The organism is Aeromicrobium sp. YIM 150415, from assembly GCF_016918125.1.
GTDB classification, from domain to species: domain Bacteria; phylum Actinomycetota; class Actinomycetes; order Propionibacteriales; family Nocardioidaceae; genus Aeromicrobium; species Aeromicrobium piscarium.
In genome coordinates, this window is the sequence record NZ_JAERWM010000020.1 from 1 (window position 1) to 56,497 (window position 56,497).

Sequence of the window (56,497 nt, forward strand, 5' to 3'; positions counted from 1 at the left end):
AGTTACTGTTGACCCGGAAACGGGGGGCTCCCCTGAAACCCCCTACTAGCGTTGCCAGGTCAGCCGCCGTTTCTCGTTGAGGTGTGTCACGAGCGATCGCGGGGTTCCCAGCGTTGGACGAAGCCGGCGATGGGCTGGAGTGCCGTGATGAGGTCGAGGCCTTGCGGCGTGAGCCGGTAGCGCACGCTGACGGGCGTGGTGGGGATGACGGTGCGTTCGACGAGTCGGGCGCTCTCGAGCTGTTTGAGGCGGAGAGTGAGCATCCGCGAGGACAGGCCCGCCACGACCGTGGTGATCTCGGTGAAGCGCTGGGCGCCACGGGCCAGGGCGAGCAAGATACTCGGTGACCATCGCTGTCCGACGATCTCCAAGATGCGGCTGGCGTGCTGGCAGTCGGCCTCGTCGGTGTGCGCCCAGGGAACGGCGGCTCGGTCAGTCTGCGCTGAAGTCACTTATCAAGTGTAAGTCGGTTATCCATCGACGCCAACTGGTTTCACGGTGAGCGAGCTTGGTCGCGCCCACGACGCCGAGATTTAGTTACGAATAGTAACCGACTTACGCGGTGTTTGTGCCGAATCCACGACCGCTCCAGCATGGAGACATGCCCGACTATGGTCATCAGCTGCGATTCGGCAGCTTCATCAATCCGGTGAACCGGCCGGCACAGCAGCCTGTGGAACTTGCGGTGCTCAGTGAGGAGCTGGGTCTGGACCTGGTGACGTTCCAAGATCATCCGTACCAGGCGGTGTTCCACGACACGTGGACGTTGTTGACGTGGGTGGCAGCGCGAACGTCGCATATCCACGTGTCGGGCAACGTGCTGAATCTGCCGCTGCGTCAGCCTGCGGTCCTCGCACGGGCGTTGGCGAGCCTGGATCTGCTCAGCGGCGGACGCGCGGAGCTGGGCATCGGGACTGGTGGCTTCTTCGAGGCGATGGCCTCGATGGGCGCTCCGCTCCTGACACCCCCGGACGCGGTCTCCGGACTGGACGAGGCTCTGGACATCATCCGCGGGATGTGGGACGTCGGCGCCACGGCACCGTTGCGCATCGAGGGACGGTTCCATCGAGTCGACGGCGCGCAGCGCGGACCCGCCCCCGCACACCGGATCCCGATCTGGGTGGGCGCCTATAAGCCACGCATGCAGCGGATCATCGGCCGCAAGGGAGACGGCTGGCTCCCCAGCCTTCCCTGGATGAAGCCCGGCGACCTCACCAAGGGCAACCGGGTGATCGACGAGTCCGCTCGTCGTGAAGGTCGTGACCCGGGTGAGATCGTGCGGTTGTTGAACATCGTCCCGCCGGTGTCGGCCGAGCAGATGACTCGACTGGCGATCGAGGACGGGGTCTCGACGTTCATCCTGGGCAGTGACGACCCCGATGAGCTGCGCCGGTTCGCGCAGGTCACGGCACCCGAGATCCGAGACCGAGTCGAGAGCGCCCGAGCGGACAGCGGCCAGAGCTCGACGACCCCACGGCCGACTCCCTCATTGGGGGGCGACCCGGTGCCGGCGTCGCTGGCCGGGCTCGCCCTGGCCCCCGGCGCCCGCGACTACCCCGCCTACACCTCGGGATTCTTCCGCGGCGCACGTCCTGCGCTGGTGCTGCGCCCGCAGACACCCGCCGAGGTACAGGACGCGGTGCGATACGCGCTTCGTCACCGCGACGTGCCGTTAGGAATCCGCAGCGGCGGCCACGGGCTGTCGGGCCGGTCGGTAAACGACGGCGGCATCGTGATCGCCGTGGACGGTCTCGATGAGATCACCGTGCTCGACGGCGGGCGCGCACGTCTCGGCCCAGGTGCCCGCTGGGGGGACGTCGCAGCCACTCTGGCACCTCACGGGCTGGCGTTGACCGCGGGCGACCACGGCAGCGTTGGGGTCGGCGGACTCGCGACCGCCGGTGGCATCGGCTGGTTCGTGCGCGAGCACGGGCTGACCATCGACCACCTGCGGTCCGTGGAGGTGGTCACCGCGGACGGCGAGCTGGTCCGTGCCAGCGCGACGGAGCATGCCGACCTGTTCTGGGCGATGCGGGGCTCGGGCGCGAACTTCGGTGTGGCCGTCTCCTTCGAGTTCGACCTTCATCCTGTCGGCTCCCGAGTCGGCTTCGCGATACTGGTCTATACACCCGACGACATCGCCGATTTCCTGCAGAGCTGGGGCACGACCCTCGAGGCCGCTCATTCCAGCGTGACCGGGACGCTGATGATCAACCCGAGCCCGCGCGGGGGGCCGGTGGCGGCCCAGGCGTTGATCGTCGTCGACTCCGACGACCCGGACAATGTCATCGACCGCCTCCAGCCCTTCGCGGGGCTGGCGCCCGTGGCTGACCAGTCCGTCCAGCTCATGCCCTACGCCGCGCTCCTGGCCCAAACGGCCGAATCGGAGGTCCGAATGGGACGCGGCGAACCGCGTAGCCACTCCGGGCTCGTGCGACACCTCGACGCCGACGTCGCCAACGGCATCGCCGACCTCCTGTCGGCGAGAAGCTCGTTCATCCTCACCGTCCGGTCCGCCGGAGGGGCCGTCGCCGGGACTCCCGCGGACGCCACGGCCTATGCCTGGCGTGAGGCCAACTTCTTCATCGCCACTCTCGGCGGTGGATCCACCGACTTCGAGAAGCACTGGAATCAGCTCGTCCCCGCGTTCGAAGGCATGTATCTCAGTTTCGAGACCGACACCGGCCCCGACATCGTCGCCCGCGCGTTCCCGCCCGCCCACCTGCGACGGCTGCGCGAACTGAAGCGGCAATGGGACCCCACCGGCCTGTTCCGTGACAACTTCTTCATCGACCCCACTCTCGCGGACCCCGTGGCCGACCCGTCGGCCACCGACGACACACCGCACTGACCTGCGACCAGGCCAAGACACCCATCGGCCGGTCCATCTCCCGATCGCACCATCCATCGAAGTCACTCCCCAAGGAGAACCATGTCCCTGTTCCGTCTTGACGCCAGCATCCGCACCGAGGGCTCGGCCAGCCGCGCGCTGGCCGACATCGTCGAGAAGCACTGGCGCGAAGCCTCTTCCGCCGCCCCGATCAGTCGGCGCCACCTGGTCACCGACCCCATCCCGAGCGATGCGTGGCACACCGCCGTCACCTCATGGCACATCCCCGAGGCCGACCGCACCGCCGCCCAGCAGGCCGCAGTCGGTCTCGCCAGCTCCTTGGCTGACGAGCTCGCTGACGCCGACGCCTACCTGTTCGCCGTCCCTCTCTACAACTTCGGCGTCTCGCAGCACTTCAAGACCTACGTCGACCTGGTCTCCACCGACCCCCGCATGGCCGACGCCGAGCCCGCCACTGCCGGCAAGCCCGGTGTCCTGGTCACCGTTCAGGGCGGCAACTACTCCCCCGGCACCCCCAAGGAGGGATGGGACCACGCCACCTCGTGGATGCGCCGCATCCTCGAGGACGTCTGGCACATCGATCTCGACGTGGTGACCCGGGAATTCACCCTGGTCGGCGAGAACCCCGCTCTGGACGAGTTCGCCGACATGGCCGCAGACATCAGAGCCGGTGCCGAGAGCAAGGCCCACGAGAGCGGCCAGATCTTCGCGCAGCGAAGCCAGCCGGCCAGCGCATAGAGCCGCCGCCAGAGGGCAACGAACCACTACGAGGTAGGAGGAAGCACATGACCGCCAATCCCCCGAGCGCGGCCATGCCTGATCCAAGCCAACGGCCCGGAGGGTTGCCGGCCTCGGCGTAGTGGCACGTCAGCGGTGTGGACAGGAAGCGGTCACGGGCCCCAGCGGCGATCGAGCGCAGCAGGTTCGTGTAGCCGTCCCCGGTCGGCATCACCCGCGCCGAGACCGTCACCATTTCCCACCGCCTTCCTGGGCGTCAGATGAACAGCGCCAACCAGACCCCCGGCGCCCGGGCCTCGGCCGAGACCTCGCTTGCAGGACGCGTGGTGGCCAGAACGAGGATCGGCAAAGGATTGAGCGAGGGTCCGGCCCGGGCGACACGCTGGTCACCAGCCGGCCTCGAAAGACGCGACAGAACGTTGATCACCCGCATGCGACTAATCGATCGCTCTGTCATGCCAGACGGGCCGCCCCGGAACCGCGGCGATCCCTCACGATGAGAACCGCACGCGGTCTATGCAAGTCGGTGCCCTCTCAGCGTCGGTAGAAGCATGGCCGCCCTATAATGTAAGCATGCTGGCATTTTGCCATCTGCGGCGTGCTCTCTACCTGCGGGCTCCGCATCAAAGTCATGGAGAAAGGCACTCATGTCTGATCTGAGCACCGAAGAAGCTGAAATCGTCGCCCTGGTGGCCGAGTTCGTCGACAAGGAGGTCCGCCCCGTCGCACGGGAACTCGAGCATGCCAACACCTACCCCGAGACGCTCATCGAGCAGATGAAGCAGATGGGAATCTTCGGCCTTGCCATCCCTGAGCCGTGGGGCGAGGCCGCCGTCTCGGCGCCCTGTTACGCGGCGGTGACCGCCGAGCTCGCCCGCGGCTGGATGAGTCTCGCAGGTGCGATGGGGGGCCACACGGTCGTAGCGAAGCTGATCCGCGATTTCGGCACCCAGGAGCAGCAGGACTCATACCTGCCGCGCATGGCCACTGGCGAGCTACGCGCCACAATGGCGCTCACCGAGCCCGGCGGCGGCTCCGACCTGCAGGCACTACGCACCAGCGCGAGGCGCATCGGCGAGGAGTACGTCGTGAATGGTGCCAAGACCTGGATCACCAACGCCCGGCGCTCCAACTTGGTGGCGCTGCTGTGCCGCACCGACCCCGAGGCGAACCCCTCGCACAAGGGCATGAGCATCCTACTAGTCGAGAAGGGGCCCGGCTTCGAGGTCTCGCGCGACCTCCCCAAGCTCGGGTACAAGGGCGTGGAGTCGTGCGAGCTCTCCTTCTCCGATTTCCACACTCCCGCCACGAGCCTGTTAGGGACCGAGGAAGGAAGAGGCTTCGCCCAGATGATGCGCGGCTTGGAGATCGGTCGCATCCAGGTGGCCTCCCGGGCGCTTGGAGTCGGCCAAGCCGCGCTCGACGATGCGGTCCGCTACGCCCAAGAGCGGGAGAGCTTCGGCAAGCCCATCTGGCAGCATCAGGCTGTCGGTCACCATCTCGCCGAGATGGCAACCAGCTTGGAGGCCGCCCGGCAACTCGTCATGTTCGCCGCCCGCCGCTATGACTCCGGACATGGAGGCAGGCATGGCGAAGCTGTTCGCCTCCGAAACGGCCATGAAGATCGCCCTCGATGCGATCCGAGTGCACGGCGGCTACGGCTACTCGACCGAGTTCGACGTCGAGCGCTACTTCCGTGACGCCCCTCTGATGATCGTCGGCGAAGGCACCAACGAGATCCAGAAGAACGTCATTGCCCGACAGCTGATCGGCCGCAAGCCCGCCTCAAGCCGGGCAAGGTGAGATCGGTGACGACCCCGATCACATGGCTCTTTGTGCCCGGCGACCGGCCCGAGCGGTTCGCCAAGGCCGCCTCCTCCGGCGCGGACGCAGTGATCCTCGACCTCGAGGACGCGGTCGCGCCGACCCGGAAGGCATCGGCTCGCGCGGCGACCGCCGACTGGCTCGTCAGTCGGCCGGGCTGGGTGCGGATCAACGCAATCGGAACGCCGCAGCACACCGCCGACATCCAACGTCTAGCCGACCCTGCTCTGAGGCACCTGCAGGGCATCGTGGTCCCGATGGCCGAAGACCCGGACACACTGGCCAGCGTCCACGCCACTGTCGGTTGCAAGATCGTCGCACTGGTCGAGACAGCGCTCGGGCTACACCGAGCGACGGCGTTGGCTGAGGCCGAAGGGGTCACCAGACTGGCATTCGGCTCAATCGACTACGCACTAGACATCGACGCCCTGGAATCCCGGGAGGCGCTGTTACTCGCGCGCAGCACGCTCGTCGCTGCCTCCCGGCTGGCGGGCCTCCCATCGCCGGTGGATGGAGTGAGCGTCGACGCGACGAATCCCAATGTCGTCGCCGACGACGCCCGCTATGCCCGCGGACTTGGCTTCGGTGGAAAGCTCTGCATCCACCCCGCGCAGGTTGTCCCCGTCGCGACGGCATTCACGCCAACCGAAGCCGACCTCGCGTGGGCACGCAGCGTGCTCGCCGCCGCAGGGAGCGGAGCGGTCAGCGTCGACGGCATGATGGTCGATGAGCCGGTACTGGCGCGTGCCCGCCGCATCCTGGAGGACGCCCCGTGACGATCGAGCGCACCGAACTGATCACGCCCGAGCCGGCCCGCGCATTGGCGGGACTGCTCCAGGTCGAGGACCCCACCGCCCGAAACGACGCCGAGCTCCCACTGCTTTGGCACTGGATCTATCTGCTGGACCGGCCCGCCCGTGAGGACATCGGCGCGGACGGCCACCCCGTACGCGACACGCTCCCACAACCGCCAGGTCTCGGACAGCGCCGGATGTGGGCCGGAGGGCGGGTGAAGCTGCTCGGACAGCTGCGGTTCGGCGAACCGGCCACCCGGCGCAGCACCGTGGTCTCGAGTGTCGAGAAGCAGGGCCGCTCTGGGCCACTGACCTTGGTGACCGTCTCTCACCGGATCCACCAGGACGGCGTCCTCGTCATCGACGAGGAGCAAGATGTTGTCTACCGGCCCCACCCCGCCGGATCGTCCGCGCCGCCACAGACCCCCGGCCCGGCGGCCATCGAACCGACTCCCATCTCGGCGTCCGGCGCGCCCTGGGTCCTCGCGGTCGACTCCCCGCTGCTGTTCCGATACTCGGCTCTCACCTACAACGGACATCGGATCCACTATGACCGCGACTACGCCCGCGAGATCGAGGGCTATCCCGGCCTGCTCGTACACGGCCCGCTGCAGGCGACCTGCATGGCCGAGGCAGCGCGTGCCCAAGGGGCAGTAAGGGCTCGTGTCGACATGACCTACCGGTTGATTTCACCGCTCGTCGACTTCCAGGGCATGGTGGTCGTGGCAGCCCGCGAGGGCTCGATCTTCCGCGCCTCGGTGCGCGATGCCGCCGGCCGCGCGACGGCTGAGGGGACGATCACCCTCACCTGACTCGAGCCGGGCCCTCCAACTCGCCAGCGCAGCTCGAAAAAGATAAGCATGCTGATAAGATACCTGTGACTCCACCTACGACGTCTGTCGATCCTTGAAAAGAGGTCTCCATGCCGCTGTTTCTGGTCAGGCTAGTCCACCCCGATGAGGAGAGCTGGAAGCGGTGGGTCCGTCAGCACGTGGCCTGGGTTCAGGAGCATGTGGCTCAGGGCGTGATCGTTGCCTCGGGCCCCTCTGTGGGCACCGCCACGCGCCAGGGATGGCTGGTGATGCGCGCTGCTGACGAATCGGTTCTTCGAGAACTCATCGCCACGGATCCCTTCTGGGACGCCGGCGTCATTGAGGACCTGCTGATTGTTCAGTGGGACCCGATCTTCGGACACCTGGCGGAGCTTTCGAGCTCCCCAAATGGGATCGACTTGAGCGTGCTGCCCTGAGCTTGGTACGCGTGAATGTCACTGAAGCTGCCACCGTTCCGGTTCGTGCAGCGGACCCGAAACTCGACGCTGACCGCTCGGCTCAGCGTCGGCCTTGAAGGCGAAAGGACGCCGGATGTATGCAGACCTCACGACCCTTTCCTGCGACGGCTTGGCAATCCATGATGTCGTGCGGGATCTCGGCGAGCAGGTCCGTGAGTCGAATCTCGCTGGCGCACTGCGTGGCGTGTGGACTGTGGAGAACGGACCGTTGCCCGACGTCGTCGTGGTGCGGACTTTCGAGAGCCTGACGGACTTGTATGCCGACCACCGGCGGCAACACCTCAGCACGGCGCCGTTCGGGATCGAACGCGGGATCGTGCAGTTCTCGATGCGCGGTCAGGAGGTCTTCGACTTCTGCAAGCCGATGGACGGCGGAGAGCATGGCTCGATCTACGAGATAAGGACCTACGAACTCAAGGTGGGCACCTTGAGCCGCACGCTTGGGGGATGGCGCGCCGCTCTTCCGAGACGCTCACCACGCTCCCCTCTCGCCATCGGCATGATGTCGCTCGACGGACCGCCGTCGATCACCCATATCTGGCCATTCTCAGACAGCAACCAGCGCCTATCTATCCGACGTAGCCTGTACTCCGAGGGTTTGTGGCCCCCTCAGTACGGACCGGAGTCAATCCGCTCGGGATCCTCGTCGATCGTGCTTCCGGCACCCTTCTCACCCTGGCGCTAAGCGCGGCCCTTAACAGCGGCGCGCGAAGCCTGACCCGCTTGGCGGACACTTGATTGAGGCGGTGATCGTCTCGGTTAGGAATCCTAAAATACCTGTTCCGAAGCCGCGGAGTTCTGGCGTCGCACCCTGGATCTGATCGAGGCCAGAGTGCAGTCCCTCAGAGCGGTGGTGCACGCGGGAGCCGAGTGAGCGCCTGCCTCCAACGTAAGCGCGGTCCCCAGGTGAGTCCTTCGAGTGATCTCTCACAATCGACTCAAAGAAGGACACCGTGATGACCGCTGCGCCCAGCATGGACCCTGCCCGTTTCCTCAACGCGCAGCTCTCCTAGACGAGCACTGATCTGATGCGGGAGCCGCTCACCACGTTCGTCAACGCCCTGCTCCCTCGCGCTAACCCCTTTAACCCAGGCGACCCAGGTCGTGTCTGATAATTCGTAGCCGTTGCGAGCGGCGTCTCCGTGGGATGCCTCGCCAGGCGCCGGAGCGAAACCATACCGGGTGGGGGCACCTCCCGCTTGCGGAGGATTGTCTAGCGAGCGACGTTCCCCCACCCGCTAGCGCTCGCGGAAGGTGCCCCCACGCAGCGAGGCGCCCGCGGGACGTCGCGCAGTAGGTCACGAATTGCCAGACACGCTCTAAGGCCGAGGCCGCCACTCAGCCGCTGATCGAGCGGCCGCCGCAGACTGCCAGGGTCTGACCGGTGACGTAGGAACCCTCGTTGACCAGGTAACTGACGGCGCTGGCTATGTCCTCGGGCTTACCGCCGCGCCGCACGGGGATCGCCTCCATGGTCTCCGCGAGCACTCCGGCGGGCAACGTATGCGCCAGCGGAGTCTCGATGTAGCCGGGCGCGATGGCATTGACGGTGATGCCGTGCGCGCCGAGTTCGAGCGCGAGAGCGCGGCTGAATCCGACCAGGCCTCCCTTCGACATCGTATAGATACCGGAACCGAAGATGCCGAGCCATGCCCGCGAGGAGACGTTGATGATCGCGCCACCTCCAGACTCGATCATCAGTGGAACCAACTGCCGGGTCAGCGAGATCGGGCCGAGGAGGTTGATGCCGAGGGCGAACGCCATGTCCTCGTCGCTGATCTTCGATAGGCGAGCGTTGGGCCCGACTCCGGCACAGTTGAAGAGCACGTCGACACGACTGAACCGCTCGCCAACAAAGCCAACCAGCGCCTCCCGGCCATCGGCGTCGCCAACATCGAGCGGGAAGAGGTGGCATCGGGGATGGAGGTCCGTGGGATCGATGCTATCGATGACCTGCGGCAGGTCGGTGACGACCACGTCCAAGCCATCCTCGGCCAGGCGACGCGCGGTGGCCGCACCGATACCACTGCCTGCCCCCGTGATGACGGCGACTCTAGAGCTCATGGCTTCACCTTTCCCAGGTTCGGGCCTCGACCCGTGTACGTTTCCTGCCCCGTGATCGCGAGGGCGTTCCGATAGGCACCCAGGAGCGCACCGACGACCGCGGCATCCTCCTCATCGAGGGAGTCATAGAAGACGACATTGACGCTGATGTCTTCCTTGCGCAGCTCGATGGCGATGGTCCGGAAGAAGGACATGAGGCCGTCGGTCAGCGCGCCAGCCAATGACGCGTTGGCCCGGCCGAGGGCGGCGTCCGCCGGGAGCAGGACGGCTATCGTCGCCCCCTCGGTTCCGACCGATCTGAAGTGCCCGACCGTCTCTTGAACCTGGTGGACCACGTCCTTGAGGTGCTCGAACAGTGCGGCCAAGTCATCTTCGTCGGTCCCCACTAGGGGCTCGTCTGCGGGGGATTCGACCAGCAGTACCACCTGGCGAGCGCCCTCCGGGAGCCAAGAAGCACCCGCAAAGGCATCCTCGAGACCCAGCCGCGCGGCGAGCTCGCCCCGGTTCGAGGGACCGACGAGCACGCCGAAACCGACATCCCTTACCGCGGCGCTCATGCCTGCATCACCAGCGTCGAGACCGAGGCGCCATCGGTGCCGGCCACGGTGCCGCCCTTGCAATAGGCGAGCGCGGTGCGAGCTTCCTCCACCTGCCGGGCACCGGCGGTCCCGCGTAGCTGCCATGTCAGCTCACAGGCCTGGGCCACCCCAGTGGCGCCCACTGGATGGCCTCGGGAGAGTAGGCCGCCGCTGGGATTGACCGGCAGCTTGCCGCCGATGCTGGTGTGTCCCTGTTCGGTCCACATACCGCCCTCGCCACGCGGGATCAGTCCGAGGCCCTCCATGCGCACGATCTCGGCGATGGTGAAGCAGTCGTGCATCTCGACGAAGTCGATGTCGGTTGGCGAGACGCCGGAGATGCGCCATGCCTCCTCTCCCCCGCGTCGAGAAATGTCCTCCTCGTTGACCGAACGCGCCCCGTCGTGGATGGTTCCACTGACCAGGCCGACGCCAAGGATGCGCGGCGGGCGACCGGTGACGCCCAGCCGGGCGAGGCCGGCTTCGCTGGCGATCACGATCGCGGCGGCCCCGTCGGAGATCGGGCTGCAGTCGAGCAGCCCGAGAGGCTCCGCGATTGGGCGCGCATCGAGCACCTGCTCCAGGGTCACTGGATGTTGGTACTGGGCGTAGGGGTTGTGCACCGAGTGGGCGTGGTTCTTGACCGCGACTGCGGCGATCTGGGCCCGCGTGGCCCCGTAGTCATGCATGTAGCGCCGCGCACTCATGCCGTGGTTGGAGGCCATGATCATGCCGAGCGCGGCGTCGAGATCGCTGGCGTCGGCAAGGATGCCGCCCGAGATTCGGTCGGTCATCTTCTCGGCGCCGATGGCCAGCACGACGTCGTGCAGCCCCGCCTTAACCGAGAGCCAGGCATCCCGAATTGCAGTCGCGCCACTGGAGCAGGCGTTCTCGAGGTTGGTCACCGGCTGGCCCGTGAGGCCGAGTTGGGCGCCGGTGCGTTGACCCGCCACCGAGCCGCCGAGCACGGTGCCGAAGTAGACGCCATCGATGTCGCGTACGCGGCAGCCCGCGTCCACCAAGGCCTCTCGGGACGCCGAGACGGCCATTTTCTCCAAGGTGACCTCCGCCGGGAACTTGCCGAACCGGGCCATTCCAGCGCCGACGACATATACGCTCTCGCCGCTCATGAGGCAACCGCCTCCGGCGCGAAGGCGAAGCCGAGGCGCTCACCGTCAGGGGACTCAATGGCATGGGGTACCAGCGCCACTCTCGAGCCGATGACCGGCTCCTCCTCAGAGGAGATCCGGGAGAGCAGCACGACCGGTCCGTCGAGGTCGACGAAGCCGAGCCGGTACGGCGTCCGCATCCCCGGCGGGGCCTGGTGGACTGTCGTGTAGGTCAGCAGCGTCCCCACCGAGGGTAGGTCGATCTCCTCGACCTCCTGACCAGCGCAGGCCGGGCAGAAGTCGCGGACCGGGAAGGAGACCCGCCCGTCGACACGGCACCTGCTGCCCCGCAGCCGGAAGGGATCGACCGCGAGGAGGTCGGTTCGTAACGGGTCCAGTTCGAGTGTGACCGTGCTCACGGCACACCTCCGTTCTGTTGGTTGTCAGTTCTTCCAGCGCTCCGCGACAGTCGCGGCGGATTCTGGCGAGTTGGGAGTCGGGGTGAGCGGAGCCAGCTCCAGTCGGGACCTGCTCAACCGAGGGGCAGGCGCCGGGGCAAGCACGCCACCTTTGGTCACCAGGCTCTGGCGGGCCAAGATCTGGGGGTCGGACGCGGCCTCGTCGATCCGGTTCAGCGCCGTGACGCAAGCGTCAACGCCGGCAAAGGCCTCCACCCACTCGTCACGCGTCCGCTGGCCGACGATCTTCGCGATCAGCTCGCGGCGCTCGGGCCAAAGCGACCGGTCCCACTGCCGGTCGCCGAGGTCAGCCTCGGCACCGAGGACTCTGACCAGGTTGGCGTAGAACTGCGGCTCCGCCGAACCGATGGCGAGGTATTCACCGTCGCGAGTGCGGTAGGAGTTGTAGAAGGGCGCGCCGGAGTCCATGTCGTTGGTGCCCGGCTCGTCGTTCCAACTGCCCTCGGCGCGACGTTGCCACAGTCCCGACATCAGCTGGAGCGCGGCGTCAACCATGGCGGCGTCGATCACCTGGCCAAGGCCTGAGCGGGTCCGCTCGAAGAGAGCGAGCGCCACACCATAGGCCAGCGTCATGCCGCCGCCATAGTCGGCGACTAGGTTGAGCGGAGGGACCGGAGCCTCGCCCTGGCGCGCGATGGACCGGGCGATCCCCGTGATGGCTAGGTAGTTCAGGTCGTGCCCGGGCAGGTGGGCGGCAGGCCCGTCCTGCCCCCAGCCGGTCATCCGGGCGTAGACCAGGCGCGAGTTGGCCGCGAGTGCGACGTCGGGCCCGAGCCCCAGCCGTTCCATCACGCCGGGCCGGAACCCCTCCACCAGCACGTCGGCATGCTCGGCCAGCTCAAGAGCGTTCGCCACGTGAACGGAGCTCTTGAGGTCGAGCTCGACGGTGGTGCGACCGCGCACCGGGATGCGAGGGGCATGGACCGTGGCACCGGGACGCTCGATTCGCACCACCTCGGCGCCCGCGTCAGCGAAGAGGCTGCACGCGAACGGAGCGGCCCCGAGGCCGGCGAACTCGAGTACTTTGATGCCAGCGAAAGGGCTGGTGGTCTCAGACATGTGTCTCCTTGGTGTCGAGCAGGGACCAGACCGGAACGGGCAGCCCCGGGTTCGGCGCCGGCAGGGCAATCACGCTCCCCCCCTTGGCGACGGTGATAACGAGGGTGTCGAGCCCTGGCCCTGCGAAGCAGACGCTGGTCACCGCGACCCGCACCCCAAAGTCGTACGAGGCCCTTAGGGCGCCATGTTCGTCGTAGGCCAGCAGCGCGTCGCCGCGGGAGGCTGCGACCCACAGCCATCCGGCGCTGTCGACGGCGATGCCGTCCGGCGCCGCCCCTGGCAGATCGATCTGCCAGCCGTCCGGGCGCACCACGTCGCCGTCGACTTCGAAGCGGCGTACCCGCTCGGTCAGGGTCTCCACCATGTAGAGCACGCCATGCCCGAAGGCCAGTCCGTTCGGGAAGTGCAGATCCGCGAGATGGGTCGTCAGCTCCCCCGTCTCAGGGTCAAGGCTGCGCAGCGCTCCGAGCCGGTCGCTGTCCATGTGCCCGGCGGGGTCGGTGAACCAGAGCCGACCATCCGGCCCGATCTCGCAGTCGCTCGGGCTGAGTAACCCCTCATCCGCCACCGTCGCCAGCCCGTCCTCGGACAGGCACTGGATGGAAGGCCGCGCGGGTAAAGTCGAGCGGGTCGGCATCGCGGTGCCGCCATTCTGGGAGATCCAAAGCCGGCCCGCGGTCCCGACCGCAACGCAGTTGGGCCCACCGCCGGTCTCGACGACCTCGCGAACCGCGCCGTCCTCAAGACTGACCGCGTAGACCCTGCCACGGTTGATGCTGACCACCGCCACCTCGCCGCTCGGCAGCAGGGCCGGGCCCTCGGTGAAGCCCAGACCCCCGGCGACCAGCCGTGCCTCGGGCGGCAAGATTAGCGAGTTATTCGCCGACATGCTCACGGGACCAGCACCGCCCGCCCGCTGACCCGGGACGCCTCGACGTCGGCATGTGCCAACGCGGCGTCGGCGAGCCGATACTCGGTCGTCACGGCGGTGACCGCGCCGCTGGCAAGCAGGTCCAGGGATCGTAGGAACGAGGCGGTCGAGGTCGACGCCGAGCCGGTAATGACTGCCTCCTTGAAGAAGACGAACGCAGGGAACAGCGAAATCCGCTCGCGCTTCAGTTGCCCGGTAAGGACATAGCGCCCCCGCGTGCCGAGACCCTTGAAGCAGCCGCCGAACAGTGACGGCAGGCCGACGTTGTCGATGACCACTTCGACTCCCGCGCCCCCGGTGAGATCGAGCAGTTGAGTGGGGAGATCGTCGCCGCCGATCGCCACCTCGTCGGCACCATGCCGCCGCAGCAGGGCAGACTTGGCCGGCGATGAGGTCACCGCGATCACGCGGGCACCGAGGGCGCTGGCCACCTGGAGCGCGTGGAGCCCCAGGCCACCGCCCGCGCCGGTGATCGCGACGGTCTCCCCCGGCTGGAGCCGAGCGACAACCTCGATGGCCTGCAGGCTGCTACCGATCGCGCACGCCGCGATCGCCGCGGCAGCAGGCAAGATGCCGTCGGGGACGACGGCGAGAGTGTCCTCCTCGAGGAGAACGTGCTCTGCGTAGCCGCCGTAGACGAACTGCTTGTCGGGACAGTCCAGCTCGCGGCCCGAGCGGCAGGCGGTGCACCAACCGCAGGTGTGATGCTGCTTGCAGGCGACCCGATCCCCGACCTGGACGTGGCGCACGGCGGCGCCGGTCTCGACGACCGTTCCCGCGATCTCGTGGCCGAGCGTCAGCGGTAGCGGCATGGACGTCAGTCCCGCTCGATCGGCCACGTCGTGACCGCAGACGCCCGTTGCCTCGACACGTACCAGCACCTGAGCTGGACCGGGCGGGGGCAATTCCACCACAACCGGCGCGAGGACCTCGGGGCCGCCGTACCCCTGGAAGACGAGGGCGGAGGTACTCACTGTGCCGCCTCCACAACGAACTGCTCGCCGATCAGGCGCTTGCTCACCTTGCCGGTCGCGGTCAGCGGCACCTCGGCACCGTCGAGCACCACAAAGTGACTGGGCACCTTGTAGGAGGAGATCCGAGCGCGCAGCCAGCTCCGCAGACTCCCGTCGACTTCGGCGGGGCTCATGGCCGAGCGGTCGTCGAGCACGACGGCGCACCACAACTCCTCCTCGCCGCGCTCGGCGGTCGGCCAACCGAAGGCGTAGGCCTGGCTGACATCCGGGTGTTCGGTGACGTAGTCCTCGACCTCGGCCGGGGAGATGGTGATGCCGTTGATCTTGACGACTTCCTTGAGCCGCCCTGCAAAGTGCAGCCGACCCGCCTCGTCGATCCACCCGAGGTCCCCGGTACGGAACCAGCCGTCCGCGGTGAACGCCTGGGCGTTGGCCTCGTCGTTGTCCAGATAGCCGGGGGTAGTGCGGCCGCGCAACTGAATCTCACCGAGAGTCTCTGGGGTGCCGGATTGAACCCGATCGCCGCTCACCGGGTCGATGAGCCGCAGCTCCTGGCCGTCGACCGGGCGCCCCTGGGTCGCGATGACTGCCTCGGGGTCGTCACCCTCCTCGGTCATGGCACCCAGGCCATAGCACTCCGTGAGGCCATAGACGCTGCGCGCCCGGACGAGGCCGAGCTCCTCGATAGCGATGCGCTTATCCTCGGCGCTCATGCCGATGACGCCCTTAGTGAGGGAGGACAGATCGTAGGCCGTGCGGATACTAGGCTGCGCCAGCCCGCGCGTTATAGGGCCGAGACCGTAGAAGACGGAGCACCGGTGCCGCTCGATGAAGGCCGCCGAGTCGTGCGGCTCGAAGCGCTCCTGGACGCACAGTTCGAGACCGTGGGTGAGCGCGACGAACACCGCGTTCGCGCAGCCGAGGCCGAAGAAGAGCGGGGCCGCGAACCACACCGATTCCCCTGGGACCGCACCGAGGCGCTGCCCCATCGCCCAGCCGTTGTCCACCAGTCCGTCGTGACGGAGAACAACGACCTTGGGCTCGGCGCTGCTGCCGCTTGTGAACGCGTAGACGGCGACATCGCTCCCGCTCGGATTGGCCTGGCCGGCGAGGGGCGGCGCATCCGGGTCGAGGCGCTCGGGGAAATCCCCGTTCCACATCAGGGCACCGAGGTACTCGCCGTCGGGGTCGAGCAGTCCGGCACCGGCGAGCAGCGCCTCGTTGTCGCGACCATGAAGCACGCTCTGGGTCAGGACGGCCCGCAGCCTCGCCTTCGCGCTGGCCGAGCGCAGCTCGGTTTCCTTGTACCAGGTATTGAGCGGGACCGCGACATACCCCTGGGAAGCTAGGGCGAGGTAGGCGGCGATCCAGCGCCAGCCGTTGGCCATCAGGATGCCCACCGGGTCTCCCGCGCGGAGCCCTGCGGCCGCGAGCGCACGGTCCAGTCGCCCGGCCAGCTCGGCCATTTCCCCGGCGCTCAGCGTCCGCTCGTCATCGGTGACCAGGGGGGCCTGGGGCGCGAGCGCTGCGAAGGAGGCCAGGACCGCCCTTACGGTGGAGCAGTCGGCAGCCGGGTACGGCGGCCGCTGGATGGTCGTTGACGTCATCAGTTCTTCCTCGTCGTTGTCATCTGTCCTTGTTTGTGTGCGTCCCGGACGGCCGCTAGTGCCGAGAGGCCGAGCTCGACGGTGCGGTGGCCGGCGGCGACGGTTAGAGCCACCGCGGCGACCACCTCAGCCTCGGTCGCGCCCTCGTGTTGGGCCTGGCGCATGTGCAAGCTCGCGCCGCTGGTGAACAAGTGCTCGTTGGCCATGTCGGCGACGACCAGCAGCAGTTCGCGCAGCCTTGGTTCGATTGCTTTCCGACGCCACATCAGCGCCCCGAGGTCGCGGTAAGCCTGATAGAAGTCGGGCAGGCGCTCCTCCATGCCCTTGCCGACTCCGGGGAAGAGCGCCTCGAACCGGTCCCAGTAGGGCCCGACCTGGTCGGCTGGACGGCCCTCGGGCAACTCCGCGGCGAGTGGTAAGCCGAGAGTCAGGCCGTGGATGGCGATGAAGGTGGCAAGCTCGATGACCGTCAGCACCTCCTCCTCGGTGGCGCCGGCAGCCAGTGCTCGTGCGACCCGACGATGCACACCCGCCTCGTCCAGCACAGTGACCGAAACATCGTGGGCGAGCAGGAGTAGCTCGCGTTCACGCGGCGTGAACTCGGCTCGAACCACGGCGGTGTGGAGGTACCGCGAGTAGGCGTCGGCAAAGTCCGCGTCGGCCTGGAGCAGGCGTTCCCAAGCAGGTGTCACCTCGCCGAAGAGGTCCAGGAGACGTTCACGCGGCGCCGCGCTCATCGGTGGTCCCGTCGCGTGGCCAGCCACCGACCGACAAGGTCGGCGGAGTCCAGTGGAGGATGGATACTGCTCGGGGTGCGGCTGAACCGCGGCGTCGGAGCCGGATGGAGCTTCCCGTCTATGCGCTGATAAACGCCGCGAGCGAGTAGGTGCGGCTCGCTCTCCAAGTCGCTCAGCTCGCGTACGGGAGACACACACGCGTCCACGCCCGCGAAGACCTTCTCCCACTCATCCTGCGTGCGGGAGGCGAACACCTCTGCGACGCGCTCCCGGTCAACGGCCCAGCGATCAGGCTCGTCGAGGGCGATCTGTTCCGTCAGGCCGAGCGTCTCACGGACCAACCGGCGGAACTTGGGTTCTATCGCCACCACGGCCATGTAACGGTCGCCCAGGGTGCGGTAGGTGTGGTTGAACCAGGGAGCACCGTCGAGCTGGTTGGCTTGCCGGGCGTCGGTCCAGACACCCCGATCGCGCAATGCGAGCACTTGCATGAGCATCATTGCCGCCCCGTCAACCATCGCTGCGTCGACAACTTGGCCACGTCCGGAGCGTTCCCGTTCGTAGAGTGCGGCCAGCAGCCCCACGAGCAGCGGCATCGTGCCGGAGGCCCAGTCACCCGCGTAGTAGAGCGGGGCGATCGGTGGCCGGTCGGCGGGGCCGAGGGTCGCGAGGATGCCGGCGGTGGCGATGAAGTTTCCGTCGTGTCCTGCGGTCTTGGCGTAAGGGCCGCCCTGCCCCCATCCAGTGAGTCTCCCGTAGATCAGTCGGTTGTTGTCGGCCATGACATCCTCCGGTCCGAGGCCGAGGCGCTCAGTGACTCCCGGACGGAACGGATCGATGAGGATGTCGGCGCGGCGCACCAGCTCTTTGACCCGGTCGCGGCTGGCGGGCTCCTTCAGGTCGACCTCCAACCGCGCTCTGCCGCGCATCCAGTTCTCGGTGAAGTCGAGGTCGGTGCGGTCCGGCCGGTCGATGCGAAGCACTTCGGCACCCATGTCGGAAAGGAAGGTGCAGGTCCAGGCCGCCGGGCCAAGGCCTCCGAGCTCAACCACCCGGACACCTGCCAACAGGCCAGTCATCGCACCTTGCTCCCATCGCCCGCGAACCGAATCCTCAGCATGCTTACATTCATAGTGCACTTTCTCGCGATATGCAAGCATGCTTAGATTTCTGTCCAGTGGAAGTGCCCGATCGTCGTCGCGCCGGGCGCCGCCGTCGGCACCGGGCCGACACGACGGACGTAGCCGAGGCCGGGCACCCCGAGTTCTTGCTCCAGCCAGTTGGCAGCCTCAACAACGGCGGCCAGATCGATGCCGGTGCTGACCCCGAGCAGGTCGAGCATCTGCACGACGTCCTCGGTGCACACGCCTCCGCCGGGCAGGTGTGGCATGGCCGGGTGCCCACCGGAGCCCGCCAGGGAGGTGTCGATATTGCGCAGTCCCAGCCGGACAAGTGTGGCGACGCCAGCCAGCCCCATGCCGCGGGCGTCGTGAATCTGGACGGTCAGGTGCGCCATATCCGTGAGCTCAGCAGCACACTCGACAAGGGAGGCGAGCTGACGAGGCGAGGCGTAGCCGGCGGAGTCGGCCAAGATCCAGTCCTCGACTCCGACCTCGCGCAGCCGTCGCCCAATCGGCTCGAATGCCTCGCCACCGCGGGCCGGTCCGTCGGGACCACCCCAAGCGAAGATCACATAGGTGCCGAGCCCGATGCCCTCGTCTCGAGCGACCTCCGCCAGCCGGTCGAGCAACTCGAGGGACTCCTCAGTCGACCGGCCGATATTGTCCCGAGCGAACCGCTCGTCGGCACTGAGCAGGAACCATGCCCGATCGGCGCCCGCTGCAGCGGCCCGTCGAATGCCGAGTTCGTTGCCGACACAACATTCGAACGTAACGCCGGGCGTGCGGCGTACTCGTGCCAGCACTTGCTCGGCGTCGGCAAGCCCGGGGATGAGGTCAGGCCGCACGAAAGAGGTGGCCTCGATCGCCCTGACGCCGGCGGCGGTGAGTCGATCGATGAGCTCCACCTTGTGCTCGGTGCTGATGCTATGAGCTTGGCCGGCCAGTCGGGGCGCGATCTCCTTGATTCTCACCATGGGCACGAGGTCATCGCGGGAATCCATGTTCACCTCGGCCTCGTTGGCCGGAGGCCAGCCATCTCGGCGTCCCACACATCGTCAGAGCGCCCCTCCTCGCGCAGCACCGCCTTCTGGATCTTCCCTGTCGGCGTGCGAGGCAGAGTCAGCACGATGCGGTAGTAGCGCGGAACCATGAAATGCGGCAGATGACCGTCGCAATGACGGAAGAGCGCCTCGAGATCGAGCGCCGCCGACGTCTCCACGACCGCGAGGATGTCGTCCTCGCCGAGTTCGGAGGGCGTCGCGACGGCAGCGGCCTCCAGCACTCCAGGGAAGCCAGCGAGTACGCTTTCGACCTCGTAAGAGGAGACGTTCTCACCGCGTCGGCGCAACGCGTCATTGCTCCGGTCGACGAAATAGTAGTAGCCGTCCGCGTCGACGTAACCGAGGTCCCCGGTCCGGAACCAAAGATCTCGCGTCGCCTCGCGCGTCGCCGCTGGGTCGCCGAGGTACTCGACGAACATGATGTTCGCCTGCCGGGGCCGGTAACAGATTTCGCCGATCTGGCCGACTGGTACCTCGGTGCCGTGCTCGTCCTGTACTTGTAGCACGGTGGTGTCGGTCGGCTTTCCGACTGAGCCGACCTTGCGGCCCTCGAGGGGGTTGTACGTAACGTTCTTGATCTCGGTCATGCCATAGCCCTCGACAAGGTGGACGCCGAAACGTTCCTCGAACGGCAGCAGGACCTCCGGCGGAGCCGGCGCCGCGAAGGCGCGGTTGACCCGGTGTTCCCGGTCGCGCTCGGACGGTGGCTGGGCCAGCAGCATCGGGAGGATCGAGCCGACCGCGTTGAATAGGGTGACGTCGTACGCCCTCACCTCCTTCCAGAAGCCGCTGGCACTGAAGCGCTCACCAACGACGACGGTTGCGCCTAGGTAGAGAGCTTGCAGCGACATGTTCAACTGCGCGGCGCCGTGAAACAGCGGCGTGCAGGTGTAGATGACGTCGCGATTAGTCGTGCCGAGGTTGGTGGCGTTCTCGCGCGCCGCCGTCAGCAGCATCAGGTGCGGCATCACCACTCCTTTGCTACGACCGGAGGTGCCGGAAGTGAGGCCGACCTGCGCCACGTCGTACGGTGTGACCTCGGGCAGCGTGGTCCGCGCCTGTTGCCGGGTGATCAAGTCTTTGTGGGCGAGAACAACCCGCCCGGCAGCAGACGCTGGATGCCCCTCCTCGGGGTCGACCAGAACGACGTGCCCCAGTTCCGGCAGACGTTCGAGTACAGCCGCCAGCGCGGGCAGCAACGCCTGCTCAGTGACGACGGCCCGTGCCTTCGTCAGGGAGAGCGCGTGCTCGAGAAAGGCGCCCTTGTAGGCGGTGTTGACCGGCACGGTCACGAGTCCACCGCGCGCGATACCGAGCCACGATGTCATCCACTCGATGCGGTTGCGGAGGAAAATCGCTACGGCATCGTCTTTTCGCAGCCCCAGCGCGAGGAGCCCACGGGCCACCTGGGTGGCGGCTTGGTCAAGTTCGCCGTAGGTGAGCCTATCTGCGGCGGTGACGACCGCCAGCTTGTCGGGGATCGTCGCGGCTCGTCGAGACAGGAGCCCGCCGAGGGTGCCGCCGCCGAGGTCGGCGAGGCTGCGAGTGGTCCGGTCGGCGACGGTGTCCGAGATCGACATGATGGAAGGCATGGCTTAGGTCATGCTCCTGCCGAGGTAGTCGCTGTGCATGACATCAAGCTGTGTCAGGTCCACGCCGACGCCGACGCGATCCCGGATGGTCAGCGCGGCATCGCTGATCGTGGCGAGCGCCCGGACGTTCTGATCAACCAGCAGGAGGCCGATGCGTCGCTCGTCGGCGACTTGGCGCAGCGTGCGCAGGAGGTCGGATACGACCGCCGGGGCTAGACCCAGGCTGAGCTCGTCGACCATGAGGACTTTGACCTCTGCGGCCAGGCCGCGCGCGATCGCGGCCATCTGCTGCTGGCCGCCGGAAAGCGCGCCGGCCTTGCGGTCTAAGTGCTCCGTCAACGCCGGGAACAGGTCGAGGATGCCGTCCCAGGTCGTGGGCCGGAGCACCCGGCCGAGCGCGGCGGCGCCGAGTTCGATGTTCTGCCGAACGGTGAGCGGTGCAATCAGTCCCCTACCCTCGGGCACGTGCCCGACCCCGCGCGCGGCGACGACCTCCGCTCTGCGCGGCAGTGCCACGCCTTCGAGTCGGATGGATTCCACGCGGTGCGGTGCCACCCCCGAGATCGCGCGCAGGGTCGAGGTCTTGCCGGCGCCGTTGGGCCCGACCAGCCCCACCACCTCGCCCGCACGAACTTGCAGGTCGATCCGGTCGACCACGCGTGCGGCGCCGTACACGACCGACAGTCCGACCACGTCTAGCAGCAGTTCATCAGGCATGTGCGACTCCTAGGAAAACGTCGATGACGCGCGGATCGTCCACCACTTGATCGGGAGATCCGACAGCTATGGCCTGTCCGAAGTTGAGGGCCGTAGCCCTGTGCGCGATTCCACGTAGGAAGCCGACGTGGTGGGCGATTACGAGGATCGTCAGTCCCGAATCGTTGAGCTCCTGCAGGACCCGTCCGACCGCGTGAATGTCGTCGTCGTGAAGTCCGGCGGTGGGTTCGTCCAGTAGGAGGAGCCGGGGCTCGGACACCATCGCTCGCGCAATGTCGATCAACTTCTGGTCTGCCAGAGAAACCGAAGACGCCAGTTCGTTCCAGCGAGACCTGGGAAGCCCCACCTGGCTCAGGGCATGGCCGGCAGCTCGTTTCGCGTCGGCGTCGGCGCGAAGCGTGCTTGGCAAGGGAAGAAGATCACGAACGAAGCTTGCCCGGCGCCTCCCATATCGGCCGAGTTGCACATTCTCGAGCACGGTTAGGTCCCCGACGAGGGACGGGTTTTGGAATGTCCGGGTAATTCCAAGGTGCCGAATGCGCTGCGGCTTTAGACCGCGAACCGACTGTCCCGCGAACTCGATCTGACCGTCGAAGCTCTGGAGCCCGCTGACGCAGTTCAAGATGGTTGTCTTGCCTGCTCCGTTCGGCCCCATCAGCGCATGGATCTCACCCTCTTGCACCGTGAGCTGTGTGCCATTGAGGGCCCTCACGCCACCGAACGCGACCTCCACCTTGTCGAGACTCAGCAGTACGTCCCCAGGATCCCGAAGAACGCTCTGAGTGTGTTGTGGCTCGGGGACAGCAGCCTCCTGCCCCGTGTCGGCCGTCTTGGCGCGACTGTTAAGCCACCCTCGGAACGGAAGGCGTGCCCACACCGCCTCCAGCACTCCGAAGATCCCTCCTGGGGCGACGATCAGCACCACCAACAGGATCACGGCGTAATACAACTCACGACTGGATCCGGTCTCTCGCGTCATCTGGTCAAGGAGCGTGAGACCGACTGCGCCAAGAATCGGTCCTGCAACGCTGCCCAAACCGCCGACGATGACCATGATGAGCAGTGTCAGTGAAAGTTTCAGCTCGAAGCTCGTAGGCTGCAGGAAACCAAGAATCTGGGCATACAGGAATCCAGCGGCACCGGCCGCGCCCGCAGAGTAGGCGAAGGCCGTGACCCGGGCACGTGTGACGTCGATTCCCAGCGTTGCTGCGACAACGGGACTGCGCTTGATAACGCGCAACGATTGTCCTGTCCGCGAGTCCGCGAGTCGTGCAGTCAACAGAGCAACGACCGCGAGGAACACCCACGCCAGGTAGTAGGCCGACGTCCCGAAACCCGCAGGCCGCCCGCCGACCTCGGCTATCGGAACTACGATGCCCCCGGCGCCGTGCGTCCACTCGCTGAGCCAACTGGCGCCGAGGACGATCGCGATGAGAAAGCCGAAGAAGAACGTCATGTAGGCGCTGCCCAGTTGGCCGAGTCTCACCATGGGAACTCCGAGCAGCACGGCCAGCGCCATGGGGAACACGATCGCGAACGGAAGTGTCTGCCAGGCACCCCATCCGAGTTGTTCGCCGAGGATTGCTGTTGTGTACGCCCCGACGGCTGCGAAGGCGAAGTTGCCGATGGAGAACTGGCCTGTATAGCCCGAAAGGAGATCGAGGCCGACAGCAGCGACAGCGAACACTAGGGCAAGCGTGAGAGAGTCCTGGGTTCTGTGGTCCAGACCAAGGAGTGGCGGTAGCAGCAAGATGATGAGAACCACGATCACCGGGGTGGTCATGCGGCTCCGTGCCCGTGTGGTGAGTGCCATATGAGTTGCTCCCAGATCTACAGCCGCTCGAGCGCCGGCGTGCCGAACAGTCCCTGCGGGCGTAGCACCAGCGTGCCCAAGACGATTGCGAACACGACGAGCACGGCGGTCTGACTGTCGATATATACGGACGTGATCGCATTGGCGATCCCGATGAGGATTCCTCCGACGAAGACGCCGCCGAGGCTGTCGAGGCCCCCGACGACCGCCGCACCGAAGGCGAACAGCACGTAGGTATCCATCATGTCCGTCGAAACCAGGCTTGTCGGAGCGATGAGGACCGCAACCACGAGCGAACTGGCCGAGGCGAACATCCATGCGATAAGCGTGAGCCGACGTGTGCGCACTCCCAGGAGCCTTGCCACGTCGGCGTTGGCGGCGAGGGCCAGAAATGCCAAGCCTGTGCGGGTCCGCTCGAAGTACCACCAGGTGCCAAAAGCGAGCGCCGAAGCCACCGCGATCGTCGCCAAGGTCAACCAGGTGACAGGGACGCCCCCCAGTGTGAACGCGGCCTTCCGGGAGAAAATTGCCGGAAAGCTATACGGCTGTCCGTCGGCCCAGCGGATCTGCGTTCCTGCCACCAGCACGAGCAAGAGGCCTAGGGTACGCATGGTGACGTTGAGGCTTCCGGCGCCGTCCTTCGGGCGGAGCACAAGTAGATAGATCAGTGCCCCGGCGAGGATCATGAGAATCAGCGCCAGGCCTACTGAGATCCACAACGCGAGTCCGATCCCGGTGATGAGCTGCAGGCAGATGAAGGCCGCAACCATCGCCAAGGCACCCTGGGCGAAGTTGGCGACCCCTGTTGACTTGTGGAGGACAACGATGCTGAGTCCTAGGATGCCGATCAGCATGCCGAGGGCCACGCCGATAATCACCGTTCCGACTAGTAGCGTCATTCGCTGCTGCCTCAGTCCTCGAGGAGGGGCGCATCGAATGCCGGCACCATGTCGCGGCCTTCGAACCGGATGCCGTGAACCTTTCGAACGCCAAGGTGATTGTCCTTGGTGAAGGACAACGCTCCGAGGCTAGGCACGCCATCGTCGCTGGTCCACGTCGCGAGCGTCTCGAGGTAGGACTCGCGCGTGACGTCGCCCTTCACGCTCTGGAGGCTTGCGACGAGCGCCTGGGCGTTGGTGCAGCCGGTCAATGCTAGCGAATCAGGAACGATCTCGTAGTCACCGTCGTAGGCCTCGAAAGCCTCCAGACAGCTCTGCGCGGACGGATCCGAGGCAACGGCCGGGCCGGAGGTCGCGATCACCTTCTCAAGGCTGACGCCGTCATCGACAGCCCCGACGAACGCCGCCGTCGGGGTAGATGTCGACGTCAACATCGCCTTTGCTGGCCACGCGTCCTGAGCATCGATCGTGTTGATGAGCTTCGCGCTGTCTGTCCCATTGACGATTGTCGCGATGTAGTCGGGCTTGAGCGACTTCGCCTTAAGCACCTCGGCATTCATGTCTGCCTGATTCAGGGTCATGGTCGTGCTGCCGAGGAAGGAGCCGCCCGCGTCCTCGACGGCGTTCTTGATTTCATCGATCGCTTCATCGATGCCCGGGAGTTCATACGCCATGAGGTACAGCGAGCCAGCGCCGTCCTCCTCCATTGCCTTCGCGGCGATCGCGCTCACCATCGCGCCGTTACCAGGGACGAGGGTGTAGAAGTTGTCGCTCTTCTCCTCACCCGGCAGATCCACCCACGAGAACACGAAAGGCATGTCTTGCTGTTTCGCGAAGGATTGGATTGCCGAGCCGGGCGCGCTCCCGCAAGCGTTGTAGATGGCAACTACATCTGGGTCAGCGGTGAACTGCCGCGCATTCGTGAGCGCCTCTGCTGCTGTGTACTTGTCGTCCTCGGTCAGAACCTCGATCCTCTTGCCGTTGACGCCGTCGTCCGCGTTGACCTTGTCGATAAAGGCTTGAGCTCCGTGAAGGATCGGCAGACAGGTCGAGACACCGGGGCCACTCGTCGGGATGGACACGCCGACCTTGATCGTGTCGCCGGAGCCACTGGCGTCGGTACCGCCGCAGGCTGCCGTCGCGAGAAGGACGGTGGCGCCCACGGCGCTGGTGACAGCCGTGCGCCTACGACGGCTAGGCAGTGAGTTGGAACGGCTCATGTGCGAGCTCCTTTGTCTTTCGGAAGGCATCGCAGCGCCCCTCGGGGACGTGACTGCCATCACATGTATATCAGCATGCTGAAACATAGATCAGCGTGCTGATATTGTCAAGGTGCCGCTCGACCGCGGCCGAAACCGTATAGTGCGAGGGTGAGTGATGACACGATGTACCACGACGAGATGAGCGATGGGGAATTCAATACGCTCATGGACGGCATCTTTCGACTCGAGCGGTCGATCATGCGGATCGGGACCCTCCGCCTCACTCGCTGGGGCATGACCCTGTCCGCCTACACCGCGATGCGGGTCCTCGACGGCCAACGTGATCTCTCGCTCGCGCAGTTATCTCGCCGGTGCTATGTCCAACCCCAGACCATGACAAGAATCGTCTCCTCACTCACTGAACGCGGTTATGTCGCACGCAGTCGCAGCCCTCACAGCGAACGGGCCATCTCACTCCGTTTGACCGATGAGGGGATCGCAGCGCTCCGGGAGATGGATGCCGAGGTTCTCCAGATCAAGAACGCGTTCACCAGTGCCCTCACACTCAATGAAGTTGAACAACTCTCCGAACATCTGCGCGCAGCAGCCCGCGAGGTTGAAGGTGATCTTCGCGAAATCCGTCGAGCCTCGAAGGCACCCGACTCCTCCCAGTAGTCCTGAACCGCCCCAGGGTGTCCGAAGGGTGGGTTTGGTGACTCAGGCGTCGCTCACCGATCCGACCGAGGCGTTAACACCAGCTTCGATGATCGCTCGGTGAAGTCGACGTATTGGTCGTATTCAACCGGCTCACGCCCCGACATCGGCCTGGTGAACCAATCCCGCCAGGTCATCGAAACCCGCCCGTCTCCGGGTGCACTGGATCGCGCGATCCAGTGCATGCACGACCAGGTCAGTCGTCATCGGCGTGGCGGCCCGCCAGCCGACGATTCCCCGGCTGAAGACATCGAAGACGAACGCGACATAGGCCATACCTGACCAGGGCGAAGTGAGCGACCCACAATTGGTCGGTCATGACGCCCAGAACTGGCGGTGGACAAGGTCGGCCGGCCACTCGGTTCCGCCCGACGGGTGCGGCTTGAATTTCCGCTGTCGCGCCGTACCAATCCAGACTTACTGCCGATATAGCCGCTCGATCGCGCGCCACGCGCCCCTGCGGCCCTGACCGCGAAGATGCGCCGCATCCCCTGGCCCCGAAGCGTGCCAGTAGCTTCTGCCGGTCCCGCTCACTCTCGATCAACGCCAGGTCAGCAGCGCCTTGCATATCGGCTCGACCCCGAACCTCACTCCGGAGCGGAGAAGCCGCTCGCGCCGTACGAAGATCGGTGCTATCTCAGGAAGCACTCTAATCTTGTCGTACGTCTGTTCGAACAGTGCGGCCGACTCGGGTGGCACCGGTGCGCGTCTAAGCAGGCGCCCCCTTCCCTGGTGGACGCAAACTAAAGCACTGATCCAACTACCTCCACCCGACGTCCGTGCGAGACTGCCGGTGAACACTGACGTCATCACGGATTCGAGGCAACACATGGACATCGCGGGAGCATCGGCCATCGTCACCGGCGGCGCATCGGGTATCGGCGCGGCGGTCGCGCGGCAACTGCATGAGCGGGGCGCACTCGTCGTCGTGGCAGACCTGAACGAGGACGCGGGTCAGGCGCTCGCGCAGGAGATCGGCGGCGTGTTCATCCGCGTCGACGTCACCGACACCGAGCAGATCAAGACCGCGATCGCCGCCGCCGAGGAGCTCGCTCCCCTGCGCGTCCTCGTCAACTCCGCCGGCATCGGCTGGGCGCAGCGCACCATCGGTCGCGACGGCACCTACGAGTCCGCGCACGACCTCGACGCGTACAAGAAGGTCATCTCGATCAACCTCATCGGTACCTTCGACGCGATGCGCCTCGCCGCCACCGCCATCTCCCGCAACGAGCCGCTGGAGTCCGGCGAGCGCGGCGCGATCTGCAACCTCGCCTCCGTCGCCGCCTTCGACGGGCAGATCGGCCAGGCCGCCTACTCCTCCTCCAAGGGAGGCATCGTCGGCCTCACCCTCCCCGCCGCACGCGACCTCGCCGCCGCCGGCATCCGCGTCAACACCGTTGCCCCCGGCCTCATCGACACCCCCATCTACGGCGAGGGCGAGCAGGCCGAGGCGTTCAAGGCCAAGCTCGGCGAGTCCGTCAACTTCCCCAAGCGCCTCGGACACCCCGAGGAGCTCGCCAGCATGGTGCTCGAATGCGTCACCAACTCCTACATGAACGGCGAGACCGTCCGCGTCGACGGCGCCATCCGCATGCCTCCCAAGTGATCGCGCCCCCCGTAGGGTCTGACAACCGTCAGACCCTACGGGCGCGGACGACCACGTCGTTCAGCTCGGTCCGGCCGCGACCGGTCTCGACGACCCGAGTGGTCTCGTAACTCGCGTCGATCTCCCACCCGGAACCGCCGAACAACGCCGCGGCGCCGTCGACCGTGGCCGTCGCGTGCTCCGGATGGCCGTGACCGGTGTGGTCGTCATGGCCGTGACCGATGATCAACAGCGTGCCGCCAGGTGCCACCCACTCCCCGATCCAGCGATAGAAGTCCAGCTGGCCCGTCGCCGGATGGGCGTAGCTCGTCACCACCAGATCCCAGGTCCGCCCCGGCTCCCACGTGGCCAGATCCGCCTCGACCCACTCGACCGCTCCCTCCAGCCCTGACTCGCGAGCCCGAGCACCCGCCGTCGCGAGTGCCGATGCCGAGATGTCCGCGCCCGTCACCTGCCAGCCGCGCTGCGCCAGCCACAGCGCCTCTCCACCGTTGCCGCATCCAGCGTCCAGCGCCGACCCGACCGTCAGCCCGGCAGTCTCGGTCGCCACATACGGGTTGGCCGACATCCGGCCAACACCGACCGCGGCACCGCCGGCATTCCAATGCCTCTCCCAGTACTCCTGGTCGAATTCGTGTGTCATCTCGTTCTCGTCATGTATCACGGAACCAGCGTCACGCCCGCCGAACACACTGGCAATTATCTTTGCCGAATGGAAAACTGACGTCATGAGCGATCCCATCGACGAGACCATGGACGCCGTCGGCCCCCGCCTGAAACACCTGCGACTCCGCCGCGATGTCACGCTCAACCAACTGTCGGACGCGACCGGCATCTCCATCAGCACCCTGTCGCGCCTCGAAGCCGGACTGCGCCGCCCCACCCTCGAACAGCTACTGCCGCTCGCGCGCTACCACGGCGTCACCCTCGACTCCCTCGTCGACGCCCCACGCACGGCCGACCCCCGCGTGGACCTACGCCCCATCGCCAACAGCGACGGATCGACGATCATCCCCCTCACCCGCAGGCCCGGCGGAATCCAGGCCTACAAGTTCGTCATCCCCGCCGGCGTCGACGACGCGGTCCCCGACCTCCACTCACACGAGGGCTACGACTGGGCCTACGTGCTCAACGGCACTCTGCGACTCATCCTCGGCGACCAGGACCTGCGCCTCTCCCCCGGCGAGGCCGCCGAATTCGACACCCGCACACCCCACTGGTTCGGTGCCACCAGCGCGGGGCCCGTCGAATTCCTCAGTCTCATCGGGCGTCAGGGCGAACGCACCCACATCCGCGCCAGCGGGTGAGCCCCGTCAGGCAAGGCGGGGCGGGAAGCCGCCCGTGGCGACCGGACCCCAACGCTCCGGCGTGATGCGCAGCAGCGACTTGCCCTGGTCGATCATCGCCTGACGGTACTCGTCCCAGTCCGAATGCTCCCCCGAGATGTTCCGGAAATACTCGACGAAGGCGTCCAGCGCCTCATCGCCGTCGACGGCATCGAGCACCTCGCAGGTGCCGTCCACCTGCACCCACGCGTCATTCCAGTCATCGGAGAGCACCACGACACTGACTCCAGAACGCTCGCGGGCGTTGCGGGTCTTGTAGCGCTCGGGATAGGTCGCGATCACGAGCCGGCCGGAGTCGTCGACACCGCCGGTGACCGGAGACGCCTGCGGCGTGCCATCGGCGCGCTCGGTGATGAGGATCATCCGATGCCGGGGACGGACGAACTCGAGCAGTCCGTCGAGGTCGACCCGGGTGTTCGTCGCGATCGTCGGTGCCATGTCTGCTTTCCTTTCAGTCCGCGTGCTCGCGGCCCGCCGACCGTCGACGGAAAACGCCACCTGCCCACAATGCCCAGAGCACCAGCACCGGCTGGAAGAACAGCCGCGCCAGCCGCTTGCCGTCAGTGTCCAGGCCGAACGCGTCCGTGCCCTCGGCGTACTGGGCGATATTGCCCGGGAAGATCACCACGAAGAAGGCCGCCAGCAACCCGCCGACCAATCGCTTGCGACGTGGGGCGGCGATGAATGCCGCTCCCAGGCCGATCTCCACCACACCCGAGCCGAGCACCGTGAGGTCTTCGTCGACCGGGAACCAGTCCGGCACCTGTGCCTGGAACTCCTCACGCTGCGTCGTCAGATGCAACGTGCCCGCCGTGACCATGAACGCTCCCAGCAGCAGCCGGGCAGCGGTGCGAACAGCACTCATGGATCGAGCCTAAGTCGGGAATCGGGTGGCCGCCGGTGGAGCACGCACCGCCCGGCCGGAGCGGTGGGTGAGCGTCCCTTCTGACGATCCCAACGGACGCTGACACACCGGCCGGAGCTGAGAACGGACGCATACTCACCGCCTGGGAAGGGGGCGTTCAGAGGGCGGAGGCCGCCAGGCGCAGGTCGGCGACCAGATGCTCCAGCTCGGCGTCGTAGTCGCCCTTGTCGCGCAGCCGCAGCAACGACGACGGATGGGTCGTGATGACGACGGCACCGCCTGCCTCACCGACATCCTCGATGAGCCCGCCACGCTCCTCACCGATGCGCACGGGACGACCGAGGAGGGCACGGCCCGCCGTGGCCCCGAGGCACACGACCACCCGCGGCCGCACGATCGCGACCTCGGCCTCCAGCCACGGATGGCACGCCTCGATGTGCTCGACGGCCGGCTTGCGATGGATCCGCCGCTTGCCGCGCCGCTCGAAGCGGAAGTGCTTCACGGCATTGCTGAGATAGACATCGGACCGTTCGATACCCGCCGCCCGCAGGGCCGCATCCAGCACACGACCGGCCGGTCCGACGAACGGTTCGCCCTCCACGTCCTCGCGATCCCCGGGCTGCTCCCCGACCAGCATCATCCGCGCCCGGGTGTTCCCCACCGACGTCACCGCCTGCGTCGCCTCGCGATACAGCTCGCACCGGCGGCACCGGGCGATCTCCTCGCGCAACTCGCTCAGCTTCGTCATGACGCTAGGAACATAAGCCGGTGAGATCAGGACGGCCGCCCAGTCGCTGAACCGTCGCCGCGGCAGCCGCCGTCGCCAGCCGCCCGATGTCGACCGCCCCACCCCCTCGTCGCATGCCACGCACGAGCCCGGCGACGAAGGCATCGCCGGCTCCCGTTCGATCCACCACGGAGACATCGGCCAACGGCAGAAGGTGATCTCCTTGCGACCAGACCAGGAGATCACCGACGCCGGGAACGGCAAGGACCACCAGCCCGGGCCCCTCGGCCACCAGCTGACGGCCGAGCGCGGCGGCCTTCTCGACCTCCTCGATCGGTTCGCCCCCGAGGATCGCCGCTTCCTCCCCATCGGCCCGCAGCACGTCGACCCCGGGAAGCAGCTCGTCGCGGCTCCGTCCCTCGACCACGCCATCGGCGACCACCGTCGCTCCCACCCGCTTGGCCGCGCGGACGGCTGCCAGCGCCGGCGCTGCGGGCTGCTGCAGCTGGATCGAGACCGTATCGGTCGCGCTGACCCCGGCGAGAGCGTCAACGACATCGGCCTCGGTCACCAGTGCGGTAGCCGGCCGCTGCTCGAACAACCGGCGGTCATCGGAGCCGTCGACCGTGGTGACCATCAAGGCGGTGCTCCCCCGTCGCGCGACGCCGCGGATCCCGACACCATCGGCGGCGAGCTGCTCCAGACACTCAGCTCCCACCTCGTCCTCACCTGCGACGCCGATCAGCTCGACCGTCTCGCCGAGCTGCGCGAGCCCGACCGCCTGGTTAGCGCCCTTCCCACCGAGCATCTCCCGGCGTTCCAGGACCGCGGCCGACGCATCGGGACCGGGATGCTCGGTGACCTGCAGCACGAGATCGCGGCAGATCTCGCCGATCACGACGACACCCATACGAACAGCTCCGGCTCAGGCCCACCGCAGCAGTGCGGCGACTCCGCCGTGGCTCATCGCGGACGAGAGCAGGGTCACCGACGCACCCGTGAGCGCTGCCGCGGCCACCAGCGCACGATCGGCCGGCAGCTCGGTCTCGGCCCGCGCAGCGGCCGGCAGCGGCACACCGTCGAGACGATCCGTCGCGATGGTCCGGCCCTCCAGTTCGGCGAGATCGAGCACGAGCCGGTCGACCCGCGACTGAGCCAGCGCGTCGGCCACATCATTCAGGCCCGTCGCGGCGCCCTCACCTCGTCCGAGCGCCTCGTCGAGCTGCGCGCCCACCTCGGCATCGTCTTCGCCCTCCAGATGGGTCATCGCCTCACGGATCTCGTTCCACAGCGCGATCTCGGAGGACCCCGCCGCACGGCCGCCGGACTCGATCTCGATGAGCGGCGCCACCGTGGCCTCGTCCTCCTCGCGCAGGGCACGGAGCACCTCCGCTCGCGCCCTCGTCTCTCCTGCGACCAGCGTCGCCCTGGTGCCGTGGCGACGCGCCAGACTGCGCGCCTCGTCGGCCACCAGCCGGGCATTGTGCACCCAGTTGTTCTCGGCAGTCCGCTGGTACTGCTTCTGCGCCCAGTCGCCCTCGGCGACCTTGGTGATGTAGAAGTCCTCCCCCTCGACGGAGGCCTCCTCATCCGCCGGGCCCGGGACCGCGCGATGGATCGAGAGATCGGCGCCGACGCGATCGGCCACCACCAGCAGGAAGGACCTGGCCGCATCCCCCGCGGCGATCCACCCCGCGAGCTGCGGCAACGGAGCGATATCGGCGACCTCCGGCCAGTGGGTATGACCGGGTTGCACGTCGTCGAACACGATCTCATCGGAGGTGGCGAGCACCGTGCGACGCACGTCCCCGGGCAGATGCGTGTTCTCCTGCACACGACGCCCGATCTCGGCGATGAGGTCCGAGGACAGCTCCGCGCTCTCCAGCTCGTGTGAGATCGTCGTCCACCGTGCCTCGAGCTGAGACATGGCATCCTCGCTGTCACGGCCGACCTCGGTGTAGACGGTCACGAAGGGTCCGTCGTGCTCGAAGACCGGCTTGACGGTGTCCAATCGCATGGGCGACTCCTCTCGTCTCGGTGGTGTCCCGGACGTACCCCGTCGCCCCGCGCGGCAAACGCCGGCTCAGCCGAAGGAGGCCGCGGCGATCCCCTGGACCTCGGTCGTCGCCGTGATCGTGCAGCCGTCGAGCCCACCAGGATCGTCCAACCCGTGGGTCGCGGAGGTCACCAGAATCCGCCCGGGGCCCGTCGCGCTCAACGCGATGCTGGTCGGCTGCCGTACCGGCACCTCGACCACCTCGCGCAGTGCCCCATCGGGCCCGAATCGTCGCAGCTGAGCGGCACCCCAGATCGCCGACCACACATATCCGTCGGCATCCACGACCATCCCATCCGGCCCGCCATCCTCCACGTGGGCGAAGGCGTGTGCCGGACTGAGATCACCGGTCACCGGATCGACATCGTAGGCGCGGATCCAGCCCGTCGGGGTGTCCGCCAGGAACAGCCGCGACCCGTCGGCCGTGACCGCCGGACCGTTCGGGATCGTCAGCCCGTCGAGCACCCGATGCACGGACCCGTCGGGATCGACTCGCAGGAGGAACCCCGTGCCCGGCTCACCGCCATAGGGCATCGCACCGGCCCAGAACCGACCACGCGCGTCCGCGACGCCGTCGTTCATCCGCATCGCGACCTCCGCCTCGGCAGCAGGACGCGCGAGCCAGGTCGGCTCTTCCTGACGCAGCACGGCGATACCCTCGCCCGCCGCGGCGATCCACCCGTCCGGATGCTCGGCCACCGCACCCAGGGGCACGTCCAGCGCGAGCTTCTCACGAGCCCCCGCCCCCGGCTCACCGCTGGTCGAGAACAACCGTCCGGCCAGCAGATCGACGAAGACGAACCGCCCCGAGGAGAGCCAGCGCGCACCCTCGCCGAGCTCGCAGCGACGATCATCCACGGGCTGCCAGGGACCTGCGACGGCGCTCATCGGATCGCCGCCCCCTCACCGACACCGATCAGGTCGAGCTCATCGCGGGTGGGCAGCCCCTCCCAGTCACCGGCGCTGGCCACCGCGAAGGCACCCAGGGCGGTGCCTCGCCGCAGCCGCTCACCGACATCGGCATCGTCGAGCACAGCCGACAGGTAGCCAGCGCTGAAGGCATCGCCCGCACCGATCGAGTCGACGACCCGGACCCGGTGCGCCGCCACCGACTCCTCACCAGCCTCGGTGATCGCCGTAGCCCCCTCCGCACCGTGCTTGATCACCACATCGCGTGCCCCGGCAGCGACGAGCGCGCGGGCATCGGAGCCCAGCAGTTCCAGCTCGTCCGGAGAAGCGATGACGATATCGGCGTACCCGGCCAGCTCCCGCAGGACCGGCGTCGCCTCCTCACGCGACCACAGTCGCGAACGGAAGTTGACGTCCAGGCTGACGACTGCGCCGCCCTCCCGCGCCCGCCGCACCAACAGCGCCAGCGCGTCGCGCGTCGTCGCCGACAACGCCGCCGTCACCCCCGTCACGTGCACGAGCCGAGGTGTCAGGGCCAGTGCGGCATCCACATCCGCGACCCGCCACCGCGAGCCCGCCGACCCCGCACGGTGGTACTCGACGCGTGTGACATCGGGCAGCCGCTGCTCGAAGATCAACAGTCCCGTCGCTGCCGCGTCGTCGCGCACCACCGTGCTCGTGTCGACGCCCTCGGCTGCCAGCGTCCGTAGGATCAGCTCCCCGGACTCGTCGGCTCCGACCCGGCCCGACCACGTCACCCGGTGACCGAGCCGCGCCATCGCGATCGCCACATTGCTCTCCGCTCCGGCGATCGAGACACTCGCCCGGCCACCGAGACGAAGCAGCTGGTCGCACCGGATCGCGGTCATCGTCTCACCGGCCGTCAGCACCTCCACGCCGGCGGTCGTCCCGGTCATCGGGCGACCTGGTCCAGGAAGTCGCGGGCGCGTCCCCGCAACTCCTCCAGGTCACCGCCATCGGGCGCGTCACCGCACAACGGGCTCGCGACGCCGACCGCCACCGCACCGTTCGCCAGATACTCCGGGACCTCCCGGGCCCCCACACCGCCCACGGGAACGAAGGGCACGTCGGGGAACGGTGCCCGCAGATCCTTCAGATAGCGGGGTCCGGCGACATTCGCGGGGAAGATCTTGACGGCATCCACGCCCAACCCGATGGCCGTCACCACCTCGGTCGGCGTCAGCGCACCGCACACGACCGGGACACCCAACCCCACCGAGTACGCGACCGACGGCGCCACGGCGGGCGTCACGATATAGGTCGCACCGTGCTCCAGGGCCGTATCCGCCTGCTCGGCGGTAAGCACCGTGCCCGCTCCGAGCTCGATATCGTCGCCGACGGCCGCCCGCACCTCGCGCAGCACCCGCAACGCATCGGCACTCGTCAACGACACCTCGAACAGCCGCACGCCCTCCTCGGCCAGGGCCAAGGCCGTCGCGATGCTCGCGTCCGGGTCGGTGCCCCGGATGATCCCCAGCAGACGGTGCTCGGCCAGTCTCTCGACGAAGCCCTCGCGCTCGCTCATTCCTCGCGTCCTCTCACCACTCGGCGAATGATCCGTCCGGGTGCTCCCACACCGGACCCTTCCAGTCGTGTCCGTGCGCATCGGCGGCTCGCACCGCGGCCTCGTCCACCTCGATGCCGAGGCCCGGCGCCTCCCAGCGCTCGATCGAACCGCCGGGGAAGGCGAACGGCTTCCTATCGACGACGTAGTCGAGCAGCTCGGCCGACCCGTCGTTGTAGTGGATGCCAATCGACTGCTCCTGCAGGAGGAAGTTGGGGGTCGCGAAGGCGACCTGCAGGCTCGATGCCAGAGCCACCGGCCCGAGCGGACAGTGCGGGGCCAGCAGCGCGCCATAGGTCTCAGCGAGCGCGGCGATCCGCCGGACCTCCGAGATCCCCCCGGCATGCGAGAGATCCGGCTGCGCCACGGCCACCCCGGCGTCCAGGACCGTGCGGAAACTCGCCCGGTCGAACAGCCGCTCCCCCGTCGCGATCGGCACCACCGAGGACCGCACGATCTCCGGCAGGTGCATCGCCAGCTCCGGCAGCACGGGCTCCTCGACGAAGACCGGCGTGAACGGCTCGATCGCCTGCAACAGCCGACGCGCATCGGCGGGGCCGACCCGGCCGTGGAAGTCCACCGCCACATCGATGTCATCGCCCACGGCCGTGCGGACCTGCTCGACACGACCCGCGACCTCGCGCAGGCCCGCCGGGGTCGCGAGGCGATCCCAGCGACCGGTCGCGTTCATCTTGATCGCCGTCAGCCCGGCCTCGACCTGACCGCGCGCGGCCTCGGCGACCTCGCGTGGCTCGTCCCCGCCGATCCAGCCGTAGACCCGCACCCGATCGCGGACCGCGCCGCCCAGCAGCGCATGCACGGGCACGCCCAGCGACTGACCGAGGATGTCCCAGAGGGCCTGGTCCAGACCCGCGACGGCGCTGGACAGGACCGGACCGCCTCGGTAGAAGCCGGCCTTGGTGAGGCGCTGCCAGTGGTGCTCGATGCGGCGGGGATCCTCCCCGATGAGCAGACCGGAGAGCTCCTCCACCGCCGTGCGGACCGTCGCGGCCCGTCCCTCGACGACCGGCTCGCCCCAGCCCACCAGACCGTCATCGGTCTCGACCCGGCAGAACACCCAGCGCGGCGGCACCGCGAAGGTCTCGATGCGCGTGATCTTCACGCGTCTCCCCCCTGCTCCTCGTCGAGCACGCGCACCACGTCCTCGACACTCTGTTCCAGCAGCGCGAGCGCTGCCGCCCGCGCCTCGGCGGCATCTCCCGCCTCGACCGCGTCGACCACCCTGCGGTGGCTCGGCAGCGGATCGCTCACGGCGTGGTCGTGCACCAGCTCATCGCGGATGTACAGCGCGGGCTCGACGAAGATCCGCATCTGCGCGAACAGTTCATTGTGCGTCGCATCGAGCAGCGCCTGATGGAACTGCAGATCGGCATCCGCGGCATCGCGCGGCAGCTTGTCGCGTGCGGCATCCATCGCCGCGAGGGCATCGCGCAACGCCTGAAGGTCGCGCTCGTCCCGGCGCTGGGCGGCAAGCGCGGCCGCCTCGGGCTCGATCGCCGTGCGCACCTCGGCGAGATCGCGCAAGACCGCGGCGGCGTCACCGGACTGCTGACGCCAGCGGATGACATCGCTGTCGAGCACATTCCACTCGCTACGCGGCCGCACGAACGTGCCGCGCTTCTGTCGCGCGTCCAGCAGTCCCTTGGCGGTCAGCACCTTGATCGCCTCGCGCAGCGCCGTGAGCGACACGTCGAACTCCGCGCCGATCGCGGCGAGATCGAGGACCTCGCCGGGGCCGAGGGACCCGTCGACGATCCGCGCGCCGAGCACCTCGACGGTGCTGCCGTGCACTCCGCGTCCGCGGTATCCGCTCACATCTGCTCCTTCAGTCGGTATCGCATGGTCACGACGAGTTCTTGGTGATGCTCCAGCCGCCGTCGACCGTCACGGTCGAGCCGGTCACGAAGGCGGCCTCGTCGCCGAGCAGGAAGGCGATCACCCCGGCGACCTCCGACGGCTCGCCGATCCTGCCGATCACCGTCTCCGCCGCGCTGCGGCGAAGGTCGTCCTCGCTGAGCCGGTCCCACTGCGCCGTGCGGATCGGGCCCGGTACGACGCAGTTGACCCGCACCTCGCCGCCGTACTGCACCGCCAGTTGCCGGGTGAGCCCCGTCAGTCCGGCCTTGGTGGCCGCGTAGCCCGGGACATCCGGCAGGCCGAAGGCGGCGTGCACGGAGGACACGATGACGATCCGCCCGTCGCGGTGGCGTCGCAGCCCCGGAAGACAGGCCCGCACCCCGTGGAACGCTCCTGTGAGATTCACATCGAGCTGGCGCTGCCAGGACTCCGGGTCCATCTCGTGCAGAGGCGTCGGATCGGTGACGAGGGCATTGGAGACCAGGTCGTCGACCTCGCCGAGCTCGTCGCGCACCCGCTCGATGGTCGTCGCCCAGTCCTCAGCCGAGGCGACATCGCTGACATAGCCGCGGGCCGCCGCGCCGATCCGCTCCGCCGTCTGGGTGACGAGGGGGTCGCGATCCAGCAGGGCGACCTTCCATCCCGCCTCGGCGAGCCGGCGCGCGGTCGCCTCCCCGATACCTCGGGCGGCGCCGGTCACCACGACGGTGCGGCTCATCGGTCCCCCTCCGGCAGTCGTCCCGCGTCGACGCGTCGTCCGTCCTCGTGGCGGATCACGACCGCACGCCGGCCGAGCAGGGCCGCGGTGACGAGCACGTCGGTCACCTGGCCGGCAGCGATATCGCCGATCCGCTGGCCATCGTCGGCCACGCACAGCGTGCCGTTGACATAGGCGTGGAAGGCGACCGCGAAGCGGCCGTCGCCCTGTGCCGATGGTGCGCTCCAGTGTCCGGCGAGCGCCACGGACCTCACAGCCTTCTCGCCCTCGGCGGTCGCACACCGCACCGAGAGCTCGAGCTGTCCGCCCGGTTCGATCGTGCGCCGCGGGGAGAGCACCTCGACCTCGACGATGCGCGCCGGCGGTAGGAGATCGCCCAGGTGCGCGATGGGCTGCTCCAGCGGATGCTCCATCCACACCTCGACACGAGAACCGCCATCGGGATACTCGCCGTCCTCATCGACCGGCACCGCCTGGGTGGTGGTCGATCCGCCGGCCGCGTGGGCCAGCCATCCGGTAGCGGTCGGGAAGCCGAGCTTGCCGACGACATCCTGATGGGCGAGATGGACGATGCCCGGAGCGGCCACCTCAGCCGAGGGAGCGCCCGTGCCGACAGCCAGTTCGACGGTCCGCGGGTCATCGGGTGCCACCCCGACCCACACGCCGCCGCTGCCGGGCGCGTCGGCGGCGCGCTGGGTCACGTTCCAGAGCGACCAGCTCACCGGCCCGTCGGCCACATTGGTCCCTCGCAGCGTGAGCTGATAGGCCGACTCACCCGGTCGCAGCACGATCTCCCGTTGCAGACGCAGTCCGGAACGAGCATCATCGGCACTCGTCATCGTGAGGACGGCGGCACCGTCGGCTCTGGCATCGGTCGACCACGCGTACGGGCCGGAGTCGAGCACCGGGTCGGGCGGTCCCGCCCACTCGCCGGGCCCCGACCACCCCTGCGGGGCCGGCCAGGTCTTGTCGCCGCCGTAGTTCGACCACGCGCTCATCGGACCGTCGTGCGGTTCGATCCGGTGGCCGTCGCGGGGATGCAGGTCGTCATCGAGCAGATCCGCGTTGCGCCACAGGGTCTCGCGCCCGTGCAGCGCGACGCTCAGCAGGCGTCCCCCGGCCGCCGGCACGACGCCGAGCCGCAGGATGCCGTTGTCGAGCCAGACCACCTCCGGCCGACCGGCGGAGCGGTCGACCGAGACGGAGGGAAGCACTGCCGTGGTCACACGTCTCCGTCCGCCACGAAGACCACCTTGCCGTCGCTGGCCCCCGCCGCGAGGGCGAACGCGTCATCGGAGTCCTCCAGGGCGAAACGGTCGCTCACGATGGCCTCGGGACGCAGCCCCCAGGACACGAGATTCTCCGCCAGTTCCGTCATCGCCGGAAGCGACGTCACCCAGGAGGCGTGCAGCGTCAGCTGCTTGTGCAACAGGGTGTCCGATACCTCGGTCACCAGCTCCCCGCCCTCGCCGACCAGCGACACGTGCCCCCATTCGGCGGCCCCGTCGAGAGCCGACGAACGGCCGGGGGCGGTGCCCGAGGCGTCGATCGTGAAGGCGTATCCGCGGCCGCCGGTGAGGTCCATCGCGGCGGACAGCTCCTCGGGATGGAAGGTCGCGTCGAAGACCCCGAGCCCTTCGGCCCAGGACCGGCGCCCCGTGCTCGGCTCGAGGCCGACCACACGTCGAGCGCCCATGCCCCGGCCGAGCATGCCGGCCGCCAGACCGACCGGGCCGAGGCCGACCACGAGCAGATCCCCCTCGCCGCTGACCCGGGTACGCCGCAATCCCTCGTAGGCGGTGCCGAATCCGCAGGCGATCAGCGCACCGTCGACATACGAGAGCTCATCGGGCAGCGGCACGCAGGTCCGCTCCTCGGCCAGCACATAGGAGGCGTTGCCGCCGTCGCGCTGCCAGCCGTAGGCGGCGCGCGCCTCGGAGCTGCAAGAGATGTAGAACCCGCGACGGCAGTTGTCGCACAGGCCGCAGCCCGCGATGTGGTAGACGATCACGCGGTCGCCGACGCCGAAGCGCCGGACTCCGTCGCCCGCCGCGACGATGCGGCCCGACGGCTCGTGCCCGCTGACGACGCCGCGATACGCGGGTCCGTCCACCCCCTTGTGGGTCTTGTAGCCGCGGTAGATGTAGCCGATATCGCTGCCGCAGATGCCTGAGGCTCCGACCTGCACGAGCACCTGGCCCGGGCCGGGCGTGGGGACGGGGACCTCGCGACGCTCGGTGCTCGACGTGCCCGGCAGGTAGACCCCGGTCATCGTGCTCGGAATCGTGGTGGTCATGGGACGATCCTCTCCTTCTCAGCTCGTTCGCGTGGCGGTGCCCCGGCGACCGGCCCACACATTGATCAGCACCGCGCCGACGATGATCACGCCGCGGATGACGTCCTGCAGGAACGAGTCGACACCGAGCAGGACGAGCCCGTTGCCGATCACGGTGATGAAGATGACGCCGAGCAGGGTGCCCAGCAGCGATCCGCGGCCACCCGCGAGGGCCGTGCCGCCGATCACCACGGCGGCGATGACATCGAACTCCAGACCGCTGGCCGCGCTTCCCGAGCCGGCGCCGAGACGGGCCGCGAGCAGGATGCCGGTGATGGCCGACAGCAGGCCGGTGGTGGCGAAGAGGATGACGCGGACCCGCGTGAGGCTGATACCGGCGAGCATCGCCGCCGATGCGTTGCCGCCGATGGCGTAGACCGCGCGTCCGTAGGCGGTGTACTTGGCGATGTAGACGAAGACGCCGAAGAGCAGGAGCATGACGATCGCCGCCGTGGGCACGCCCAGGATCGAGCCGCCCAGCAGATCCAGCAGATCGCTCTGCGGGAGCACAACCGGGAGCGCGCTCGTCAGGTAGAGGCCCAGACCGCCGAGCACGCTCCACAGACCGAGTGTCGTGATGAACGATGGCACCCCGAACTGGGCACGCAGCCAGCCGGCGATTGCACCCCAGGCGATCCCCGCCAGGAGGGTCAGCACGATCGCCCCGACGACTCCGAGCCCCCAGTCGGCGCTGCCCATCGCGACCAGGACGGACGCGAAGGCGACCGCTGGGCCGATGCTGATGTCGATCTCACCGGCGATGATGACCAGCGTGACGCCCCACGCGGCGATCCCGATCGTGGCGGCATCGCGCAGGATGCCGAGCTGGTTGCCGGTGTTGAGGAAGCCCGCGGCGGTGAGGCCGAGGACGACGTAGAGCACGGCGATCGCGACGACGAGGCCGATCTCGTTGAGGCGCGTGCCCTGCAGCCAGGATCCGCGGTCGCGGGCCGGGGCGGCCGATGCGGTGGTGGTAGTCATGTCTGCTCTCTCGTTCTGCTGAGGGGGTCAGTCGGTGGTCATGGCGGCCGCGACGACCGCGTCGGTCGTGATCTCGTCGCCGGTCAGCTCGCCGGCGACGCGCCCGTGGCGCATGACGACGACGCGATCGCAGACGAGGGGAAGCTCCTCGAGCTCGCCGGAGACGAAGACGACGGCGGCGCCCTCGTCGGCCAGCTGCCGGATGAGGCGGTAGATCTCGTCCTTGGCCTGGACGTCGACGCCACGGGTCGGTTCGTCGAGCAGCAGCACCCGGCTCCCGGCATGCAGCCAGCGCCCGATCACGGCCTTCTGCTGGTTGCCGCCGCTGAGGTTGACGATGGGCGTGGACGGACGCGCCGTGGAGATCGACAGCCGGTCGATGAGGCCGCGGGCGGCCTGGCGCAGCCGGTTCCAGCTGATCGTCGGTCCGGAACTGACCTGACCGTAGTCGGCGAGGACGAGATTCTCGTCGACGCCGAGCAGCGGGACGATCGCGCTGCTCTTGCGGTCCTCGGGGGTCATGCCGATCCCGAGCCGCTTCATCCCGCGGGCCGTCACGGACCCGACGCGACGTCCGGCGACGTGGACCTCGCCCGCGCCGATCGGGTCGAATCCGGCGACGGCGCGCAGGGTCTCGCTGCGCCCGGAGCCCATGAGCCCGGCGAGTCCGAGGACCTCGCCCGCATAGACATCGAAGCCGACGTCCTCGACCTTCGGAGCGACGACGAGATCGCGCACGCTCAGCAGCGGTTCGGCGGTCCGGTCGACGGGGCGCAGATCGGGGCGTCGCTGCTCCTGGGCCGCGTCGCCCAGCATGAGCTCGACCACCCGCGCCGTCGAGACATCCTCGAGGTCCACGGTCTCGACCACGCGGCCGTCGCGCATGACCGTCGCGCTGGTGGCCACCTGACGGATCTCGTCCAGCCGATGGCTGACGTAGATCACGGCGACACCGGTCTCGGCGATGCGGCGCACCGTGCGCAGCACGACGGCGACCTCGCCAGCAGCCAGCGCGCTGGTGGGCTCGTCGAGGATGAGCAGGCGCGGCGAGCGTCGCACGGCCCGGCAGATCTCGACGAGCTGCTGCTCGGCGATCGAGAGCTGGCCGACGGTGGTGTGCACGTCGATCGCGAGGCCGAGCTCGTGGAGCACCTCGCGGGCGGACCGCGCCATCTGCGCGTAGTCGACCCGTCCTCCGCTGCGCGGCCAGGCGCCGAGGAACATGTTCTCGGCGACCGTCAGCTGCGGGACGAGGCTCAGCTCCTGGTGCACGGTCTCCACGCCGAGCTCGGCGGCCCGGCGAACGCCTCCGTCGAGCTGCTCGCCGGCGATTCGCACCGCACCGGCATCCGGGGTCTCGACACCGGCGAGCAGGCGGATGAGGGTGGACTTGCCGGCGCCGTTGCGTCCGAGCAGGGCCCGCACCTCGCCGGTGTGGATCGTGACATCGGCATCGGTGAGCGCCTGCACGCCCGCGTAGTGCTTGGTGAGACCACGAACGTCCGCGACGATCGTGTCAGTCGTTGTGCTCACGGGTTCTTCCTCGGTCGTAGGGACGGACGGGGCGCGGCGATCACGGGATGCCGTCGGGGTGGGTGTCGATCCAGTCCGCTCCGGAGTCGGCGGTCGCGTACTCGTCGATCGGAGCGGGGATCACCAGCTCGTCGGGCTCGTCGCCGGCAAGGATCTGCAAGGCGGTCTCCGCCGCGAGCTCGCCGACCTTGATGCCGGAGATATCGGTGACGCCCTTGAGGATCGAGTTGTCATGGAGCATCTGCGCCGCCTGGGTGCTCATGTCGCCGCCGAAGACCACGACCTCGCCCTCCAGCCCGCGGGCGCCGATGGCCCGGACCGCGCCGATCATCTGCGACCCCGCCTCGCCGTAGAAGGCGTCGACATCCGGATGCGCGGTGAGGATCTGCTCGGCCCGCTCGACGGCGGCATCGAGGGTCAGTCCCTCCTGGTTGGCGACGATCTGCGCACCGGGCACGCGTTCGAGCAGCGCCGCCTCGAAGCCCTCACGGCGCTGGATGCAGACCTCGAACTGCTCGCAGTTGACGACCGCGACCTGCGGATCGTCGATGCCCTGCTCGATGAAGTAGTCGCCCATCTGGCGGCCCGACGCCGCCCCGAACTCCGTCGGATCGCCGAGGATGTAGCCCGAGACGTACTTCTCGGCGGCCTCGTCCTCGATGCAGGTGTTGTAGCAGATCACCGGCACGTCGTTCTCGTGCGCGAGGCGGATCGCGGGGATCGACGCCGTCGCCGAGGCCGGCGACAGGATAAGGGCATCGGCCTGGACCGAGGAGATCGTGTCGACGAAGGTGCTCTCGCGGGACGCATCGGACTGGATATTGGTGGCGATGAGCTGCGGGTCGCGATCGGCGCCGTCGAAGGTCGCCTCCAGGCCGCGCTGTACGCCCGCGTAGTAGCCCTCGGCATTGAGGTAGACCACGCCGACCCGTCCGTTCGCTCCCACCTGCTGCCCGCAGCCCGCCAGGACGGCCATCGCCAGCACCAGCAGGCCGGCAGCGGAGATCTTGATCGTTTCGCGCATGTGTCCTCTTGTGTCACGGGTGTCACCTTCGGACACCAGTGTGATGACGGACACGGCCCATGTCAAGATTAATTACTAATTAATGTTTTTATCGCGATCCGATGGGATCACAGCACCCCACGCGGTAGCGGTGCGTGAGCGTCCATCGGTGACGTCGAAACGGCCGCTGTCCCACCGGCGGGGACCGAGAACGGACGCCTACTCACCGCCCTGGCGCGGGTGGCGGGCTCGGTCGTGTCAGCGGGCGTAGGCGGAGACGACCGCGGGACCGAGGACGATGACGAAGAGCACCGGGAGCACACAGGTGATCAGCGGCAACAGGATCTTGACAGGCACCTTCTGCGCCTCGGCCTCGGCCCGCAGACGCCGCGAGATCCGCAGCTCCTTGGCTTGCGAGCGCACCACCGAGGCGATCGAGACGCCGTACTCCTCCGCCTGGACGATCGCACGGCAGAATCCCCGCAGCTCATCCACACTGGTCCGCTCCGCCATCGCGAGATACGCCTCACGCCGCGACAGTCCCAGGGCGATGTCCTGCACCAGCCGCAACACCTCATCGGCGAGGGGGCCGGTGTTACGCTCCGCCGCCCGGGCCAGAGCCGCCTCGAAGCCGACCCCGGCCTCGATCGAGATCACGATCTGATCGAGCAGATCGGGCAACTCCCGCTGGATCTCCTTCTGCCTCTTGGTGGCGAGGTTGTAGATCAGCAGATCGGGCAGGAAGTAGCCGAGCGGGATCATCGCCAGGCCGAAGAGCACCAGCGGTGTCGAACCGTCCGAGAGCATGAGGAGGAAGAACAGCGCTCCCAGCAGGAGCCCCACCGGCTTGGCGACGATGATCTTGTCCAGCGGCCACCCGTCGGGCCGCCCCGCGAGCACCAGGTTCCGTTCGATCCTCGCCAGCAGAGCCGGTGGCGTGAACCGTGCCAGCCACCCTCGCTCGATCCGATTCCCGGGCATCGTCAGCCGCTTGCCGCCCGTCGGCTCAGGCCGCGCCGCCAACTGCTGCGCCCGGCGCCGCGTCGCCTGGTCCGGCACCGTCAACAGGCCGAGGCCGAAGCAGAGGGCCACCAGAGCGGCCGTCAGCAGCACCACCGCGAGCATCACCATGGCGTTCCCCTAGAACTCGATCCGCACGACCGACCGCATCCACAGTCCGCCGAGCACGTACGCGGCCAAGCTCCCGAGCAGCAACAGCTTGCCGACCCAGGAGTCGACGAAGGTCGTCATCTGCTCCCCCGCCACCAGCGCGTAGTACCCGCCGATGCCGACGGGCAGCAGCATGAGGATCACCGCCGAGAGCCGCCCCTCTGCCGACAACGCCATGACCTGCATCCGCACGTGCTGGCGCTCCCGGATGGTCTCGGCCACCTGTTCGAGCAGCTCGTTGAGATTGCCGCCGGTCTCTCGCTGCGCCGCGATCGCGCCCGCCACCCAACGGAAGTCGACACACTCCATCCGCTCGGCGACCTCCTCCAGGGACACCACCAGATCGCGCCCGATCCGCGCCTCGTTGACCACCCGCGACAGCTCGCCGGCCATCGGCACGTCCACCTCGCGCGATACCGAGTCGAGCACCCGCGGCAGGCTGTGGCCGGCTCGCAGCGACGCGGCCATGAGCTGCAGTGTCTGCGGCAGCTGATCGGCGAATCGCCGCACCACCCGCCCGTGACGCCAGCGGACGTACGCCTTCGCCCCCACCGGGACGAGCACCGCCAGCAGCACGCCCATCCAGGCGCTGCCCAGCAGCACGAGGCCCACGGCGAACGCGGCCAGCGACCCGCAGCCGAGCACCACGAGGAAGGCGGACAGCTCCATGCCGACACCGGCGCGCCGCAGCTCCTCGGCCGAGAACAGCCCGCCGCCACGCCGCCGCACCACCTGATCGACCCTGCCCTCGACCGCCTCCGCCGTCCGGGTGAGGACCGACTTCTGCTCGATCACCGCGAATCGGGCGAGCCGCTCCTTGGCCACCCGCCGGGAGCCCCCGCCGTCCAGGGCGACGTACAGGCTCATGATCGAACCGGCGAACAACAGCACCGCCACCACGACGAGCATCGTCACCACCTACGCCGTTCCAGCATCTTGGACAGATCGAAGGTCACCCCGTGATCGGTGAAGCGTTCACTGAAATGCGGGCGGACACCGGTCGGGCGGGCCTCACCCAGGAACCGGCCGTGGGCGTCGACACCCGCGGAATAGTCGAAGGCGAACACATCCTGCAGCGTGACCACCTCACCCTCCATGCCGAGCACCTCGGTCACGGCCACCACCCGCCGGGAGCCGTCGCGCAGGCGCGCCACCTGGACGATCACATCGATCGCGGACGCCGCCTGCTCCCGGATCGCCCGTAACGGCAGGTCGAGGCCGGCCATCAGCACCAGTGTCTCCAGCCGGTTCATCGCGTCACGCGGGCTATTGGCGTGCAGCGTCGACATGGAGCCGTCGTGACCCGTGTTCATGGCGAGCAGCATGTCGAGCGCCTCCCCACCGCGGACCTCGCCGACGACGATGCGATCGGGACGCATGCGCAGCGAGTTGCGCACCAGATCGCGGATCGTCACCTGCCCACTGCCCTCGATATTGGGAGGCCGGCTCTCCAATCGCACCACATGCGGCTGCTGGAGGCTCAGCTCGACGGCATCCTCGATCGTCACGATCCGCTCATCGGACGGGATGAACGCCGACAGCACGTTCAGCAACGTGGTCTTGCCGGTTCCGGTGCCCCCGCTGACCAGCACATTGAGCTTGGCCGCCACACAGGCCTGCAGGAGCTCGGCCATCTGCGGGCTCACACTCCCGTAGGCGATGAGATTGGCGATCGTCAGCGGTGTCCGGGAGAACTTGCGGATCGTCAGCGACGAGCCGTCCACCGCGAGCGGCGGGATCACGGCGTTGACCCGCGAGCCGTCCTCCAGCCGGGCATCCACCAGCGGCGACGCCTCGTCCACCCGGCGCCCCACGCGTCCGACGATCCGCTCGATCACCCGGCGCAGATGCTCCTCACTGGAGAAGAGCGCCGAGGACTGCGTCAACCGGCCCTGCCGCTCCACATAGACCTGGTCGTAGCGGTTGACCATGATCTCGGTGACCGTCGGGTCCTCCAGCAGCCCTTCGAGAGGACCGAGGCCGATCGCATCGTTCTCGACATCGCGCACGAGCCGACGCCGCTCATCGGGCGAGAGCAGCTGCTGGTCGGCGTCGATGATCTCCGTGAGCGCCTCGCGGACCAGCGCCCGCAGCTCATCGGGGGTCAGCGACGAGTCGTTGACGCGGCTCCCGAGCCGCTCGAACAACCGCTCAGAGGTGCGCGACTTCACCTCATTGAAGGCATCGTTCGCGGCCCGCACGGTCGACTCGAGATCGGGCACGACCTCGGACTCCGCGGCTCGCCGCGCCGATTCGGCCTGGCGCACGGAGGCGAGCCGATCGCTGAGCGCCATGTCAGCTCACCTCCACCCGGCGATGTCCCGGCTTCGGCTCGGTGGCCCGCGCCCGCTCGTAGATCCGCTGCGCGAGCGCCTTGACCGCCTTGACGAAGGGGCCGCCCTTGCTCGAGGACAGCAACGGCACACCGCGGTTGGCCGAGATCTGCACGTCCTTGGTGCGCGGCAGCGCGAAATCGGCCGGCACCCCGAGCACCGCCTCGATGTCCTTGATCCGCAGCCCGGACTGCTTGTCGGCGAAGTTGACCACGACGTGCCGCGACGCCGGCATCAGCTTCAGCTCGCCGAGCAGCTCGATCCCCTTGCGCACGCTGCGCAGGCACGCCATGTCCATCGAGGACACCACGATCGCGTCGTGGCTGACCTCCAGTGCCGCCAGCGTCGCCTCGTCGATCCCGGCCGAGGTGTCGATCAGGACATAGCGGAACTGACTCTGCAGCTGCAGCAGCAGGTCCCTGATCCGCTCGGCCGGAACCGTGTCATTGGCGGCCGGCGAATCCGCCCCGCACAGCACATAGAAACCGGCCGGATGGACGGTCAGGAAGGTCTTCAACAGCAGGCTGTCGCCCCCGGCGGACTCGAAGGCGTCCGCGAGCGTGTAGGCGGGATCGAGGCCGAGGACCGTCGACACGTCCCCGAACTGCAGGTCGAGGTCGACCAACACGACCTCCATCGGGTGGGACTCGGCGAGCGCCACAGCAAGGTTGACCGAAAGGCTCGTCTTGCCCACGCCGCCCTTGGGCGACAGCACCGTCATGACCCGGGAACTGAACTCGACGGGGGCCTGGGCGAGCGTCGTCGCGGGAGCGCGGCTCCGGCCGGCACGGGCCTCCATCCGCCCCCGCAGGCTGGTCAGGAAGCCCGCATCGGTGAGCTCCGGCGCCACGTCGCGGATGCCGGCGCGCATCGCCTCCAGCACCAGCTGAGCCTCGAGCCGTCCGATGAGAATCATGTCGACATCGGGGCGCACCTCGCGCACCTCCGCCGCCAGCGCGAGGGACCGTTCGAGCGGCAGCTCGTCGGCGAAGACGATGACGGCCGGCAGCTGTGCCGCCTCGACTCCACGCAGCAGGCTCGATCCGGGAGCGGCGACCGAGGCGGCCGTCAACGCCACGACGGGGAATCCGATCTGCGCGGAGACCCGATCCGCGGTGGCCTCCGGGGCGCCGACGATCAGCAGCACGCCGCTCATGGCGCCACATTCGCTTGGGCGATGGTGCCGGGACTGTCGGAGACGGTGTCGGGATTCTGCAAGCTCATCCAGATCGTGCCGAACTCCTGCGCGTGGACGATCTGCTGCGCCTGCAGGGTGTTCACGGCGACCGTCACCAGGGCTCCCGTCGCGGAGTCCGACCCGGCGACGCCTCGGTTCACCTTCAGCACCAGCAGCTGGTTGATGGGATTGGACGTGACCTGACCGCTGCTGTAGGACGTGAACACGCCGACCCGGTCACCGGCGTCCACCACACCGCCGGCGAGTCGAGCACCGTCGATGGGGATGGTCAGCTCCTGCATCCCCTCGGGCAGCTCGGTCGACCCGGAGGCCGAGGACGGCTCGTCGAACTTGCCGGTCGACAGCTGGTCTCCGGCGATCAGGCCGACCGTGGTGACCTGACCGGAGTCGATCTCGTCCAGCGAGTCCACGGCCTCCGGGATCCGCACGGACTTGGGCACGGTGACCGCTCGCACCCGGCCCTCCAGATCGCCTACCGGCGTGCCGGCCGCGATGTCCTCGGTGGCCTGCAGCACCTCGACCGTCTCGGTGCCCTCGAGGGCACGATCGTCGGCATTGCGGGCATAGGTCACCAGCGCGATGACGGCCGCCAGTGCCAGCACGGCCGCGATCACGATCGCGATGATCTGCTTCTTCATCTCTGCTCCCTCAGCGCTGAGACGGGAGCCTGCCGGCGAGATCGGCGGGCAGGCGGGGCTGGAACCACGAGAGGGCGTGGCGGGCGATCACGCCCACCACGCCCGCTCGGATCAGGCCTCAGCCGTCGGTGCCGCCACCGCCCTCGCCACCGGTTCCTGTGCCCTGGAACCCATTGATCACATCCTGGAAAGCGTCTTTGATCTCGGTACCGAGCGTCGCGACGAGACCAATGATGATCGCCGCGATGAGGGCGACGATGAGGCCGTACTCGACGGCGGTGGCACCCCTCTCCTCGCGCTTGGAGGTCGGAGCGAAGGACATCAACGTGGCATACAGCTTGATCATGCAAGTCTCCCTAGGCAGTCGGATCATCGATCCGGGTGAGCCCGGCCCCCGACGGCCGGTGCTTGAGATTGAAACTAGACAAGACAGCAGCCCTTGTCCCGAGAACGGAGGACTATCTTCGAATTAGCCCGTTCGGACTACCTTCTCCGTCTCGTGATACCTCACCCGGCGACGGGCTCGACGAGACGCACGCCGTCACAGGCGGACGTACCGCCAGCCTGCACCCGCGCCCCTGCCACATCGATCCCCAGCCCATTCGTCAGCGTGTTCAGCACCGGCGAGAGAACGCCCTTCAGGGCATTCGTGACGAGCGGAAGCACGATGTCGAGGAGTCCGTTCAGGCCTCCGGCCACCGCTCCCACCAGCTGGTTGAACAGACCGTCCCGGGGGAACTCCAGGTGCGCGTTCAGAACGAGTGGCGCCCCCACATCGCCGCCATAGCGGCGCGGTTCGGCACCGTCACCGAACGGCAGCAGGATCTCTTCCTCGGGGGGCATCAGCAGAGCGGCGGAGACCGAGAGCACCGGCCTGAGGTCGAGCCAGATGGGCAGGGGAATCCCGAGAAGAGATACCCGCACCCGGAAGTCCAGCGTGGCGCCGCCGCTGATTCGTGCGCCGGAGCCGCTCATCTGCACGCGAAGCATCTCCTGATCGCACTGCACGTCCGTAAGCGTTCCCGTTGCCTGCGCCAGCTCGATCGTCAGTGGCACACTCCCGGTCAATCCGGCATCCAGCAGACCGGGAACCCTGAGATTCAGCAGGTTCAGCGGCACGTTCACCTCGACCTTCGCCTGCGAGGAGTGGGCCGTCGCCCCGCTTCCCGGTCGGCCGCAGGCCATCTTCGCCGGCTCGATCAGGGTGATCGTCAGCGGTACGAGCCCATCCGTGCTGACGGTGTATGCGGGCGCTCCGGCCTGCGCCGAGGCCGCTTCGAGGGCGAGGCCGAGCAGGTCGAGCACGTTGACGTCGCCGGTGAGCGCCGCGCTCCCGGTGGTGTCCAGGGCGAGGATGTCGCCGAGGGCGAAGCCGAGGTCCTTGACGCGGCCGGATGCCGCCAGGGCGGCGACGAGGGCGTCGATCGCCACATCGGCACCGGCCGCGCCCTGCTGGTGGACGAGCTGTGCGGCGATCTCCGCGAGCCGCAGCGCGGTGACTCCGGTGTCCAGCAGTCCCTCGGGTGACACCGCACCGAGCTCGGCGGCGATATCGGCCAGCGGCACCTCGACACCGCGCAGGTCCGCCAGACCGCCCGAGCTGAGCACATCGCCGTCGATGCCGAGGACCTTTCCGAACCAGTCGGGCAGGAAGGTCGCACTCGACGTGTCGAGGGAGGCCAGCATCGCGCCCACCACGAGACACGCCTCCGGCGCGTCCCGCGTCGCGACGGCGGCCCGGGACGCTTTGCCGTTCCCGACGGCGAAGACACGGCTCACGGTCGTGCCCGAGGTCACCCGCACCGCCGTGCAGGACGTTCCGTCGGACCCCGCCACGAAGCGGCCCTCGGGGGTCAGATGACCCGCGACCGCCACCAGCTCCTCCTCGGAGCCGAGCACGCCGCCCTGCCGCCCTCTGCTCTCCCGGGCCACACTCGTCAGCACAGCATCGTCGCAGGCGGGAAGACGACGTGCCGCATCCAATGCGGCGGCATCGGCGACCGCCTGCATGTCCCGGATGGCCGAACGCTGCACTCCCAGGTCCACCGCGAAGGCGGCGATCGCCACAGTGACGACGACGATGAACACCGTCATCACGAGCACCGCCCCGCGATCCTCGTCACGTCGGGCCATCAGCTCGTCTCCACCACGGAGGTGTACTCGACCGTCGAGGGCAGGGTGATGCCCAGGCCCGGGAAGGACGGGATCAGCGGATGATCGCGATAGTCGTGGCGGATGGAGACGCTGACACAGGAGGCGTCCGAGCTCGATCCCTCACAGGTCGCGCTGGTCAGCACGCAGGTGCCGACGGTGGTGCCGTGGTGGGTCAGGCTCCCGGTCTCGGTGCACCGCACGCCATAGGACTCCAGCGAGCGGTTGACCGCGGAACGCGCGCGGTCGGTGCGATCGGCTACCGCGACGGTGGCCGGCGCGAGGGCGGCCGAGCGCGACCCCTCGCTCGCTGCCTGGGTGACGGCCTGGCGGTAGCTCAACATGTAGCCGTAGCTGATGATCCCGAAGACGAGCGCCAGCAGGATCGGCACGACGAGGGCGAACTCGACCATGGCAGCACCGCGGCTGTCGCGGCGCCCGTCGCATTGCGCGCGCGCCGGCCTCTTGCCCGACCTCGTCACTCCCACTCCTTTGCGATCGGCGCAGCGAGTCGCGACGCGCGAGCCGTCCGCGGAGCAGACCTCTCTCGCGTCCGCGGGTGCGGAGAAGCTATCACCGCGCCGAGTCCGGAGTCTGTAGTCCTCAAGGACCATGTCGTCCGGAACGGACGTCCGCCGGTCGCCGACGGAATCTGCCCTGTACGGTTCACCTGAAACCCCTCACCGTCTGGAGGCAGCTGTGTTCGCCCATCGAGTGCCACCGTGGGTGACCATCGCCGTCATCTCCTGCGGCGGTCTCGTCTCGGCGATGCAGTTCACGTTGATCATCCCGCTGATCGCCGACCTCCCCGGACTCCTCGATGTCACCACCGAGGACGCCTCCTGGCTGATCACCGCCACCATCCTCTGCTCCGCGGTGTCCACGCCCATCGTCGCCCGCATGGCCGACATGTACGGCAAACGCCGGATGCTCATGGTCGTGCTCACGATCATGGTGATCGGCTCGGTGATCTGTGCCCTCGAGGCCGGCTTCGCGATGCTCATCCTCGGCCGGGCCATGCAGGGATTCGCGGCCTCGCTGATCGCCGTGGGCATCAGCATCCTGCGCGACGAGCTGCCGAAGGAACGTGTGGGCACGGCGGTCGCCCTGATGAGCGCCACCATGGGCATCGGCTCCGGCCTCGGCCTGCCGCTGTCCGGCGTGCTCTACCAGCACCTGGGCTGGCACTCGATCTTCTGGTTCAGCGCTGTGGCCGGGCTCGTGCTCGTCATCACGATCGCCCTGTTCATCGACGAGTCCTCGGTGCGCACATCGGGTCGCTTCGACATCCTCGGCGCGATCCTCTTCTCGATCGCCATCGTCGCCCTCCTGCTCCCGCTCACGAAGGCCGGACAGTGGGGCTGGGACAGCCCTCTCGTGCTCGGACTCCTCGGCCTCTCGGCGCTCACCCTGGTGATCTGGTTCCCCACCCAGCTGCGCCGCAGCCAGCCGATGGTGGACCTGCGGATCGCCCGCCAGCGCACCGTGCTGACCACCAATATCGCCTCGCTCTTCGTCGGCTTCGCGATGTTCGCCAATATGATGCTGACGACCCAGTCGCTGCAACTGCCCGTCGCCAGCGGGGCCGGGCTCGGGCTCGACGCCGGCACAGCCGGTCTCGCGATGATCCCCATGGGCCTGGTAATGGCCGCGATGGCGCCGATCACCGGCCGCCTCCTCGATCGCATCGGCGGGCGTCTCACCCTCATCCTCGGTGCCGGGGTCATGGCCGTCGGCTACGCCGCCCGCGTGCCCTTCTCCGAATCGGTCCTCCAGGTGATCATCGGCTCGACCGTGGTCGGCGCCGGCACCGCGATCGCCTTCGCCTCATTGCCCACCCTCATCATGAGCGCCGTGCCGATCACCGAGACCGCGTCGGCCAACGGCCTCAACACCCTCGTCCGCACCCTCGGATCCTCCGTCGCGAGCGCGGGCTGCGCGGCGATCCTCGCGGCGAGCGTCGCCGAGGTCGGCGGGACCCTCCTGCCGACCCGTGCCGGCATCGATGCGGTGGCCTGGACGTCCGCCGTCATCGCCACGATCGCGGTCTTCCTCGCCCTGGCCATCCCGGCCACCCGCCCGACCACCTCCGCCGCCCGCGGCAGCGAGGCGCAGGGGCAGGAGGTCGTCGTGCGCGGCGAGGTGGTCTTCCCCGGCTCTGAACGCGAGCGCCCCTCCCTCGTGTCGGTCCTGACCCTCGATGGCGACCAGGTCGACTGGAGCCCCACCGGACCGGACCGCTGCTACTCCGTCGTCCTCCCGGGAGCGGGCACCTATGTCTTCACCGTGAACGCCCTCGGCTGGAGCCCCGCGTCCCGGGTCGTCGACTACGCCGGACACGGGGCAGGGCCGGTGCTGCGCCTCGGCGAGGAGCTGACCCTCCACGGCTGCGTCACCCACGCGGGCGAACCCTGTGGCGACGCGACCGTGGCCCTCGCCCACGGGTCCGGCGGACTCGTCCAGACCACGAGGTGCGACGAACACGGACGCTATCGCGTGCCGCTGCCCGGCGCGGGGCCCTATCTCGTGACGGCCATCCGACCGAGCAGCCGCGACGCCACAGCACGCAAGCTCGTGGTCGGCGTCGAGAGCATTCGCTTCGACATCGAGTTGGAGACCGACTCGATCGAGGCGACCTCGGACCGCTGATCCCGTCGCCCCGAAGTAAAGATAGGCTCACCTACATGGTGAACGCGATGGTGACGGGTGCGGCAGGGGCGATCGGATGCGCCGTGGTCGACGCGCTCCGGGCGGACGGCTATCGCGTCTTCGGCACGGACCTCATCGCGAGGGACGATGACGACCACCGCATCCTCGACGTCACCGACGAGAGCTCCGTCGAGGCGACGGTCTCCTCCATCGAGGAGCAGGCGGGCCCGATCGACGTCCTCGTCAACGGAGCGGGGGTGCTCAGCCACCGCCCCACCCTCGAGCTCTCGGCGGACGAGTGGCACCGCACCTTCGCGGTCAACGCCACCGGGGTGTTCGTGGTCAGCACCGCGGTCGCCCGCCGCATGGTGCCGCGCGGGCGCGGCTCGATCGTGACGATCGCGTCCAATGCCGGCCGCCTGCCCCGGCACTCGATGGCCGCCTACGGCGCCTCCAAGGCGGCGGCCGCCCTGTTCACCCAGTCCCTCGGCCTGGAGCTCGGCGCGCACGGCATCCGGTGCAATGTCGTCTCCCCCGGCACGACCCGCAGCGACATGACCGCCGGCATCCTCGCCGATACCGCCGCTGAGCAGCAGATCCTCGAGGGCGACCTCACCACCTTCAAGGCCGGCATCCCGCTCGGGCGCATCGCCGACCCCGGCGACATCGCGGCGGCAGTCGCCTGGCTCGCCTCGGACAGCGCCAGGCACGTCACGATGCAGGACCTCGTCGTCGACGGCGGCGCCAGCCAGGAGCGATGAACCGCCCCGCTCTGGTGCTGTGGTGTCCGCCCGATCCGGCGGCACGGCGGCACCCGCTGGTCGTCTCCGAGGAGCTCGACCGGGCCGCCCGGTTCCGGCTGGCGGTCGACGCCGACCGCCATCTCACCGCGCGCGTCCTGGCCCGTCGGGCCGTCGCTCAGCGGCTCGGGATCGACCCGGCCGGCGTCCGCATCGCCTCCGAGCCGGACGGCCGGCCGCTGCTGCTCGGCACCTCGGACACCCCGCTTCCCCTGCATCTGTCGATCACCCACGCCGGTGCGCACGTCGGGATCGCCGTCTCCGCCGCCCCGGTCGGACTGGACGTCCAAGACACCGCGGCGCTCAGCCACCTGCTCGACTCCGAGCTCGTCTGGACGCCGGACGAGCGCGCCGATCTCGCCGCGCTCCCCTTCTCCGAGCGCGCCTCCACGGCTGCCTCCTGGTGGACCGCCAAGGAGGCCGTGCTGAAGAGCCTCGGACGAGGCCTGCTCGACCCCGCCGAGGAGCTGGAGATCCGCCGGAGCCCCGTGCCCTGGCACAGCCTGGAGGTCGATCCCGATCACGCCGCGGCGATCGCCTCACCGGACGGAGCGAGTCGGCTCACGACCAGCGTGTGCCTCGGCGGCATCGACGATCCGATCAGGCACGACTGAGCGGCGCGCCGACATCGACGACCCGGTCGAAGGCGGCGATCGTCTCGGGCCGGTGGGCCACCACCACGACGGCTCGCCCTGCTGCCAGGCGGTCCAACGCCCGCTCCACGAGACCGGCCGATTCCGGGTCGAGGTCCGATGTCGCCTCGTCCAGCACCAGCACCGCCGCCTCGGACAGCCCGACCCGCAGCAGTCCGACGAGCTGACGCTCACCCGCCGACAGACCGCCATCGGCGGCGGTGTCCAGCCCATCGGCCAAGGCTTCCAGCCAGCCTCCGAGCCCCAGCCGGTGAGCGGCGGCCAGCAGATCGTCATCGCCCGCCTCCGGGGCGGCGAGGAGCAGCTCGTCGCGCAGGCTCCCTGCCCCGAGCTGGACCTGCTGCGGGATATAGGTGACCAGCGCGGCACGTTCCTCCGGTGCGAGCGATGACAGCTCCACACCGCCGAGCCGCACGCTGCCCCCATCGGGAGGGTAGAGGCCGGCCAGCAGCTTCGCGAGGGTCGACTTGCCGGCCCCGGTGCGTCCGACCAGGCAGACCCGGTCCCCCGGCTCCACGATCAGGTCGACCCCGTCGAGGATGACCTCCTCGCCGTAGCCGAATGTCACGGACTCCGCGACCAGCCGCCGCCCCGAGGGGCGCTGTGTCGCCGTCGGCCCGAGTGTGGTGGCCTCGAGCAGGTCGCGGGCGCGGGCCATCCCGGTCGCCGCCTCCTCGGCATCGGCGACGAGCCCGGACAGATCGGAGAAGGAGGTGAACAGCGTCCGTCCCGCCAGCACGAAGGTCACGACCACGCCGACGCTGAGCGTGCCACGGTCCACCAGCAGCGCTCCGACACCGAGGAGCGCCGCGAGGCTCAGCCCCTCGATCAGTGCCATCGCATTGACCCATCGCGAGACCACGACCGTGCGCATCTGGGCTCGCACCGCGCGCTCGCCCCGTTCGTCGAGCGAGGCCAGGAAGTGACGACGACCCGCCGGACTCGCCTGCCGCAACAGCGAGCGGGTCCGGACGATCTCGGCGACCCCGGCCATGACATCGGCCTCCGCTGCCGCCTCCGCCGCGAAGGCCGGTCCCGCGCCCGCCCGGAAGCGCCGCATCAGCCACCAACTCGCCGGACCGAAACCGAGGACCACGGCCAGCAGCAACTGCCAGGACTCGATCGAGAGCACGATCACGGCGGCGACCAGGGTCGACACCGTCGTCACCAGCTGGCCGAGCGACTCGCGGACGAAGGTCGAGAGGGCC

Annotated in this window: 56 protein-coding genes and 1 pseudogene (1 of these 57 cut by a window edge); 13 read left to right on the forward strand and 44 right to left on the reverse strand. The window is 68.3% G+C overall.

The features are described 5' to 3' along the window. Positions 1-86 precede the first annotated feature (86 nt). Positions 87-452 carry a helix-turn-helix domain-containing protein gene (locus JL108_RS13085; RefSeq protein WP_205198682.1) on the reverse strand — a complete coding sequence of 122 codons (366 nt, stop codon included), beginning with the start codon at positions 450-452 and terminating at the stop codon, positions 87-89. 149 nt (positions 453-601) lie between these two features. Between JL108_RS13085 and JL108_RS13090 the strand changes: the two genes are divergently transcribed. The 7 genes and pseudogenes from JL108_RS13090 (at position 602) to JL108_RS13120 (ending at position 8,183) form a co-directional block, all read left to right on the forward strand. Continuing rightward, the gene (locus JL108_RS13090; RefSeq protein ID WP_205198683.1) at positions 602-2,851 is read left to right on the forward strand and encodes an LLM class flavin-dependent oxidoreductase; all 2,250 of its coding nucleotides are present in this window, start codon (positions 602-604) and stop codon (positions 2,849-2,851) included. 81 nt (positions 2,852-2,932) lie between these two features. After that, the gene (locus JL108_RS13095; protein WP_205198684.1) at positions 2,933-3,589 is read left to right on the forward strand and encodes an FMN-dependent NADH-azoreductase; all 657 of its coding nucleotides are present in this window, start codon (positions 2,933-2,935) and stop codon (positions 3,587-3,589) included. A 647-nt stretch (positions 3,590-4,236) separates the two neighbouring features. Then, positions 4,237-5,392, forward strand: a pseudogene (locus tag JL108_RS13100) (acyl-CoA dehydrogenase family protein). Between the two features lie 5 nt (positions 5,393-5,397). Continuing rightward, positions 5,398-6,189, forward strand: coding sequence for a CoA ester lyase (locus tag JL108_RS13105; RefSeq protein WP_307837270.1), 792 nt, complete (start codon positions 5,398-5,400; stop codon positions 6,187-6,189). Then, positions 6,186-7,019 (forward strand): MaoC family dehydratase N-terminal domain-containing protein, encoded by an 834-nt coding sequence (locus JL108_RS13110; protein ID WP_205198686.1) that lies wholly within the window; start codon positions 6,186-6,188, stop codon positions 7,017-7,019. The genes JL108_RS13105 and JL108_RS13110 overlap by 4 nt, the downstream gene beginning before the upstream one ends. Positions 7,020-7,129: 110 nt before the next feature. Then, positions 7,130-7,456, forward strand: a complete 327-nt coding sequence (locus JL108_RS13115) for a YciI family protein (RefSeq protein ID WP_205198687.1) — start codon at positions 7,130-7,132, stop codon at positions 7,454-7,456. Positions 7,457-7,571: 115 nt separating this feature from the next. Beyond that, positions 7,572-8,183, forward strand: a complete 612-nt coding sequence (locus JL108_RS13120; RefSeq protein WP_205198688.1) for an NIPSNAP family protein — start codon at positions 7,572-7,574, stop codon at positions 8,181-8,183. A 653-nt stretch (positions 8,184-8,836) separates the two neighbouring features. Here JL108_RS13120 and JL108_RS13125 read toward each other — a convergent pair. The 16 genes from JL108_RS13125 to JL108_RS13200 form a co-directional block, all read right to left on the reverse strand. Then, a complete protein-coding gene (locus JL108_RS13125; RefSeq protein WP_205198689.1) occupies positions 8,837-9,562 on the reverse strand; it encodes an SDR family NAD(P)-dependent oxidoreductase in 726 nt (241 codons plus the stop codon). Next, positions 9,559-10,119 (reverse strand): hypothetical protein, encoded by a 561-nt coding sequence (locus JL108_RS13130; protein WP_205198690.1) that lies wholly within the window; start codon positions 10,117-10,119, stop codon positions 9,559-9,561. The genes JL108_RS13125 and JL108_RS13130 overlap by 4 nt, the downstream gene beginning before the upstream one ends. Continuing rightward, positions 10,116-11,270: a thiolase family protein gene (locus tag JL108_RS13135; RefSeq protein WP_205198691.1), complete on the reverse strand. Its 1,155-nt coding sequence runs from the start codon at positions 11,268-11,270 to the stop codon at positions 10,116-10,118. The genes JL108_RS13130 and JL108_RS13135 overlap by 4 nt, the downstream gene beginning before the upstream one ends. Further along, positions 11,267-11,668: a Zn-ribbon domain-containing OB-fold protein gene (locus JL108_RS19970; protein WP_205198692.1), complete on the reverse strand. Its 402-nt coding sequence runs from the start codon at positions 11,666-11,668 to the stop codon at positions 11,267-11,269. The genes JL108_RS13135 and JL108_RS19970 overlap by 4 nt, the downstream gene beginning before the upstream one ends. A 24-nt stretch (positions 11,669-11,692) precedes the next feature. Continuing rightward, positions 11,693-12,787 carry a CaiB/BaiF CoA-transferase family protein gene (locus JL108_RS13145; protein ID WP_205198693.1) on the reverse strand — a complete coding sequence of 365 codons (1,095 nt, stop codon included), beginning with the start codon at positions 12,785-12,787 and terminating at the stop codon, positions 11,693-11,695. After that, the gene (locus JL108_RS13150) at positions 12,780-13,676 is read right to left on the reverse strand and encodes an SMP-30/gluconolactonase/LRE family protein (RefSeq protein ID WP_240191063.1); all 897 of its coding nucleotides are present in this window, start codon (positions 13,674-13,676) and stop codon (positions 12,780-12,782) included. Before JL108_RS13150 ends, JL108_RS13145 begins: the two co-directional genes overlap by 8 nt. A 2-nt stretch (positions 13,677-13,678) precedes the next feature. Beyond that, positions 13,679-14,692, reverse strand: coding sequence for an alcohol dehydrogenase catalytic domain-containing protein (locus JL108_RS13155; protein ID WP_205198695.1), 1,014 nt, complete (start codon positions 14,690-14,692; stop codon positions 13,679-13,681). Then, the gene (locus JL108_RS13160; RefSeq protein ID WP_205198696.1) at positions 14,689-16,299 is read right to left on the reverse strand and encodes a class I adenylate-forming enzyme family protein; all 1,611 of its coding nucleotides are present in this window, start codon (positions 16,297-16,299) and stop codon (positions 14,689-14,691) included. Before JL108_RS13160 ends, JL108_RS13155 begins: the two co-directional genes overlap by 4 nt. After that, positions 16,299-17,036 carry a carboxymuconolactone decarboxylase family protein gene (locus tag JL108_RS13165; protein WP_205198697.1) on the reverse strand — a complete coding sequence of 246 codons (738 nt, stop codon included), beginning with the start codon at positions 17,034-17,036 and terminating at the stop codon, positions 16,299-16,301. Before JL108_RS13165 ends, JL108_RS13160 begins: the two co-directional genes overlap by 1 nt. Beyond that, positions 17,033-18,115: a CaiB/BaiF CoA-transferase family protein gene (locus JL108_RS13170; RefSeq protein ID WP_205198698.1), complete on the reverse strand. Its 1,083-nt coding sequence runs from the start codon at positions 18,113-18,115 to the stop codon at positions 17,033-17,035. The genes JL108_RS13165 and JL108_RS13170 overlap by 4 nt, the downstream gene beginning before the upstream one ends. 83 nt (positions 18,116-18,198) lie before the next feature. Continuing rightward, positions 18,199-19,158, reverse strand: a complete 960-nt coding sequence (locus JL108_RS13175; protein WP_205198699.1) for a hypothetical protein — start codon at positions 19,156-19,158, stop codon at positions 18,199-18,201. A gap of 2 nt (positions 19,159-19,160) precedes the next feature. Further along, positions 19,161-20,810: an AMP-binding protein gene (locus JL108_RS13180; RefSeq protein WP_205198700.1), complete on the reverse strand. Its 1,650-nt coding sequence runs from the start codon at positions 20,808-20,810 to the stop codon at positions 19,161-19,163. Between the two features lie 3 nt (positions 20,811-20,813). Further along, the gene (locus JL108_RS13185; protein ID WP_205198701.1) at positions 20,814-21,527 is read right to left on the reverse strand and encodes an ABC transporter ATP-binding protein; all 714 of its coding nucleotides are present in this window, start codon (positions 21,525-21,527) and stop codon (positions 20,814-20,816) included. Further along, positions 21,520-23,310, reverse strand: a complete 1,791-nt coding sequence (locus JL108_RS13190; RefSeq protein ID WP_205198702.1) for an ATP-binding cassette domain-containing protein — start codon at positions 23,308-23,310, stop codon at positions 21,520-21,522. Before JL108_RS13190 ends, JL108_RS13185 begins: the two co-directional genes overlap by 8 nt. 47 nt (positions 23,311-23,357) lie before the next feature. Then, on the reverse strand, positions 23,358-24,239 hold the full coding sequence (locus JL108_RS13195; protein ID WP_205198703.1) for a branched-chain amino acid ABC transporter permease: 882 nt from the start codon (positions 24,237-24,239) through the stop codon (positions 23,358-23,360). An 11-nt stretch (positions 24,240-24,250) separates the two neighbouring features. Next, positions 24,251-25,459: an ABC transporter substrate-binding protein gene (locus tag JL108_RS13200; RefSeq protein WP_205198704.1), complete on the reverse strand. Its 1,209-nt coding sequence runs from the start codon at positions 25,457-25,459 to the stop codon at positions 24,251-24,253. 150 nt (positions 25,460-25,609) lie between these two features. Between JL108_RS13200 and JL108_RS13205 the strand changes: the two genes are divergently transcribed. Continuing rightward, positions 25,610-26,116: a MarR family winged helix-turn-helix transcriptional regulator gene (locus JL108_RS13205; protein ID WP_205198705.1), complete on the forward strand. Its 507-nt coding sequence runs from the start codon at positions 25,610-25,612 to the stop codon at positions 26,114-26,116. 132 nt (positions 26,117-26,248) lie between these two features. Here the strand turns inward: JL108_RS13205 and JL108_RS13210 are convergent, their stop codons facing one another. Continuing rightward, on the reverse strand, positions 26,249-26,431 hold the full coding sequence (locus JL108_RS13210; RefSeq protein WP_205198706.1) for a hypothetical protein: 183 nt from the start codon (positions 26,429-26,431) through the stop codon (positions 26,249-26,251). Positions 26,432-26,984: 553 nt separating this feature from the next. Between JL108_RS13210 and JL108_RS13215 the strand changes: the two genes are divergently transcribed. Further along, on the forward strand, positions 26,985-27,761 hold the full coding sequence (locus JL108_RS13215; RefSeq protein ID WP_205198758.1) for an SDR family NAD(P)-dependent oxidoreductase: 777 nt from the start codon (positions 26,985-26,987) through the stop codon (positions 27,759-27,761). Positions 27,762-27,789: 28 nt separating this feature from the next. On the opposite strand, the gene JL108_RS13220 is transcribed toward JL108_RS13215, so the two are convergent. After that, positions 27,790-28,404 carry a trans-aconitate 2-methyltransferase gene (locus JL108_RS13220; protein ID WP_205198707.1) on the reverse strand — a complete coding sequence of 205 codons (615 nt, stop codon included), beginning with the start codon at positions 28,402-28,404 and terminating at the stop codon, positions 27,790-27,792. Positions 28,405-28,489: 85 nt separating this feature from the next. On the opposite strand from JL108_RS13220, the gene JL108_RS13225 reads away from it, so the two are divergent. Further along, positions 28,490-29,068: a helix-turn-helix domain-containing protein gene (locus JL108_RS13225; RefSeq protein WP_205198708.1), complete on the forward strand. Its 579-nt coding sequence runs from the start codon at positions 28,490-28,492 to the stop codon at positions 29,066-29,068. Between the two features lie 6 nt (positions 29,069-29,074). Here JL108_RS13225 and JL108_RS13230 read toward each other — a convergent pair whose 3' ends face one another. The 24 genes from JL108_RS13230 to JL108_RS13345 form a co-directional block, all read right to left on the reverse strand. Next, on the reverse strand, positions 29,075-29,545 hold the full coding sequence (locus JL108_RS13230) for a PPOX class F420-dependent oxidoreductase (protein WP_205198709.1): 471 nt from the start codon (positions 29,543-29,545) through the stop codon (positions 29,075-29,077). Between the two features lie 13 nt (positions 29,546-29,558). Continuing rightward, positions 29,559-29,972 (reverse strand): hypothetical protein, encoded by a 414-nt coding sequence (locus JL108_RS13235; protein ID WP_205198710.1) that lies wholly within the window; start codon positions 29,970-29,972, stop codon positions 29,559-29,561. 157 nt (positions 29,973-30,129) lie between these two features. Further along, positions 30,130-30,720, reverse strand: coding sequence for a UdgX family uracil-DNA binding protein (locus tag JL108_RS13240; RefSeq protein WP_205198711.1), 591 nt, complete (start codon positions 30,718-30,720; stop codon positions 30,130-30,132). A gap of 4 nt (positions 30,721-30,724) precedes the next feature. Then, a complete protein-coding gene (locus JL108_RS13245) occupies positions 30,725-31,609 on the reverse strand; it encodes a PfkB family carbohydrate kinase (protein WP_205198712.1) in 885 nt (294 codons plus the stop codon). A gap of 15 nt (positions 31,610-31,624) precedes the next feature. Beyond that, positions 31,625-32,716 carry a Vms1/Ankzf1 family peptidyl-tRNA hydrolase gene (locus JL108_RS13250; RefSeq protein WP_205198713.1) on the reverse strand — a complete coding sequence of 364 codons (1,092 nt, stop codon included), beginning with the start codon at positions 32,714-32,716 and terminating at the stop codon, positions 31,625-31,627. A 66-nt stretch (positions 32,717-32,782) separates the two neighbouring features. Continuing rightward, on the reverse strand, positions 32,783-33,643 hold the full coding sequence (locus tag JL108_RS13255; protein WP_205198714.1) for an SMP-30/gluconolactonase/LRE family protein: 861 nt from the start codon (positions 33,641-33,643) through the stop codon (positions 32,783-32,785). After that, positions 33,640-34,581: a sugar kinase gene (locus tag JL108_RS13260; RefSeq protein ID WP_205198715.1), complete on the reverse strand. Its 942-nt coding sequence runs from the start codon at positions 34,579-34,581 to the stop codon at positions 33,640-33,642. The genes JL108_RS13255 and JL108_RS13260 overlap by 4 nt, the downstream gene beginning before the upstream one ends. Beyond that, on the reverse strand, positions 34,578-35,210 hold the full coding sequence (locus JL108_RS13265) for a bifunctional 4-hydroxy-2-oxoglutarate aldolase/2-dehydro-3-deoxy-phosphogluconate aldolase (protein WP_205198716.1): 633 nt from the start codon (positions 35,208-35,210) through the stop codon (positions 34,578-34,580). Before JL108_RS13265 ends, JL108_RS13260 begins: the two co-directional genes overlap by 4 nt. Before the next feature lie 13 nt (positions 35,211-35,223). Further along, entirely contained in the window at positions 35,224-36,372 is a 1,149-nt protein-coding gene (gene dgoD, locus JL108_RS13270; protein WP_205198717.1) for a galactonate dehydratase, read from the reverse strand. Then, positions 36,369-37,085 carry a FadR/GntR family transcriptional regulator gene (locus tag JL108_RS20505; protein ID WP_205198718.1) on the reverse strand — a complete coding sequence of 239 codons (717 nt, stop codon included), beginning with the start codon at positions 37,083-37,085 and terminating at the stop codon, positions 36,369-36,371. The genes dgoD and JL108_RS20505 overlap by 4 nt, the downstream gene beginning before the upstream one ends. Positions 37,086-37,113: 28 nt before the next feature. After that, a complete protein-coding gene (locus JL108_RS13280) occupies positions 37,114-37,845 on the reverse strand; it encodes an SDR family NAD(P)-dependent oxidoreductase (protein WP_205198719.1) in 732 nt (243 codons plus the stop codon). Next, positions 37,842-39,071 (reverse strand): DUF4380 domain-containing protein, encoded by a 1,230-nt coding sequence (locus JL108_RS13285; RefSeq protein WP_205198720.1) that lies wholly within the window; start codon positions 39,069-39,071, stop codon positions 37,842-37,844. The genes JL108_RS13280 and JL108_RS13285 overlap by 4 nt, the downstream gene beginning before the upstream one ends. Continuing rightward, complete coding sequence (locus tag JL108_RS13290; RefSeq protein WP_205198721.1) at positions 39,068-40,141, reverse strand: zinc-binding dehydrogenase; 1,074 nt, start codon at positions 40,139-40,141, stop codon at positions 39,068-39,070. Before JL108_RS13290 ends, JL108_RS13285 begins: the two co-directional genes overlap by 4 nt. Before the next feature lie 18 nt (positions 40,142-40,159). Continuing rightward, the gene (locus tag JL108_RS13295; protein ID WP_205198722.1) at positions 40,160-41,161 is read right to left on the reverse strand and encodes an ABC transporter permease; all 1,002 of its coding nucleotides are present in this window, start codon (positions 41,159-41,161) and stop codon (positions 40,160-40,162) included. A 27-nt stretch (positions 41,162-41,188) separates the two neighbouring features. Next, the gene (locus tag JL108_RS20510; protein ID WP_205198723.1) at positions 41,189-42,694 is read right to left on the reverse strand and encodes a sugar ABC transporter ATP-binding protein; all 1,506 of its coding nucleotides are present in this window, start codon (positions 42,692-42,694) and stop codon (positions 41,189-41,191) included. 40 nt (positions 42,695-42,734) lie between these two features. Further along, on the reverse strand, positions 42,735-43,718 hold the full coding sequence (locus JL108_RS13305; RefSeq protein WP_205198724.1) for a substrate-binding domain-containing protein: 984 nt from the start codon (positions 43,716-43,718) through the stop codon (positions 42,735-42,737). A gap of 237 nt (positions 43,719-43,955) precedes the next feature. After that, positions 43,956-44,828 (reverse strand): type II secretion system F family protein, encoded by an 873-nt coding sequence (locus tag JL108_RS13310; RefSeq protein ID WP_205198725.1) that lies wholly within the window; start codon positions 44,826-44,828, stop codon positions 43,956-43,958. A 9-nt stretch (positions 44,829-44,837) separates the two neighbouring features. Further along, positions 44,838-45,776 (reverse strand): type II secretion system F family protein, encoded by a 939-nt coding sequence (locus JL108_RS13315; protein WP_205198726.1) that lies wholly within the window; start codon positions 45,774-45,776, stop codon positions 44,838-44,840. Positions 45,777-45,778: 2 nt separating this feature from the next. Then, a complete protein-coding gene (locus JL108_RS13320) occupies positions 45,779-47,161 on the reverse strand; it encodes a CpaF family protein (RefSeq protein WP_205198727.1) in 1,383 nt (460 codons plus the stop codon). Between the two features lies 1 nt (position 47,162). Further along, on the reverse strand, positions 47,163-48,356 hold the full coding sequence (locus JL108_RS13325; RefSeq protein ID WP_205198728.1) for an AAA family ATPase: 1,194 nt from the start codon (positions 48,354-48,356) through the stop codon (positions 47,163-47,165). Next, positions 48,353-49,036: a Flp pilus assembly protein CpaB gene (gene cpaB / locus JL108_RS13330; RefSeq protein WP_205198729.1), complete on the reverse strand. Its 684-nt coding sequence runs from the start codon at positions 49,034-49,036 to the stop codon at positions 48,353-48,355. Before cpaB ends, JL108_RS13325 begins: the two co-directional genes overlap by 4 nt. Positions 49,037-49,154: 118 nt before the next feature. Next, positions 49,155-49,382: a Flp family type IVb pilin gene (locus tag JL108_RS13335; RefSeq protein ID WP_240191059.1), complete on the reverse strand. Its 228-nt coding sequence runs from the start codon at positions 49,380-49,382 to the stop codon at positions 49,155-49,157. Positions 49,383-49,543: 161 nt separating this feature from the next. Next, entirely contained in the window at positions 49,544-51,169 is a 1,626-nt protein-coding gene (locus JL108_RS13340; RefSeq protein ID WP_205198730.1) for a pilus assembly protein TadG-related protein, read from the reverse strand. After that, on the reverse strand, positions 51,169-51,600 hold the full coding sequence (locus tag JL108_RS13345; protein WP_205198731.1) for a TadE/TadG family type IV pilus assembly protein: 432 nt from the start codon (positions 51,598-51,600) through the stop codon (positions 51,169-51,171). The genes JL108_RS13340 and JL108_RS13345 overlap by 1 nt, the downstream gene beginning before the upstream one ends. A 313-nt stretch (positions 51,601-51,913) precedes the next feature. Here JL108_RS13345 and JL108_RS13350 point away from each other — a divergent pair, with 313 nt between their 5' ends. From JL108_RS13350 to JL108_RS13360, 3 genes are read left to right on the forward strand one after another with little or no spacing between them, the layout of a single operon-like run. Beyond that, a complete protein-coding gene (locus tag JL108_RS13350; protein WP_205198732.1) occupies positions 51,914-53,836 on the forward strand; it encodes an MFS transporter in 1,923 nt (640 codons plus the stop codon). A gap of 35 nt (positions 53,837-53,871) precedes the next feature. Continuing rightward, positions 53,872-54,597 (forward strand): SDR family oxidoreductase, encoded by a 726-nt coding sequence (locus JL108_RS13355; RefSeq protein WP_205198733.1) that lies wholly within the window; start codon positions 53,872-53,874, stop codon positions 54,595-54,597. Next, a complete protein-coding gene (locus JL108_RS13360) occupies positions 54,594-55,250 on the forward strand; it encodes a 4'-phosphopantetheinyl transferase superfamily protein (RefSeq protein WP_205198734.1) in 657 nt (218 codons plus the stop codon). Before JL108_RS13355 ends, JL108_RS13360 begins: the two co-directional genes overlap by 4 nt. Here JL108_RS13360 and JL108_RS13365 read toward each other — a convergent pair. Next, positions 55,237-56,497 carry the 3' portion of an ABC transporter ATP-binding protein gene (locus tag JL108_RS13365; RefSeq protein ID WP_205198735.1) on the reverse strand. Its footprint extends 401 nt past the window's final position, so only the last 1,261 of its 1,662 coding nucleotides appear in the window; its start codon lies beyond the right edge, outside the window; it ends in the stop codon at positions 55,237-55,239. The two genes, JL108_RS13360 and JL108_RS13365, sit on opposite strands and share 14 nt — an antisense overlap.

Coding starts and splice junctions, on each gene's coding strand:
- JL108_RS13090 (WP_205198683.1), top strand. CDS start 602: ATGCCCGACTATGGTCATCAGCTGCGATTCGGCAGCTTCATCAATCCG.
- JL108_RS13095 (WP_205198684.1), top strand. CDS start 2,933: ATGTCCCTGTTCCGTCTTGACGCCAGCATCCGCACCGAGGGCTCGGCC.
- JL108_RS13115 (WP_205198687.1), top strand. CDS start 7,130: ATGCCGCTGTTTCTGGTCAGGCTAGTCCACCCCGATGAGGAGAGCTGG.
- JL108_RS13120 (WP_205198688.1), top strand. CDS start 7,572: ATGTATGCAGACCTCACGACCCTTTCCTGCGACGGCTTGGCAATCCAT.
- JL108_RS13125 (WP_205198689.1), bottom strand. CDS start 9,562: ATGAGCTCTAGAGTCGCCGTCATCACGGGGGCAGGCAGTGGTATCGGT.
- JL108_RS13130 (WP_205198690.1), bottom strand. CDS start 10,119: ATGAGCGCCGCGGTAAGGGATGTCGGTTTCGGCGTGCTCGTCGGTCCC.
- JL108_RS13135 (WP_205198691.1), bottom strand. CDS start 11,270: ATGAGCGGCGAGAGCGTATATGTCGTCGGCGCTGGAATGGCCCGGTTC.
- JL108_RS13145 (WP_205198693.1), bottom strand. CDS start 12,787: ATGTCTGAGACCACCAGCCCTTTCGCTGGCATCAAAGTACTCGAGTTC.
- JL108_RS13150 (WP_240191063.1), bottom strand. CDS start 13,676: ATGTCGGCGAATAACTCGCTAATCTTGCCGCCCGAGGCACGGCTGGTC.
- JL108_RS13160 (WP_205198696.1), bottom strand. CDS start 16,299: ATGACGTCAACGACCATCCAGCGGCCGCCGTACCCGGCTGCCGACTGC.
- JL108_RS13165 (WP_205198697.1), bottom strand. CDS start 17,036: ATGAGCGCGGCGCCGCGTGAACGTCTCCTGGACCTCTTCGGCGAGGTG.
- JL108_RS13170 (WP_205198698.1), bottom strand. CDS start 18,115: ATGACTGGCCTGTTGGCAGGTGTCCGGGTGGTTGAGCTCGGAGGCCTT.
- JL108_RS13175 (WP_205198699.1), bottom strand. CDS start 19,158: ATGGATTCCCGCGATGACCTCGTGCCCATGGTGAGAATCAAGGAGATC.
- JL108_RS13180 (WP_205198700.1), bottom strand. CDS start 20,810: ATGCCTTCCATCATGTCGATCTCGGACACCGTCGCCGACCGGACCACT.
- JL108_RS13185 (WP_205198701.1), bottom strand. CDS start 21,527: ATGCCTGATGAACTGCTGCTAGACGTGGTCGGACTGTCGGTCGTGTAC.
- JL108_RS13190 (WP_205198702.1), bottom strand. CDS start 23,310: ATGACCACCCCGGTGATCGTGGTTCTCATCATCTTGCTGCTACCGCCA.
- JL108_RS13195 (WP_205198703.1), bottom strand. CDS start 24,239: ATGACGCTACTAGTCGGAACGGTGATTATCGGCGTGGCCCTCGGCATG.
- JL108_RS13200 (WP_205198704.1), bottom strand. CDS start 25,459: ATGAGCCGTTCCAACTCACTGCCTAGCCGTCGTAGGCGCACGGCTGTC.
- JL108_RS13210 (WP_205198706.1), bottom strand. CDS start 26,431: ATGGCCTATGTCGCGTTCGTCTTCGATGTCTTCAGCCGGGGAATCGTC.
- JL108_RS13215 (WP_205198758.1), top strand. CDS start 26,985: ATGGACATCGCGGGAGCATCGGCCATCGTCACCGGCGGCGCATCGGGT.
- JL108_RS13220 (WP_205198707.1), bottom strand. CDS start 28,404: ATGACACACGAATTCGACCAGGAGTACTGGGAGAGGCATTGGAATGCC.
- JL108_RS13225 (WP_205198708.1), top strand. CDS start 28,490: ATGAGCGATCCCATCGACGAGACCATGGACGCCGTCGGCCCCCGCCTG.
- JL108_RS13230 (WP_205198709.1), bottom strand. CDS start 29,545: ATGGCACCGACGATCGCGACGAACACCCGGGTCGACCTCGACGGACTG.
- JL108_RS13235 (WP_205198710.1), bottom strand. CDS start 29,972: ATGAGTGCTGTTCGCACCGCTGCCCGGCTGCTGCTGGGAGCGTTCATG.
- JL108_RS13240 (WP_205198711.1), bottom strand. CDS start 30,720: ATGACGAAGCTGAGCGAGTTGCGCGAGGAGATCGCCCGGTGCCGCCGG.
- JL108_RS13245 (WP_205198712.1), bottom strand. CDS start 31,609: ATGGGTGTCGTCGTGATCGGCGAGATCTGCCGCGATCTCGTGCTGCAG.
- JL108_RS13250 (WP_205198713.1), bottom strand. CDS start 32,716: ATGCGATTGGACACCGTCAAGCCGGTCTTCGAGCACGACGGACCCTTC.
- JL108_RS13255 (WP_205198714.1), bottom strand. CDS start 33,643: ATGAGCGCCGTCGCAGGTCCCTGGCAGCCCGTGGATGATCGTCGCTGC.
- JL108_RS13260 (WP_205198715.1), bottom strand. CDS start 34,581: ATGACCGGGACGACCGCCGGCGTGGAGGTGCTGACGGCCGGTGAGACG.
- JL108_RS13265 (WP_205198716.1), bottom strand. CDS start 35,210: ATGAGCGAGCGCGAGGGCTTCGTCGAGAGACTGGCCGAGCACCGTCTG.
- JL108_RS13280 (WP_205198719.1), bottom strand. CDS start 37,845: ATGAGCCGCACCGTCGTGGTGACCGGCGCCGCCCGAGGTATCGGGGAG.
- JL108_RS13290 (WP_205198721.1), bottom strand. CDS start 40,141: ATGACCACCACGATTCCGAGCACGATGACCGGGGTCTACCTGCCGGGC.
- JL108_RS13295 (WP_205198722.1), bottom strand. CDS start 41,161: ATGACTACCACCACCGCATCGGCCGCCCCGGCCCGCGACCGCGGATCC.
- JL108_RS13305 (WP_205198724.1), bottom strand. CDS start 43,718: ATGCGCGAAACGATCAAGATCTCCGCTGCCGGCCTGCTGGTGCTGGCG.
- JL108_RS13310 (WP_205198725.1), bottom strand. CDS start 44,828: ATGGTGATGCTCGCGGTGGTGCTGCTGACGGCCGCTCTGGTGGCCCTC.
- JL108_RS13315 (WP_205198726.1), bottom strand. CDS start 45,776: ATGCTCGTCGTGGTGGCGGTGCTGTTGTTCGCCGGTTCGATCATGAGC.
- JL108_RS13320 (WP_205198727.1), bottom strand. CDS start 47,161: ATGGCGCTCAGCGATCGGCTCGCCTCCGTGCGCCAGGCCGAATCGGCG.
- JL108_RS13325 (WP_205198728.1), bottom strand. CDS start 48,356: ATGAGCGGCGTGCTGCTGATCGTCGGCGCCCCGGAGGCCACCGCGGAT.
- cpaB (WP_205198729.1), bottom strand. CDS start 49,036: ATGAAGAAGCAGATCATCGCGATCGTGATCGCGGCCGTGCTGGCACTG.
- JL108_RS13335 (WP_240191059.1), bottom strand. CDS start 49,382: ATGATCAAGCTGTATGCCACGTTGATGTCCTTCGCTCCGACCTCCAAG.
- JL108_RS13340 (WP_205198730.1), bottom strand. CDS start 51,169: ATGGCCCGACGTGACGAGGATCGCGGGGCGGTGCTCGTGATGACGGTG.
- JL108_RS13345 (WP_205198731.1), bottom strand. CDS start 51,600: ATGGTCGAGTTCGCCCTCGTCGTGCCGATCCTGCTGGCGCTCGTCTTC.
- JL108_RS13355 (WP_205198733.1), top strand. CDS start 53,872: ATGGTGAACGCGATGGTGACGGGTGCGGCAGGGGCGATCGGATGCGCC.
- JL108_RS13360 (WP_205198734.1), top strand. CDS start 54,594: ATGAACCGCCCCGCTCTGGTGCTGTGGTGTCCGCCCGATCCGGCGGCA.